Origin of the sequence: Pseudomonas sp. USHLN015, from assembly GCF_037153275.1 — a bacterium.
Lineage (GTDB): Bacteria > Pseudomonadota > Gammaproteobacteria > Pseudomonadales > Pseudomonadaceae > Metapseudomonas > Metapseudomonas tohonis.
This window is the reverse complement of sequence record NZ_JBBCKP010000007.1, coordinates 169828-227498: the sequence shown is the minus strand read 5'-3', so window position 1 is coordinate 227498 and position 57671 is coordinate 169828. Positions and strand designations below refer to the sequence as shown.

The 57671-nt window shown below is 66.7% G+C and carries 38 protein-coding genes, 2 pseudogenes and 1 riboswitch (2 of these 41 only partly in view); of the genes and pseudogenes, 12 read left to right on the top strand and 28 right to left on the bottom strand.

From position 1 onward, the window contains the following. Together dtd and pip are read right to left on the bottom strand one after the other, a co-directional pair. Positions 1-225 carry the 5' portion of a D-aminoacyl-tRNA deacylase gene (dtd, locus tag WFQ67_RS16125; RefSeq protein WP_111262801.1) on the bottom strand. 213 nt of this gene lie to the left of the window's left edge, so only the first 225 of its 438 coding nucleotides appear in the window; its start codon is at positions 223-225; the stop codon falls past the left edge of the window. Next, on the bottom strand, positions 225-1199 hold the full coding sequence (pip, locus tag WFQ67_RS16120; protein WP_213626777.1) for a prolyl aminopeptidase: 975 nt from the start codon (positions 1197-1199) through the stop codon (positions 225-227). The genes dtd and pip overlap by 1 nt, the downstream gene beginning before the upstream one ends. A 92-nt stretch (positions 1200-1291) precedes the next feature. Here pip and WFQ67_RS16115 point away from each other — a divergent pair, with 92 nt between their 5' ends. After that, complete coding sequence (locus WFQ67_RS16115) at positions 1292-1723, top strand: hypothetical protein (protein WP_213626779.1); 432 nt, start codon at positions 1292-1294, stop codon at positions 1721-1723. Continuing rightward, positions 1720-2193, top strand: coding sequence for an NUDIX hydrolase (locus WFQ67_RS16110; protein ID WP_337057487.1), 474 nt, complete (start codon positions 1720-1722; stop codon positions 2191-2193). The genes WFQ67_RS16115 and WFQ67_RS16110 overlap by 4 nt, the downstream gene beginning before the upstream one ends. Before the next feature lie 163 nt (positions 2194-2356). Here the strand turns inward: WFQ67_RS16110 and hutG are convergent, their stop codons facing one another. The 11 genes from hutG to hutC form a co-directional block, all read right to left on the bottom strand. Continuing rightward, positions 2357-3160: an N-formylglutamate deformylase gene (gene hutG, locus WFQ67_RS16105; RefSeq protein WP_173171100.1), complete on the bottom strand. Its 804-nt coding sequence runs from the start codon at positions 3158-3160 to the stop codon at positions 2357-2359. After that, positions 3153-4361 carry an imidazolonepropionase gene (gene hutI, locus WFQ67_RS16100; RefSeq protein WP_337057486.1) on the bottom strand — a complete coding sequence of 403 codons (1209 nt, stop codon included), beginning with the start codon at positions 4359-4361 and terminating at the stop codon, positions 3153-3155. Before hutI ends, hutG begins: the two co-directional genes overlap by 8 nt. Then, positions 4358-5911, bottom strand: coding sequence for an HAL/PAL/TAL family ammonia-lyase (locus WFQ67_RS16095; protein WP_337057484.1), 1554 nt, complete (start codon positions 5909-5911; stop codon positions 4358-4360). The genes hutI and WFQ67_RS16095 overlap by 4 nt, the downstream gene beginning before the upstream one ends. Before the next feature lie 7 nt (positions 5912-5918). After that, positions 5919-6734: a quaternary amine ABC transporter ATP-binding protein gene (locus WFQ67_RS16090; protein ID WP_213626789.1), complete on the bottom strand. Its 816-nt coding sequence runs from the start codon at positions 6732-6734 to the stop codon at positions 5919-5921. Next, positions 6731-7582: an ABC transporter permease gene (locus tag WFQ67_RS16085; protein WP_111262793.1), complete on the bottom strand. Its 852-nt coding sequence runs from the start codon at positions 7580-7582 to the stop codon at positions 6731-6733. The genes WFQ67_RS16090 and WFQ67_RS16085 overlap by 4 nt, the downstream gene beginning before the upstream one ends. A 43-nt stretch (positions 7583-7625) precedes the next feature. Next, positions 7626-8594 carry an ABC transporter substrate-binding protein gene (locus WFQ67_RS16080; RefSeq protein WP_213626791.1) on the bottom strand — a complete coding sequence of 323 codons (969 nt, stop codon included), beginning with the start codon at positions 8592-8594 and terminating at the stop codon, positions 7626-7628. Positions 8595-8767: 173 nt separating this feature from the next. After that, positions 8768-10174, bottom strand: a complete 1407-nt coding sequence (locus tag WFQ67_RS16075; RefSeq protein ID WP_213626792.1) for an amino acid permease — start codon at positions 10172-10174, stop codon at positions 8768-8770. A 92-nt stretch (positions 10175-10266) separates the two neighbouring features. Continuing rightward, positions 10267-11799: a histidine ammonia-lyase gene (gene hutH / locus WFQ67_RS16070; RefSeq protein ID WP_213626794.1), complete on the bottom strand. Its 1533-nt coding sequence runs from the start codon at positions 11797-11799 to the stop codon at positions 10267-10269. 2 nt (positions 11800-11801) lie between these two features. Then, a complete protein-coding gene (hutU, locus tag WFQ67_RS16065; RefSeq protein WP_337057483.1) occupies positions 11802-13472 on the bottom strand; it encodes a urocanate hydratase in 1671 nt (556 codons plus the stop codon). A 441-nt stretch (positions 13473-13913) separates the two neighbouring features. Next, positions 13914-14501, bottom strand: coding sequence for a HutD/Ves family protein (locus tag WFQ67_RS16060; protein ID WP_213626798.1), 588 nt, complete (start codon positions 14499-14501; stop codon positions 13914-13916). Then, positions 14498-15166 carry a histidine utilization repressor gene (gene hutC / locus WFQ67_RS16055; protein WP_213630712.1) on the bottom strand — a complete coding sequence of 223 codons (669 nt, stop codon included), beginning with the start codon at positions 15164-15166 and terminating at the stop codon, positions 14498-14500. Before hutC ends, WFQ67_RS16060 begins: the two co-directional genes overlap by 4 nt. Before the next feature lie 201 nt (positions 15167-15367). Here hutC and WFQ67_RS16050 point away from each other — a divergent pair, with 201 nt between their 5' ends. Further along, a complete protein-coding gene (locus WFQ67_RS16050) occupies positions 15368-16726 on the top strand; it encodes a formimidoylglutamate deiminase (RefSeq protein WP_337057482.1) in 1359 nt (452 codons plus the stop codon). Between the two features lie 3 nt (positions 16727-16729). On the opposite strand, the gene WFQ67_RS16045 is transcribed toward WFQ67_RS16050, so the two are convergent. From WFQ67_RS16045 to WFQ67_RS16015, 7 genes are all read right to left on the bottom strand, one after another. Continuing rightward, on the bottom strand, positions 16730-17287 hold the full coding sequence (locus WFQ67_RS16045; RefSeq protein ID WP_337057481.1) for a lipocalin family protein: 558 nt from the start codon (positions 17285-17287) through the stop codon (positions 16730-16732). Beyond that, complete coding sequence (locus WFQ67_RS16040; protein ID WP_173171064.1) at positions 17284-17538, bottom strand: hypothetical protein; 255 nt, start codon at positions 17536-17538, stop codon at positions 17284-17286. The genes WFQ67_RS16045 and WFQ67_RS16040 overlap by 4 nt, the downstream gene beginning before the upstream one ends. Positions 17539-17606: 68 nt before the next feature. Further along, a complete protein-coding gene (locus WFQ67_RS16035; protein WP_337057479.1) occupies positions 17607-18206 on the bottom strand; it encodes a DUF924 family protein in 600 nt (199 codons plus the stop codon). 3 nt (positions 18207-18209) lie between these two features. Continuing rightward, entirely contained in the window at positions 18210-19220 is a 1011-nt protein-coding gene (locus tag WFQ67_RS16030) for a class 1 fructose-bisphosphatase (protein WP_173171057.1), read from the bottom strand. Positions 19221-19393: 173 nt separating this feature from the next. Further along, positions 19394-21043 (bottom strand): histidine kinase N-terminal 7TM domain-containing diguanylate cyclase, encoded by a 1650-nt coding sequence (locus WFQ67_RS16025; RefSeq protein WP_213626805.1) that lies wholly within the window; start codon positions 21041-21043, stop codon positions 19394-19396. Positions 21044-21255: 212 nt separating this feature from the next. Continuing rightward, complete coding sequence (locus WFQ67_RS16020; protein WP_337057477.1) at positions 21256-22632, bottom strand: DUF3999 domain-containing protein; 1377 nt, start codon at positions 22630-22632, stop codon at positions 21256-21258. Further along, positions 22629-26291, bottom strand: coding sequence for a DUF2339 domain-containing protein (locus WFQ67_RS16015; protein ID WP_337057476.1), 3663 nt, complete (start codon positions 26289-26291; stop codon positions 22629-22631). The genes WFQ67_RS16020 and WFQ67_RS16015 overlap by 4 nt, the downstream gene beginning before the upstream one ends. 265 nt (positions 26292-26556) lie before the next feature. Here WFQ67_RS16015 and WFQ67_RS16010 point away from each other — a divergent pair, with 265 nt between their 5' ends. Further along, complete coding sequence (locus WFQ67_RS16010) at positions 26557-26952, top strand: YkgJ family cysteine cluster protein (protein ID WP_213626811.1); 396 nt, start codon at positions 26557-26559, stop codon at positions 26950-26952. 158 nt (positions 26953-27110) lie between these two features. On the opposite strand, the gene WFQ67_RS16005 is transcribed toward WFQ67_RS16010, so the two are convergent. Together WFQ67_RS16005 and WFQ67_RS16000 are read right to left on the bottom strand one after the other, a co-directional pair. After that, on the bottom strand, positions 27111-28019 hold the full coding sequence (locus tag WFQ67_RS16005) for a DUF808 domain-containing protein (RefSeq protein WP_337057474.1): 909 nt from the start codon (positions 28017-28019) through the stop codon (positions 27111-27113). A 148-nt stretch (positions 28020-28167) separates the two neighbouring features. After that, entirely contained in the window at positions 28168-29952 is a 1785-nt protein-coding gene (locus WFQ67_RS16000; protein ID WP_337057472.1) for a phosphoethanolamine transferase CptA, read from the bottom strand. 198 nt (positions 29953-30150) lie between these two features. Here WFQ67_RS16000 and WFQ67_RS15995 point away from each other — a divergent pair, with 198 nt between their 5' ends. From WFQ67_RS15995 to WFQ67_RS15965, 7 genes are all read left to right on the top strand, one after another. After that, positions 30151-30612, top strand: a complete 462-nt coding sequence (locus WFQ67_RS15995; protein WP_337057613.1) for a cell division protein — start codon at positions 30151-30153, stop codon at positions 30610-30612. A 436-nt stretch (positions 30613-31048) separates the two neighbouring features. Continuing rightward, positions 31049-32530 carry a M4 family metallopeptidase gene (locus WFQ67_RS15990; protein WP_337057470.1) on the top strand — a complete coding sequence of 494 codons (1482 nt, stop codon included), beginning with the start codon at positions 31049-31051 and terminating at the stop codon, positions 32528-32530. A 238-nt stretch (positions 32531-32768) separates the two neighbouring features. Continuing rightward, positions 32769-34412 carry a methyl-accepting chemotaxis protein gene (locus WFQ67_RS15985; RefSeq protein ID WP_337057467.1) on the top strand — a complete coding sequence of 548 codons (1644 nt, stop codon included), beginning with the start codon at positions 32769-32771 and terminating at the stop codon, positions 34410-34412. 58 nt (positions 34413-34470) lie between these two features. After that, positions 34471-34561, top strand: a riboswitch (glycine riboswitch). 120 nt (positions 34562-34681) lie between these two features. Beyond that, entirely contained in the window at positions 34682-35302 is a 621-nt protein-coding gene (locus tag WFQ67_RS15980) for a trimeric intracellular cation channel family protein (protein ID WP_213626820.1), read from the top strand. Between the two features lie 665 nt (positions 35303-35967). Further along, entirely contained in the window at positions 35968-37542 is a 1575-nt protein-coding gene (locus tag WFQ67_RS15975) for a sensor domain-containing diguanylate cyclase (RefSeq protein WP_337057466.1), read from the top strand. Between the two features lie 113 nt (positions 37543-37655). Next, positions 37656-43625 carry a two-partner secretion domain-containing protein gene (locus tag WFQ67_RS15970; RefSeq protein WP_337057465.1) on the top strand — a complete coding sequence of 1990 codons (5970 nt, stop codon included), beginning with the start codon at positions 37656-37658 and terminating at the stop codon, positions 43623-43625. A gap of 2 nt (positions 43626-43627) precedes the next feature. After that, on the top strand, positions 43628-45280 hold the full coding sequence (locus tag WFQ67_RS15965) for a ShlB/FhaC/HecB family hemolysin secretion/activation protein (RefSeq protein ID WP_337057464.1): 1653 nt from the start codon (positions 43628-43630) through the stop codon (positions 45278-45280). Between the two features lie 198 nt (positions 45281-45478). Here the strand turns inward: WFQ67_RS15965 and WFQ67_RS15960 are convergent, their stop codons facing one another. From WFQ67_RS15960 to WFQ67_RS15950, 3 genes are all read right to left on the bottom strand, one after another. Next, positions 45479-45829 carry a hypothetical protein gene (locus tag WFQ67_RS15960; protein ID WP_337057462.1) on the bottom strand — a complete coding sequence of 117 codons (351 nt, stop codon included), beginning with the start codon at positions 45827-45829 and terminating at the stop codon, positions 45479-45481. Positions 45830-46236: 407 nt separating this feature from the next. After that, positions 46237-46704, bottom strand: a complete 468-nt coding sequence (locus WFQ67_RS15955) for a hypothetical protein (protein ID WP_337057459.1) — start codon at positions 46702-46704, stop codon at positions 46237-46239. 176 nt (positions 46705-46880) lie between these two features. Next, on the bottom strand, positions 46881-47258 hold the full coding sequence (locus tag WFQ67_RS15950) for a hypothetical protein (protein ID WP_213626832.1): 378 nt from the start codon (positions 47256-47258) through the stop codon (positions 46881-46883). A gap of 338 nt (positions 47259-47596) precedes the next feature. Here WFQ67_RS15950 and WFQ67_RS30405 point away from each other — a divergent pair. After that, positions 47597-47749 (top strand): annotated as a pseudogene (locus WFQ67_RS30405) (IS30 family transposase); the annotation flags it as partial. A 110-nt stretch (positions 47750-47859) separates the two neighbouring features. Here WFQ67_RS30405 and WFQ67_RS15945 read toward each other — a convergent pair. The 3 genes and pseudogenes from WFQ67_RS15945 to WFQ67_RS15935 form a co-directional block, all read right to left on the bottom strand. Next, positions 47860-48315 carry a DUF7684 family protein gene (locus tag WFQ67_RS15945; protein WP_337057458.1) on the bottom strand — a complete coding sequence of 152 codons (456 nt, stop codon included), beginning with the start codon at positions 48313-48315 and terminating at the stop codon, positions 47860-47862. Beyond that, entirely contained in the window at positions 48312-57074 is an 8763-nt protein-coding gene (locus tag WFQ67_RS15940; protein WP_442969593.1) for a two-partner secretion domain-containing protein, read from the bottom strand. The genes WFQ67_RS15945 and WFQ67_RS15940 overlap by 4 nt, the downstream gene beginning before the upstream one ends. A 26-nt stretch (positions 57075-57100) precedes the next feature. Then, positions 57101-57671: pseudogene (locus WFQ67_RS15935) on the bottom strand (ShlB/FhaC/HecB family hemolysin secretion/activation protein) (it continues 1079 nt past the right edge of the window).

Sequence of the window (57671 nt, the reverse complement as noted above, 5' to 3'; positions counted from 1 at the left end):
CAGCAACAGGCCGCCGCCGACCGCGCCGAGCGAGAGGTTCATCTTGCCCTCGGCGTCGCTGAACACCCGGTAGTTGAGCAGCTTGTGCAAGAGCTTGTCGGCGCTGGCCTGGCTGTCCTGGGGCTCGACGCCCACCAGCACCAGCAGGCCCCGGTCGATGGCGCCGACGGTTTCGCCGGCGACGTCCACGCGGGCCGCGGAGACCCGCTGCAGGAGGCCCTTCATCAGGCCTCGTCTTCCGGCGGCAGGTCGAGCAGGCGGCGGGCGATCTGGTCGGTGGCGCGCACCAGCGCATCGGTGATGCCCGGCTCGGACGCGGCATGGCCGGCGTCACGGACGATCTGCAGCTCGCTGTTGGGCCAGGCCTGGTGCAAGGCCCAGGCGTTGTCCAGCGGGCAGATCACGTCGTAGCGGCCATGCACGATGATCCCCGGCAGGTGGGCGATCCTGTGCATGTCGCGCAGCAGCTGGTTGGGCTCGAGGAAGGCATCGTTGACGAAGTAGTGGCATTCGATGCGGGCGATGGACAGGGCGCGCATCGGCTCGCTGAAGCGCTCCACCACCGGGCCGCTGGGGCGCAGCGTGGCGGTGCGGCCTTCCCAGGTGGACCAGGCCTTGGCCGCGTGCATCTGGGCGATCTGGTCGCTGCCGGTCAGGCGCTTGTGGAAGGCGTGCAGCAAATCGCCCTGCTCGTCGGCCGGGATCGGTGCGACGTAGTCCTCCCAGTAGTCGGGGAACAGGCGGCTCGCGCCTTCCTGGTAGAACCAGGTGATCTCCTGCGGACGGCAGAGGAAGATGCCGCGCAGGATCAGCGCATGAACGCGCTCGGGGTGCTTCTGCGCATAGGCCAGGGACAGGGTCGATCCCCAGGAGCCGCCGAACAGCACCCACTTGTCGATGCCCAGGTGCTCACGGATCAGCTCCAGGTCGGCGACCAGGTCCCAGGTGGTGTTGTTCTCCAGGCTGGCATGGGGCGTCGAACGGCCGCAGCCACGCTGGTCGAAGGTGACGATGCGGTAGAGGTTGGGATCGAAGAAGCGCCGGCTCAGGGCATCACACCCGGATCCCGGGCCGCCGTGGATGAACACCACCGGCAGGCCATCGGGCGAACCGCTCTCGTCGACATACAGCACATGCGGTTCGTCCACCGCCAGCTCATGGCGGGCGTAGGGCTTAATCTCCGGATACAAAGTCTGCATTCTGGGCTCCGATACTGTGCGTAAGCTCGACCCCTTGCGGGTCTGCGCCACCTGTCCTGCCGGGCATCATAACGAGGAAAAGGGAGTTAGGCATGTCACCTGGGAAGATGATTTTCGCGCTCGCGCTGATTCTGCTCACGCTCACCGGTTGCGGCCGGGACGATCCCGCCGCCGCGCTGGATGCCGCCGTGCAGCGACTGCAGGACAACCTCGAGGCGAAGAAGACCGGCGCGGTGCTCGACCAGTTGCACCCGCAGTTCACCGCCCAGAAGGAATTCGACCGCGAATGGGCCAAGCGCACCATGACCCTGCTGTTCCTGCGTCACAACAACGTGCGCATCCTGGCCCTGGGCAAGACCAACCGCATCGACCCGACCTACAGTACCAAGGGCTACACCGAGGCCCAGGTGGGACTTGCCGGCGCCGAGGGGCTGATCCCCGACGCCGCGCGGCACTATGCCGTGAAGCTGGAATGGTGGCTGGAGGACGGCGAATGGAAACTGGCACGGCTCGACTGGGAATGACGCCCAGGCTGCAACACCGCATCCGTGCCGCCGGCCTACTGGTAGAGGCCGGCCGCATCCTGCTGGTCAAGCACGTGGTCGGCGACGACACCTACTGGATACCGCCGGGGGGAGGCTTCGAGTCCGACACCGACGCCTCCACCCGCGATACGGTGAGGCGCGAGTTCTTCGAGGAGACCGGGCTGGAGGTGGACGTCGGCCCGCTGGTCTACGTCCGCGAGTTCGCCGAGCCGGCGATGGGCCGCTTCCACATGGAGCTGTTCTACCGCATCGATGCCCGCCGCGGTGAGCCCACCCTGGCCAACCTCAAAGGCCTGGGCGGCGACGAGTTCGACATCCGCGAACTGGCCTGGATCAGCCGCGAGGAACTGGCCGCCCTGCCCTTCTATCCCGCCGAACTGCTGGACGACGCCTGGGATCGCCTCGCCCCCGCCCTGCCGACCATCCGCCATCTCGGCCTGCAGACCTAGCCCGACACCGCTCTTGTGGGAGCGAATTCATTCGCGAAAGGCCGGGTACCGGTGGGATCGATGGGATTCGCTGCGCTCTTCCCATCCTACGAAAGCCCTTCACCGCACGGCGCTGTAGGGGCGAACTCATTCGCCCATGGCCGCAACGCGGCCCCAGGCCGTCTCAACGCCCGTACCGCTCCCGCCCCCAGGCGAGCATCGCCAGCAGCAGCTGGCGGATGACCTTGCGGGTGGGCACGGCGAGGTCTTCGCGGAAGGCGAAGGGCTCCACTTCGTTCATGTAGGTGCGCTGGGCCAGTTCCAGCTGCACGGCGTGGATGTGCTGGTCGGGCTGGCCGTAATGGCGGGTGATGTGGCCGCCCTTGAAACGCCCGTTGAGCACATGGCTGTAGCCCTCGGCGCGGGCGCAGACGCTGACCAGCGCATCGGCCAGGCCCGGGTCGCAGCTGGCGCCGGCGTGGGTGCCGAGGTTGAAGTCCGGCAGGTGGCCGTCGAACAGGCGCGGGATGAAGGCGCGGATGGAGTGGGCGTCGAACAGCAGCGCATAGCCGAACTCGCGCTTCAGCCGCGCCAGCTCTTCGACGATGCGCCCGTGGTACGGCGCCCAGATGCCGTCCAGGTAACCGGCGCGCTCCTCGGCCGAAGGCTCGCACCCCGCCCGGAACAGCGGCTGGCCGTCGAACATCACGTCGGGGAACAGGCCGGTGGTGGCGGTGGCGTAGAGCGGCGTGTCGTCAGCCGGGCGGTTGAGGTCGATGACGTAGCGCGAGTAGTTGGCCGCCAGCAGCCCGGCGCCCAGCTCGGCGGCGAAATCGTAGAGCAGCGGGATGTGCCAGTCGGTGTCGATCAGCGAGCGCGCGCCGTCCACCAGGCCGGCCTCCACCGCCGGGGTCAGGCGGGTGCCGGGGTGCGGCATGCTGATCAGCAGCGGCACGCGGCCGGGGGTGAAGTCGAGGACGTTATCCAAGGTCGATCTCCTGTCCATGGCGCACCACCCGCTTGGGCAGGTCGCCGCCGAGCCAATAGGCCAGTTGTGCCGGGCGCTCGATGTCCCAGGCGACGAAGTCGGCGAGCTTGCCCGCCTCCAGGCTGCCGCAGCGCCCGGCCAGGCCCAGGGCACGGGCGGCGTTGAGGGTGACGCCGGCCAGGGCCTCTTCGGGGGTCAGGCGGAACGAGGTGCAGGCCATGTTCAGCATCAGCCGCAGCGACAGCGCCGGCGAGGTGCCGGGGTTGAGGTCGCTGGCCACCGCCATGGCCACGCCATGGCGGCGCAGGGCCTCGATGGGCGGCAGCCGGGTTTCGCGCAGCAGGTAGAAGGCGCCGGGCAACAGTACGGCGACGGTGCCGGCGGCGGCCATGGCGATGGCGTCTTCCTCGGTCATGTACTCCAGGTGGTCGGCCGACAGCGCGCCATAGCGCGCCGCCAGGCTGGAACCGTGCAAGGACGACAGCTGCTCGGCGTGCAGCTTGACCGGCAGCCCAAGCCCGCGCGCGGCCTGGAACACCCGCTCGACCTGGGCCGGGGAGAAGGCCAGGTGCTCGCAGAAGGCGTCCACCGCATCCACCAGGCCTTCAGCGGCCAGTTGCGGCAGGATCTCGGTGCACACCTGCTCGATGTAGTCGTCGGCGCGCCCGACGTATTCCGGTGGCAGCGCATGGGCGGCCAGGCAGGTGGTGGTGACCGTCAGCGGCAGCGCCTCGCCCAGGCGCCGCGCGACCCGCAGCATCTTGCGCTCGCTGGCCAGGTCCAGCCCGTAGCCGGACTTCACCTCCAGCGTGGTGACGCCGTCACGCAGCAGGTGCCGGGCGCGTGTCACTGCGCTGGCCAGCAGTTCGTCCTCGCCGGCTTCGCGGGTGGCGCGCACGGTGCTGGCGATGCCGCCGCCCCGGGCGGCGATCTCGGCGTAGCTGACGCCCTCCAGGCGCTGCTCGAATTCGGCGCTGCGGTCACCGCCGAACACCAGGTGGGTGTGGCAGTCGATCAGCCCCGGGGTGACCCAGGCGCCGCCCAGGTCGATGCGCTCGGCGCCGGTGGCGTCGGGCGCCTGGTCGAGCGGCCCGACCCAGCGGATCAGCTCGCCCTCGGTGAGCAGGGCGCCGTCCTCGATGATCGAGTAGCGCCCGCCCTGCAGGGTGGCGAGACGGCAGCCGCGCCAGAACCTCTTCATTGCAATCCTCCTGTCCGTGCGGAAATCGTCTCCAGGGCCGGCACCTCGCGCAGCAACGCCACGGCGGCGCCGATATCGGGGGCCAGCCAGCGGTCCTCCTCGTAGGCCGGCACCCGCTCACGCAGCAGGGTGCGGGCCGCTGCGGTGCCGACGCCGGTGGCCAGCTCGCCGAGGAACTCCTGGGCCTGCGCCGCCAGCAGGTACTCGATGGCCAGTATCTGCCGGCAATTGCCCAGCGCGCGGCCGAGCTTGAGCGCGGCACTGGTGCCCAGGCTCAGGTGGTCTTCCTGCAACCCGGAGGTGACGAAGTTATCCACCACCGCCGGTTGCGCCAGGTGGCGGTTCTCGCCGGCCAGGGCCGCCGCCACGTACTGCACGATCATCATTCCCGAGTTGACCCCCGGGCGGCTGACGAGGAAGGCCGGCAGGCCGCTGACCAGCGGGTTGACCAGGCGATCCAGGCGACGCTCGGCGATGCCACCCAGCTCGGCCACGGCTATGGCCAGGAGGTCGGCGGCCATGGCCACGGACTCGCCGTGGGGGTTGGCCTGGGAGATCACCCGGTAATGGTCCGGCGTGCCCAGCACCAGCGGGTTGTCGTTGGCGGAATTGAGCTCGGTCTCCACCTGCCGCGCGGCGTGGTCGAACTGGTCGCGGCAGGCGCCGTGCACCTGCGGGATCGAGCGGATGCTCAGGGCATCCTGGGTACGCAGGCCCTGGCTGGCGGCGATCACCTCGCTACCGGCGAGCAGCGCGCGCAGGTTGGCACCCACCTTCTGCATGCCCGGGTGCGGCTTGAGCTCGAGGATCGCCTGGTCGAAGGCGGCGAGCTGGCCGCGCAGGGCCTCGAAGCTCATGGCGCCGATCACGTCGGCCCAGCGCAGCAGGTGCTCCAGGTCGGCCAGCGCCAGGCAGGCGAGGCCGGTCATGCAGGGCAGGCCGTTGACCAGGCACAGCCCGTCCTTGGCGCCCAGCTGCAGCACCTGCAGCCCTTCGGCCGCCAGCGCCTCGGCAGCGGGCACCACGGCGCCGCGATAGCTCACCTCGCCGACGCCGAGCAAGGCAATGCCGACATGGGCCATGTGGGTCAGGTAGCCCACCGAGCCCTGGGACGGCACGCGCGGGGTGATGCCGCGGTTGAGCAGGTTGAGCAGCCCTTCCACCACCTGTGGCTGCAGGCCGGACTTGCCCTGGCTGTAGTTGGCGATGGCGCAGCAGATGATGGCGCGGGTCTGCTCGTCCTCCAGCACCGGGCCGACGCCGCAGGCGTGGCTGAGCAGGGTGTTGCGCGACAGCGCGGCGAGCTGTTCGCCCTCCAGCAGGATGTCGCTCAGGGCGCCCAGGCCGGTGCTGATGCCGTAGGCACGTTCGCCGCGCTCGACGATGCGGCGGACGATGGCGTGGGCGTTGTCGATGCGCGCCCAGGCAGCTGGCGACAACTCCAGGCGGTGGCCGCCTCGGGCCACGGCCACCACGTCGCGCCAGCGCAGCGCGCCGTCGCCGAAGACAGTGGTTCCGAGGGTGGCGGGGTTGGTCTTCACGATGTCCATGCCGTCCTCACAGGTTGGCCACGCGGCGCTGGACGAAACGGTCGACGTAGTCGTCAGCGGGCTGGTGGAGGATTTCCTTCGGCGCGCCGACCTGGATCAGCTGGCCGTCCTTGAGGATGGCGATGCGGTTGCCGATGCGCACCGCCTCGTCGAGGTCGTGGGTGATGAACACGATGGTCTTGTTCAGGCCCTTCTGCAGCTCCAGCAACTGGTCCTGCATGTCGGCGCGGATCAGCGGGTCGAGGGCGCTGAAGGCCTCGTCCATGAGGATGATGTCGGTGTCCGCCGCCAGGGCCCGCGCCAGGCCCACGCGCTGGCGCATGCCGCCGGAAAGCTGGTGCGGGTAGGACTTCTCGTAGCCCGCCAGGCCCACGGTGGTGATCCAGTGCTGGGCGCGCTCCTGGCACTGCGCCTTGCTCTCGCCGCGCACCTTGAGACCGTAGGCGACGTTGTCGAGCACGCTCTTGTGCGGCAGCAGGCCGAAGCTCTGGAACACCATGCTGATCTTGCGTCGACGGAAGTCGCGCAGGGCCTGCATGTCGTAGCGCAGGATGTCCTGGTCATCCACCAGGATCTCGCCGCTGGTGGGGTCGATCAGGCGGTTGAAGTGGCGCACCAGGGTGGACTTGCCCGAGCCGGACAGCCCCATGATGACGAAGATCTCCCCCGCCTCGATGGACAGCGACAGGTCGTTGACCCCCACCACGCAACCGGTGGCGGACAGCACCTCGGCCTTGCTGCGCCCCTGGCGGATCAGCGCCATGGCCTCCTCGGCGCGCGGGCCGAAGATCTTGTAGACGTTCTTCACCTGGATCTTGCTCATTGGCTGGCCTCGTGGCGGGAGCGGCCGTAGGCCTGGGTGATGCGGTCGAAGACCACGGCGAGGATGACGATGGCCAGGCCGGCCTCCAGGCCCTTGCCGACGTTGAGCGTCTGGATGCCGATGAGCACGTCCTCGCCCAGGCCGCGGGCCCCGATCATGGAGGCGATCACCACCATCGACAGCGCCATCATGGTGGTCTGGTTGACCCCGGCCATGATGCTCGGCAGCGCCAGCGGCAACTGCACGCCGAACAGCTGCTGCCAGCGGTTGGCGCCGAAGGCGTTGACCGCCTCCATCACCTCGCCGTCCACCTGGCGTATCCCCAGGTCGGTGAGGCGGATCAGCGGCGGCGCGGCGTAGATCACCGTGGCGAAGATGGCCGGCACCTTGCCCAGGCCGAAGAGCATCAGCACCGGGATCAGGTACACGAAGCTGGGCATGGTCTGCATGATGTCCAGCAGCGGCATCAGCAGCGCCCGCAGGCGGTTGCTGCGCGCCGAGAGGATGCCCAGCGGGATGCCGATCAGCACCGAGATGAAGGTGGCCACCAGCATCAGCGCCAGGGTCTGCATGAGCTTGTCCCACAGCCCCACCGCGCCCACCAGGAACAGCAGGCCTGTGATCACCAGGGTCGGCAGGACGCGGCGGGTGGCGTGCCAGGCGATGGCCGCCACCAGCGCCAGCATCAGCCACCAGGGCGTGGCGCGCAGCAGCCACTCCAGGTTGACGATGGCCCACAGCAGGGTGTCGGAGATGTGCCGGAACACATCCCCGTAGTTGGTCACCAGCGCATCGACCCAGCCATTGACCCAGTCGGCGATGGAAAATGTGAAGCGTTCGGGAAACATCGGGAGCTCTCCGGGTGAGTGGATGCGCGGGTGCCGTCAGGCGTCAGAGCGATGCGTCGACCTTCTTCGCCGCGTCCTCGCTGACCCAGGCGTGCCAAACCTCCGGGTGCTCCTTGAGGAAGGCCTTGGCCAGCTTGTCCGAGGCGATCTTCTCCTTGGCCATGCGCGCCAGGTTCTGGTTCAGCAGGTCGATGGGCAGATTGACCTTCTTGAGCATCTCCACCAGCTCCGGCGCCTCGTCGTGGAAGGTCTTGGACAGCCCCACCTGGATGGTCACGCGCTTGTCGACGCCGGGCTTCTCGTCGAGCTTCACCAGGTCGGCCTGGCCCATCAGCGGCGTCGGCGACCAGTAGTAGAAGAGAATAGGCTCGCCACGGCGGTAGCTGGACAGCACCGCGGCATCCAGCGCCGGGCCGGTGCCGGGGCGGAAGTTGGTGAATTTGTCCTCGAGGCCGTAGTCCTTGAGCATCTCGCTGTTCTCCAGCTCGCAGGTCCAGCCGGCCGGGCAGTTGTAGAAGCGGCCCTTGGACGGCTCCTCCGGGTCACGGAACAGCTCGGCGTACTGGCCCAGGTCGGCGATGGCCTTGAGCGTCGGCGCCTTGGCTTCCAGCCCTCGCTTGGCGTCGCCTTCCACCAGGTAGCGCGGCACGTACCAGCCTTCCACGGCGCCGACGATCGGCGCGCCCACGCCCACCACCTTGCCGGCCTTCTCGGCCTTATTCCAGGCGTCGCTGCGGCCGATCCACTCCTCGGCGAAGATCTGGATGTCGTTGTTGCCCAGGGCCTGCTCCATGGTGATGGAGTTGCCCGGCAGGCTGTCGGTCTCGCAGCCGTAGCCTTGCTTGAGGATGACCTGCAGCAGGTCGGTGAGCAGCATGCCGCTCTCCCAGTTGAGGCCGGCGAACTTCACCGGCTTGCCGGCTCCGCACCAGCTTTCGGCCTGGGCGGTCCCATGGCCCGCCAGCAGTCCCACGGCACACACCAGGCCCAGCACTTTCTTGTTGAATCGCATGTTCCGACGCTCCTTGAACTTGGTAAGGGTTAAGGCAGAGCAAATGCCCGGAGGGCAGGCCATCGGCTTCCGGGCAGGAAACCGGCCAGAGCCGGTTCCCGTACGTCGGCGACGACGAATTCTCGTGAATGGCGGGTGCGCCCAGGCGCCCCGCTCATCCCGCGTACGACCACTCAGTCATCCAGACTCAACACGGACGGCATCTCCTGCCGCCCCTCACCAGCGCCCGGCCGCACCCAGACGAACCAGGCGATGACCAGCAGGGCGATCCACACCGCGCCTACCAGCAGCGCGGCCTGGGTCTTCGGGAACCAGCCGAGCACCCCGAAGATGAACAGCATGAAGGCGATGGCGCAGGCCGGGCCCACCGGCCAGAACGGCACCGGGAAGGCCAGCGCCGCCACCTCTTCGCGGCCGAGGCGACGGCGCAGGCCGACCTGGGCCAGGAGGATCATCAGCCACACCCAGACGGTGGCGAAGGTGGCGATGGAGGCCACCAGCAGAAACACGTTCTCCGGGATCAGGTAGTTCAGCAGCACGCCCAGCAGCAGCGCACCGGCCATCACCAGCACCGTCATCCAGGGCACGCCGTGGCGCGAGACCCGGGCGAAGCCCGAGGGCGCCTGGCCTTGCTGGGCCATGCCGAAGAGCATGCGGCCGGCGCCGAAGATGTCGCTGTTGATCGCCGAGACGGCCGCCGAGATCACCACCAGGTTGAGCAGGGTGGCGGCCGAGCCGATGCCCAGGCTGTCGAAGATCTGCACGAAGGGGCTGCCCTGGGTGCCGATCTGCGGCCAGGGGAAGATCGCCATCAGCACGAACAGGGTCAGCACGTAGAACAGCAGGATGCGCAGCGGCACCGCGTTGATCGCCTTGGGGATGGTGCGGCGCGGGTCCTGCGCCTCGCCGGCGGTGATGCCGATGATCTCGATGCCGCCGAAGGCGAACACCACCACCGCGAAGGAGGCGATCAGCCCGCCCAGGCCGTTGGGCATGAAGCCGCCGTGGCTCCAGAGGTTGGCGACGCTGGCGGCATGGGTCGCGTCGGCCATGCCGAAACCGAACAGGAGGATGCCGAAGCCACCGAGGATCATGGCGACGATGGCCGAGACCTTGAGCAGCGACAGCCAGAATTCCAGCTCGCCGAACACCCGCACGCTGCACAGGTTGAGGGCGCCGATGAAGAAGATGATCGACAGCACCCAGATCCAGCGCGGCACCTCGGGGAACCAGAAGCTCATGTAGATGCCGAAGGCGGTCACGTCGGCCAGGCAGACGATGATCATCTCGAAGGCGTAGGTCCAGCCGGTGAGGAAGCCCGCCAGCGGGCCGATGTAGCTGCTCGCGTACTGGCCGAACGAGCCCGCCACCGGCTCGCGCACCGCCATCTCCCCGAGGGCGCGCATCACCATGTAAACCGCCGCCCCGGCCATCAGGTAGGCCATGAGCACCGCCGGCCCGGCCATCTGGATGGCCGACGCCGAACCATAGAACAGGCCCGTGCCGATGGCCGAACCCAGTGCCATGAAACGTATGTGCCGGGCGTTGAGGCCCCGGCGCAGGCTGGTCTGTACAGTCATTCCCTTGTTCTCCTTGTTCTTGGGGTGGTGGGCGGCTCCGGCGCCTCCATCGCAAGCGCCGCCCGGCATGACGGGTAGTCGGGGTGCCGGCCTCAGAGGCTCGGCAGCAGGCCCTCCGGCATCAGTGCGTTGAGGCAACCGCTGGCCAGCAGCGCGCTGGCGGCCTCGATGTCAGGGGCGAAGAAACGGTCCTCCTGGTAATAGGGCACCTGGCCGCGCAGCAGGGCGCGGGCCTCCTCCAGCTTCGGCGAGCTCTTCAGCCCTTCGCGGAAGTCCAGGCCCTGGCAGGCGCCCAGCCACTCCACGGCGAGGATGCCGCGCACGTTCTCGGCCATGGCCCAGAGGCGCTTGCCGGCGTTCGGCGCCATGGAGACGTGGTCTTCCTGGTTGGCCGAGGTGGGCAGGCTGTCGACGCTGTGCGGATGGGCCAGCGCCTTGTTGTCGCTGGCCAGGGCGGCAGCGGTGACCTGGGCGATCATGAAGCCGGAGTTGACCCCGCCATTGGCCACCAGGAAGGGCGGCAGCTGCGACATGTGCTTGTCCATCATCAGCGAGATGCGCCGCTCGGAGAGCGAGCCGATCTCGGCGATGGCCAGGGCCAGGTTGTCGGCGACCAGGGCCACGGGCTCGGCGTGGAAGTTGCCACCGGAGACCACGTCACCCTGCTCGGCGAACACCAGCGGATTGTCGGAGACGGCGTTGGCCTCGACCTCCAGCACCTCGGCGGCCTGGCGCATCTGGGTCAGGCAGGCACCCATCACCTGGGGCTGGCAGCGCAGGGAATAGGGGTCCTGCACCTTGTCGCACTGGGCATGGGAGCGCGCCACCTCGCTGCTCTCGGTGAGCAGCGAGCGGTAGGCGGCGGCGACGTCGATCTGCCCGCGCTGGCCCCGGGCGGCGTGGATGCGCGCATCGAAGGGCGCCCGCGAGCCGAGCATGGCCTCGACGCTGAGCCCGCCGCAGACGGTGGCGGCGGCGAACAGATCCTCGGCCTCGAACAGCCCGCGCAGGGCGTAGGCGGTGGAAGCCTGGGTGCCGTTGAGCAGGGCCAGGCCCTCCTTGGCGGCCAGGGTCAGCGGCTCCAGCCCGGCGATGGCCAGGGCCTCGGTGGCCGGCAGCCACTGGCCCTGGTGGCGGGCGCGGCTCTCGCCGAGCAGCAGCAGGGACATGTGCGCCAGGGGCGCGAGGTCACCGGAGGCACCCACCGAGCCCTTGAGCGGGATGTGCGGGTAGACCTCGGCGTTGATCAGGGCGATCAGCGCGTCGATCACCTTGCGGCGGATGCCGGAGAAGCCACGGGCCAGGCTGTTGACCTTGAGCAGCATGATCATCCGCACCAGGGCGTCGTCCAGCGGCTCGCCGACACCGGCGGCGTGGGACAGCACCAGGGAGCGCTGCAGCTTCTCCAGGTCCTCGCGGGCGATGCGGGTGGAGGCCAGCAGGCCGAAGCCGGTGTTGATGCCGTAGGCGGTGCGGTCCTCGGCGATGATGCGTTCCACACAGGCGACGCTGGCCTCGATGGGCGCGTCGGCGCTGGCGTCCAGGCTCACGCGCACCGGCCCGAGATGAACCTTGCGCAGCTGGGCCAGGGTCAGTCGACCGGGCAGAAGATGGAGGTCGAACATGCTCATTCCCCCTTGCCGATCATCGGCAGGTTGAGGCCCTGCTCGCGGGCGCAGTCGATGGCGATCGGGTAGCCGGCGTCGGCATGGCGCATCACGCCGGTGCCCGGGTCGTTGGTCAGCACGCGGGCGATGCGCGCGGCGGCCTCGTCGGTGCCGTCGCAGACGACGACCATCCCCGAGTGCTGGGAGAAGCCCATGCCCACGCCACCGCCGTGGTGCAGCGACACCCAGGTGGCGCCGCTGGCGGTGTTCAGCAGGGCGTTGAGCAGCGGCCAGTCGGACACGGCGTCGGAGCCATCCTGCATGGCTTCGGTCTCGCGGTTGGGGCTTGCGACCGAGCCGGAGTCGAGGTGGTCGCGACCGATGACGATGGGCGCCGACAGCTCGCCGCTGCGCACCATCTCGTTGAACGCCAGGCCAAGCTTGGCGCGCTGGCCCAGGCCGACCCAGCAGATGCGCGCCGGCAGGCCCTGGAAGGCGATGCGCTCGCGGGCCATGTCCAGCCAGCGGTGCAGGTGGGCATCGTCGGGGATCAGCTCCTTCACCTTGGCGTCGGTCTTGTAGATGTCCTGCGGGTCACCGGACAGCACCGCCCAGCGGAACGGGCCGACGCCGCGGCAGAACAGCGGGCGGATGTAGGCCGGGACGAAGCCGGGGAAATCGAAGGCATTGGCAACGCCTTCTTCCTTGGCCATCTGGCGGATGTTGTTGCCGTAGTCGAAGGTGGGGATGCCCTGCTTCTGGAAGTCGAGCATGGCCTGCACGTGCACGGCCATGGACTGCTTGGCGGCCTTCACCACGGCAGCCGGGTCGCTCTGTGCGCGGTCGCGGTACTGCGCCCAGGTCCAGCCGGCCGGCAGGTAGCCGTTGAGCGGGTCGTGGGCGCTGGTCTGGTCGGTGACCATGTCCGGACGCACGCCACGGCGTACCAGCTCGGGGAGGATCTCGGCGGCGTTGCCGTGCAGGGCGATGGAGATGGCCCGGCCTTCGGCGGTGTAGGTGGCGATGCGCGCCAGGGCGTCATCCAGGTCCCTGGCCTGCTCGTCGACGTAGCGGGTCTTGAGGCGGAAATCGATGCGGCTCTGCTGGCACTCGATGTTCAGCGAGCAGGCGCCCGCCAGGGTCGCGGCCAGGGGCTGGGCGCCCCCCATGCCGCCGAGGCCGGCGGTGAGCACCCAGCGACCGGCGAGCTTGCCGTCGTAGTGCTGGCGGCCGGCCTCGACGAAGGTCTCGTAGGTGCCCTGGACGATGCCCTGGCTGCCGATGTAGATCCAGCTACCGGCGGTCATCTGGCCGTACATGGCCAGGCCCTTGGCATCCAGTTCGTTGAAGTGTTCCCAAGTCGCCCAGTGCGGGACCAGGTTGGAGTTGGCGATCAGAACGCGCGGGGCGTTGGCGTGGGTCTTGAACACGCCGACCGGCTTGCCGGACTGCACCAGCAGGGTCTCGTCCTCGTTCAGCTCCTTGAGGGTGCGGACGATGGCGTCATAGCACTCCCAGTTGCGCGCGGCACGGCCGATGCCGCCGTACACCACCAGCTCCTTGGGGTTCTCGGCCACGTCCGGGTCCAGGTTGTTCATCAGCATGCGCAGCGGCGCTTCGGTCAGCCAGCTCTTGGCGTTGAGCTGGGTACCGCGCGGGGCGCGGATCTCGACATCACGGAATTTGGTCATGGCAGGCTCCTGGGAGGCGTGGGGTGTAGAGGGACGGGAATCGAGCCCGGATATCTACACACATATGAACTTGTACATACAAGCATATGCAAGTGAAAGGCCAGTTCGTCGAGGCAGGCTTCAGTTGCTCGCGCAGAACCCCTGGAAGCAGCGAAAAACCTGGGCCCCGGCAGTGGGCGAAGAATCGATGACGAGCAGCAGGGAAAGTAGCCGACCTGTTACCGGGGTGCGCTTGTGGGGCGAAGCGCAGCGTTTCATGCACGGTAATGGGGCGTTCGGTAACGCAGCGGGGAAACAGGGGGAGGGAAACGCAGGTTGGGCCGGGAGGCGTTTCGCTGGGGCACGCAGCCACCACAGCAGAGCCGAGCCAATCAGGCGATGCACCGCTGGGCCTCGCCACGCTCGGCGCCAACCTGCGGTGTCATGTACAACCCAACGGGATCAGCGCGGCTGCAGCTCGATCAGGCAGCAATCCACCACGGTCAGCGCATCGAGCACCAGCTCGCGCAGCGCGCCGTCACCTTCCAGGTGCAGGCAGTCATGGCGGCCGAGGTGCAGCGCCTCGCCGCCCACCTGCACATCCAGCCCCTCACCGGCACTGAACAGCACCAGGGTGCGGGCGGAGCTGAACAGGCGCAGCGGCCCGTTGACGCGCTGCCATTGCAGGCGAGCGCCGAAGCGTTGCGGGGCGTAGATCAGGTTGAAGTCGCGGATGGCGCCACCCAGCAGCTCGCACTGCACGCGGCTGCCGCCATCGAAGGCGAAGGCATCGCCGGGCTTCAGCTCGCGGGAGGGCCTGCCATCCACCACGAGGCGCATGCCGTCGCCCTCCAGTACGGTAATGACGCGCTGGTAGCCGGTGAAGGCGGAAAAGGGACCGGGCTGGCCGACATCGGCGATGGACAGGCGCCAGCCGAAACCCTCGAGGTCGGCACCGCCGTCGCGGAGGATTTCCTGGGTGGAGCCGGCGCCGTTCTTCCACGGCATGCGCGGGTAGTCGACCGCGCGCAGGACCTGGGGCGCACTCATGAGCCGAACCGCCCTTCGAGGCGGTAGCGCGAACCGGGGTAGAGCAGGCGCGCGCTGGTCACGGTATTGCGGCCCGACCAGGTGCGGCGGCGGATCAGCAGGCAGGGTTCGCCGCGCTCGATCTGCAGCAGCCGGCATTCGTCGGCCTCGGCGAGGATGGCCTCGACCACATGCTCGCCCTCGGTGAGCGGCGCGACCTGGGACAGGTAGGCGTGGGGCGTCTGCTGGGTGAAATCCTGCTTGAGGTAGTCCGGCGCCACCGAGGCGTTGACGTAGCGGTCCTCGATCTGCACCGGCACGCCGTTCTCGAAATGCACGATGACCGAGTGGAACACCCGCTGGCCCTCACGCACATCCAGCGCCAGGGCGCGCTCGGAGCCGGCCAGTTCCTCGCCCAGGGCGATCACCTCGCAGCGGTGCGCATGGCCCCGCGCGGTGATTTCCTCGGCGATGTTGTGCACCTCGAACAGCGCGGCCTGGCCCTTGGGCTCGGCGACGAAGGTGCCCACACCCTGCATGCGCACCAGGTAGCCCTCGGCGGTCAGCTCGCGCAGCGCGCGGTTGACGGTCATGCGGCTGACGCCCAGTTCGTTGACCAGCTCGCTCTCGGACGGCACGCGGTGGTGCGGCGGCCAGGTGCCGTCGTCGATCTGCCGGCAGATCATCTGCTTGACGCGGGCGTACAGCGGCGCGGGCGCCTCGCCGGGCTGGACGGCGAAGGACGGGATGTCGACGGACGGGTTGGGCACGGGGATCACTCCTTGGCGGCGCGCCCGGCGGGTAGGCCGGGGGTCTGGTCGAGTTTACGGTCTCGATATACGTCTGTATATGTATATACAAATAACAACCTTCACAGGTCGCCAATCATGCCAGCCTTCTTCACCGAACGAGCCCTGCTTCCCCAGGGTTGGGCCAGGGACGTCCGTTTCGAGGTAGCCGCGGACGGCCGCCTGGGCCGCGTCGAGCCGGGCGCCACGGCCGATGGCGCCGAACACCTGAAAGGCCCGGTCGTGCCGGGCATGCCCAACCTGCACTCCCACGCCTTCCAGCGCGCCATGGCGGGGCTGGCCGAAGTGGCGGGCGACCCCAACGACAGCTTCTGGACCTGGCGCGACCTGATGTACCGCCTGGTCAGCCGCATGCAGCCGGAGCAGGTGGAAGTGATCGCCCGCCAGCTCTATATCGAGATGCTCAAGGCGGGCTTCACCGGCGTAGCCGAATTCCACTACCTGCACCACGACCGCGATGGCCGCCCCTACGCCGACCCGGCGGAGCTGGCCTTGCGCATCAGCCAGGCCGCCCGTCGCACCGGGATCGGCCTCACCCTGCTGCCGGTGCTCTACAGCCACTCCGGCTTCGGCGGCCAGGCGCCCAATGAAGGCCAGCGCCGCTTCATCAACGGCACCGACGGCTACCTCGCCCTGCTGCAACGCCTGCGCGAGGCACTGCCGGCCGACCAGGTACTGGGCACCTGCTTCCACTCCCTGCGAGCGGTCACGCCGGAGCAGATCGACGCCGTGCTGGCGGCGGATGCGGGCGAGGCACCGATCCACATCCACATCGCCGAGCAGCGCAAGGAAGTCGACGACTGCCTGGCCTGGAGCGGCCGCCGCCCGTTGCAGTGGTTGTACGAGAACCTCGACGTGGATCCGCGCTGGTGCCTGGTCCACGCCACCCACGCGGAAGCCGACGAGGTCGAGGCGATGGCCCGCAGCGGCGCGGTGGCCGGCCTGTGCCTGACCACCGAGGCCAACCTGGGCGACGGCATCTTCCCGGCGGTGGATTACCTGGCCCGGGGCGGGCGCTTCGGCATCGGCTCGGACAGCCACGTCTCGGTCAGCCCGGTGGAGGAACTGCGCTGGCTGGAATACGGCCAGCGCCTGCGCGACCAACGCCGCAACCGCCTGCACCAGCCCGGCCAGCCGCGCGTGGGCGATGCCCTCTACCAGGCTGCCCTGGCCGGTGGCGCCCAGGCGCTGGGGCAGCCCAGCGGCGCCCTGGCGGTCGGCGAGCGCGCGGACTGGCTGGTGCTGGACGGCAACGACCCCTACCTCGCCACCGCCGCGGACGATGCACTGCTCAACCGCTGGCTGTTCGCCGGCGGTGATCGTCAGGTACGCGATGTGATGGTGGCGGGACGCTGGGTGGTGCAGGACGGCCGTCACCCCGAGGAAGAGGCGACGGCGCGGGAGTTCGCCGACACGCTGCGCGCGCTGCTGGGGTGAGCCTCAGCGCGGCATCTTGTCGTCCGGCGTACGCCAGATCAGGGCATCGGTGTCGTAGCCCTGCTGCCGTGCCAGCTCCAGCAGGTGCGTGCGGATGTGCTCCGGCACCTCGGGCGTGCGCGAGAGCATCCACAGGTAGGTGCGATCCGGATGCCCCACCAGCGCCGTCTGGTAGTTCTCGTCCAGGTAGAGCACCCAGTACTGGCCCTTGGTGAGATCCGGCGCCAGGCGGCTGAACCAGTTGTCGAAGCGCACCCAGAGCTTGTCGGTATGCCCGGCGACCTGGGGCACGGCCTGCCCCCGGGCCTCCTGCCATTCGCCTTCGGCGGTACGGCAACGGTTGAGCACGCCGACCGCGCCATCCGGCTGCAGGCTGTAGTGGGCTTCGGATTGCGCGCAATGGCGCTGGAAGAACATCGGCAGCCGAGCCAGCTCGTACCAGGTGCCCTGGTAGCGCTCCAGGTCCACCGCGCCCACGGTACGGGGCGGCGCGGCGGGCTCGCCGGAGCCGGCACAGCCCGCCAGCAGCAGCGCGCCGAGCAGCAGTGACAGGCGGGTCATTTCAGGCCCTGCCCCTGGTACATCATCACCTTGTCACCCGCGAACTGGATGCTGATGTAGGCCTTCTGGTCGCCCCAGGTGCAGCTGGTCAGGCCCACGGCCCCCGAGCATTCGGTCGGCTCGCCGATGATCTGCTCGACCTCGGCCTTGGCCATGCCGGCCTTGATCTTCGAATAGTTCTCCTGGTTGATCTTGTTGCAGGCGGCGAGCGCGACGCAGACGGACAGCAGGGCAAGGATGCGCAGTTGCATGGATGACTCCGTGATGGGTGGGATGCCGCGCAAGCTTGGCACAGCGTTGCGCGCAATGCCCATTGGAGTCAGAAGCGCGAGCCGGGTTCCTCAAGGAAGGCGGCTTCCTCCGCGCTGGAGAGTCGACCGAGGATGGCGTTGCGATGGGGGAAACGGCCGAAGCGGGCGATCACCGCGTGGTGGTGCACGGCGTAGTCGAGGAAGCCGTCGAACAGCTCGCGCTCGGCGGGGCTCACGGCGTCACGCAGGGCGGTGAAGCGCTGCACCGCCAACGCCTGGGTGGCCAGGTCCTCGGCATGCTCGAAGACGATCTCGATGAAGACGCGGCGGATCGGCGCGAGCTGCGCATCCAGGCCCCGGGCGATGCCGTCGCGCACCAGCGCCTGGGCGCGGGCGTCGCCGGCGAAGCCGCGCGGCTGGTCACGGAAGAGCATGCGCGGCAGTTGGTCGAGCAGCAGGACCAGCGCCAGCCAGCCCTCGGACTGCCCGGCCCAGTCGCGGAGGCCGCCGGCCAGGGCCTGCTCCACCTGGGTGGCGAAGCGCTGGCGGGCGTCCTCGTCCTGGCTGTCGCGCTTGCCGAACCACAGCCCCTGGCGCGAGGCCGCCACCTCGACGGCGCCGGCCTCGGGGCCGAACCACCAGTCGAGCAGCGGCTGCCAGGGTGCCATCGGTTATTCCTGGTGGTAGCCGGTGACGCGCTCGACTTCCTGCTTGGAGCCGAGGAACACCGGTACGCGCTGGTGCAGCGACGTCGGCTTGATGTCGAGGATGCGCTGGCGACCGTCGGTGGCGGCGCCGCCGGCCTGCTCGATGATGAAGGACATCGGGTTGGCCTCGTACATCAGGCGCAGCTTGCCGGGCTTCTCAGGCTCGCGGGCGTCCCAGGGGTACATGAAAAGGCCGCCGCGGGTCAGGATGCGATGCACGTCGGCCACCATGGAGGCGATCCAGCGCATGTTGTAGTTCTTGCCCAGCGGGCCTTCCTTGCCGGCCAGCAGCTCGTCCACGTAGCGCTTCACCGGGGCTTCCCAATGGCGCTGGTTGGACATGTTGATGGCGAACTCGGCGGTGGCCTCCGGCACGCGGATGTCGTCGTGGGTCAGCACGAAGCTGCCCAGCTCGCGGTCCAGGGTGAAGCCCTTGACGCCGTCGCCCAGGGTCAGCAGCAGCATGGTCTGCGGCCCGTAGATGGCGTAGCCGGCGGCGACCTGCTTGGTGCCCGGCTGGAGGAAGGCCTGCTCATTCAGGCTGTCGTTCTGGGAGAGGTACTCGTCCGGGCAGCGCAGCACCGAGAAGATGGTGCCGACCGAGACGTTGACGTCGATGTTGGAGGAGCCGTCCAGCGGGTCGAACACCAGCAGGTACGCGCCCTTGGGGTACTTGCCGGGGATCTGGTAGGCGTTGTCCATCTCTTCGGAGGCCATGCCCGCCAGGTGGCCGCCCCATTCGTTGGCTTCCAGGAGGATCTCGTTGGACAACACGTCGAGCTTCTTCTGCACCTCGCCCTGCACGTTCTCGGTGCCCATGCTGCCGAGCACGCCACCGAGGGCGCCCTTGGATACGGCATGGCTGATTTCCTTGCACGCGCGCGCGACGATCTCGATGAGGAAGCGCAGATCGGCAGGGGTGTTGTGGCTACGAGTCTGCTCGATCAGATAGCGGCTCAGGGTTACGCGGGACATGGAAGAGGCTCCGGAGGGGAAGGAAAAACGCGCGCAGTTTAGCGCGACTCGCGCCGCAATGCTGCACGCCGCTCGGCAGCCCTCGGCAACGCCCGGATCAGAGGCGCCGAAGGCCGTCGGGGCGGCACGCAGAATCATCTGACGCGGCAAACGCCAACTGGTTCAGCGCAGGCTCAGAGCTCCACCCGGGCCAGGGCGCAGACCTGGTTGCGGCCGCTGCGCTTGGCCTCGTAGAGCGCGGCGTCGGCCACCTGCAGCAGCTCGTCGAGGCTCTGCCCCTGGTCGGGCCAGACGGCCAGGCCGGCGGACAGGGTGACACGCAGCTCGCCGATACGGGTGGCCAGGGCCGTATCCGCCAGCTCACGACGGATCGCCTCCAGGCGCTGCTGCGCCTCGTCGCTGTCGGCGCCGGGGAGGATCAGCAGGAACTCCTCGCCGCCGATGCGGAACACCGCGTCGGTGCTGCGCAGGCTGCATTCGAGGAAGCCGGCGACGCCCTTGAGCATGTCGTCGCCCACCAGGTGGCCATGGCGGTCGTTGAGCTGCTTGAAGTGGTCCAGATCGATCAGCGCCAGGGCGATGGGGGTTTCCTCACGCAGGCTGCGGGCCTGCTCGCGGGCGAAGAATTCGTTGAGGTAGCGCCGGTTGTAGAGCCCCGTGAGCGGATCGCAGAGCGCCTGCTCCTGCAACTGCTCGTGCAGGCTGGAGATGGTCCGCAGGCGTTCTTCGCTGAGGGCCAGGGCCTCGGCCAGCTGCAACTCGCTGCGGTGGCGCTCGGTCACCTCGCGCAGGTAGACCATCCGCCCCAGCATGTGGCTGCCACTGCGGGTGATGCGCTCGATGGCACGCGCACGCACCTCGAAGTAGCGCGGCGGCTCGCCCAGGGTCAGCATCGGCTCGCCGCCGGCCTGCGCTTGCAATAGGGTGTGCAGCTCGACGCCGAACACCGGCCAGCCCAGCAGCGCCCGGCCCTGCCAGCCGCCGCGCAGGCCGGCGAGGCGCAGCGCCGCGGGGTTGGCTTCGATGACCCGGCCCTTGGCGTCGATCACCAGCACCGGGTCGGGCAGCTCCTCCAGCAGCAGGTGGCGCGCCACGGGCAGCAGGTCGAACAGGCGCACGCCGAGGATCAGCCAGGCGAAGGCCAGCAGGGTGAAGGCGAAACTGAAGGGCGTCGGATCGAAACCGAACAGCGTCCAGCCGAACACCACGTAGCTGATGTTGGCGGCCCAGGGCACGCAGGTGACCACCCCGAACGCCAGGTAGTGGCGACGGTGCAGGCCATGGCTGGTAATCACCGCGCGGCTCACCACCGCCAGGCAGAACAGCATCATCACGTAGACGTAGACGGCAGCACCGTGGAACAGCACGCCATGCTCGTACACGACCGGCGCACCGGGCAGGTCCGATGCCGGACCCGTCGCCGGCCCGTAGAACGCCTGGTGCCAGGGGTTGCTCAGGGCCATCCCCCAGACCAGCAGCGGCGCCACCGCCAGCGGCAGGTAGCGATGCACGGGCAAGGGTTCGCGGATGCTGTTGACGTACTGCCAGAGGAACACCGCCCAGAGCGTGGGCACGGCGACGATTCCCGGCCAGGCCATGCTGGCCCAGAACACCTTGCACTCGGCGCCGGTGGCGGCGAGTTCGAGGCCGGCGGTGGACAACCACCAGAGGATGCACAGGTGCAGGATGACGAAGCTGGCGCGCCCGGGAAAATAGCGCTGCCGGCCGATCCAGCGGGCGAGGAACATGATGCCGACGCTCAGCATGCAGGTGAACAGCACGGGGCTGGTGAGGGTCCAGCCGGAAGCACCGCACAGGCTCATGGTCGGTCACCAGGACCGGGCCGGAGGGGGACCGGGCGCCCGGAAGAGTACTGGCCGAAAAGGCGGGCAGCGGGTAGCTGCGGAATGTTGTCGAGCACCGGCCTTCCTGACCTGACGCAAAAAAGAGCGGCGCGTGACCCCTGTCACGCGCCGCTCTAGAAGATACAGCAAAAAGCCACCATTGAAGTGACAACTTCGCGCAACTCGCGGTCTCAGGCGCCCTTGCCCTGCCCCTTCAGCAGGCTCAGCGCCATCAGCACCAGCAGCCCCACGCCGAGCAGCAGCACCGCCCACAGGCCGATGCGTTTCCAGGCCAACGCCGAGTCCTTCTCCGCAGCGACCACCACGGCCTTCTGCTCGGCCAGGCGCAGGTCGCCGTCGAGCTGGGCGCGGCCCATCTTCTCCAGGCTGCCGGGGCCGTAGCCGGGCACCAGGGTGGTCAGCGGCAGCTCGGCGGTCGCGGCTCCCGGTTGGCCGATGGCCAGGGTATAGGGCGGCGTGCCCCGGGCCAGGAACACCACCTGCAGCGCGCGCATGCCCACCTGCAGGGTCGGGGCCTTGGCGCCGAAACCACCGGCACGCGGGTCGACGCTCATCTTCAGGTGCTGCACCGGCGTCCAGCCCGACAGCACCAACTGGTCCTGCACCGCCTCGCTGCCGTCCTGCGGCAGGCGATAGAGCAGCCCGGACGTCAGCCCCTGCCACTGCGCGGTGTCGTTGCGCCGCGCCTGCAGCTGCACCGGTGCCAGGGTATTGGCCTGGTCGAGGGAGAACTTCAGCCGCTCGATCGGCAGGGGCAACGGCAGGTCCCAGGCGTACTCGCCCTTGCCCGTCGTGCTCGCGACCAGCGGCTCGGACCACACCAGCGGTGCCGGGCGGCTCTCCTGGCGGGCACCGATGACACGGGCCTCGGTCAGCAACGGCGCTTCGCGATCCAGCCAGAGCAGGCGCAGGTAGCGCGCCTTCTGTCCCGGCAGCACCACTTCGCGCTGGTAGATGTGGTCATCGCCGAAACTCAGCCGGGCGATCTGCCCGGCGCCCCAGGAGCGCCAGCCCTGCAGGTCGTCGCTGGCCTCGATGCTGAAGCGCTGGAAGCCTTCGCCCGCCTCGCTCCAGTCGATCACCAGCTTCTCCAGGGGCGTCTTCACCGCGCTGGCGTCCAGCAACCAGCCACGCAGCCGCTCGCCTGTGGCGGCCGGGTCCTCCGGCAGCACCTCGACCACGGTGCCGGTGGTGCTGCGCTGCACCCTCACCCGTGGCGCACCCTGGCCTGCATCGGCCGGGCCACGCAGGGGGAACCACTTGAGCGCCACGTCCTCCTCGTTGCGGGTGACCTCCGATTCGCTGCGGGTCAGCGCATAGGCCAGCGGTTCGCCCTCGGCGTTGAAGATGCGCAGGTCGCGCAGGTCCGCGTGACGGGCGACGAAATGCAGCGACATCGGCAGGTCGACGCGGTACCAGGGCCCGTTGCCCTCGACCTTGAGCGGCACCCGGGCGGCGAAGTCGTCCAGGCTGTCCTGGGCCTGGGCCGGCTGCGTCACGCACAACAGGCCCAGGCAGATATTCAGCAAGAGGGGGAAACGGCTCATGCGTTGACCTGCTCCGATTCGGGCGCCGCCCGCTTGGGCGGGAGCGGCGCGAAATAACCGACGACCAGCAGCAACACGCCGACGCCGATGAAGGAAATGATCCGTTCCAGGCCGCCCCGGTTGCCCAGTTCGACGAAGAACAGCTTGGCCACCACCACGGCGATAAGCGCGGCCCCCACCAGCCAGAGCTCGCGATGGACGCGCCTGTGGCCGCCGATCATCAGGCCCAGGGCGATGCTGGTCCAGACTATGGACAGCCCGGCCTGCACCAGCATCGAATCCAGCTGCGCATCCAGCACGAAGGGCACGCCGCCCCAGTGGTGCGCGCTGCGGAAGACGATGGCCGTGGCCAGGGCGAACAGCGAGGCGCCCACTACCCACTGCGGCGCCAGGCGCTGGACAGTGGCGTCGAGGCCGAACTCGCCGAGGTTGTCGCGCAGCCACAGCCAGACCCCCAGCAGGGCGAACAGCAGCCCCAGCTCCAATGGGTTGACCAGCGGCAGGTAGGGCAGCGGGTCGGCGCTGCCATCGCTCCAGGCGTTGGCGATCCAGAACCAGGCCAGCATCATCGCCGCCAGCGGCATGGCCGCCCACAGGCGGTATTCACGCGCGAAGGCGGCGATCGGCCAGGGCAGGCGCATCACCCGGGTGACCAGCAGCAGGTAGAGGCTCGGCAGCAGCGCCCAGCCCAGCCAGCGCCAGGCGTTGTAATGCTCGGACAGCAGCATCAGCAGGTAGCGCAATTCCAGCGCCAGCACGCCGAGGATCAACCAGCAGCCGAGCACGTGGGCAGCGCTGCGGGCTCCCTCCGGCAGCAGGCCATGCAGCTTGCGCAGCGCCAGCAGGTGCACCGCGAACAGCACGCCCCAGCCCAGCCAGCCAAAGTCGGCGGCGGGATGGTAGTTGGGGTGCCAGGCATGCATCAGCGCCACCAGGGCCGCCGGCACCAGCAACAGGCAGAGCAGGGCTAGGGTGCGCCACTGGGCACGCAGCGCCAGCAGCATCCACAGCACGACGGTCACCGAGGCCGCCAGCAGCGCCAGCGGCACCTGCAGCCCAGGTGCGGCGAAGCGGCCGATCTCGGCGACCCAGGCCAGCGTCCACCAGCCGGCGCTCCAGACCAGCAACAGCTGCGACAGGTGCCCCAGGCTCACGCCTTGCAGGCGCGGGTCCTCGCGCCGGGCCTCGCTGTGCAGGCGCCAGGCGCCGACCAGGGCGGCCAGGGCCAGCACCAGCGGCGTCCAGAAGCCGGCGTGGGCCAGCGGGCGCAGGCCCTCGGCGCTGAGCTGGCCGAGCAGCAGCGGGCTCACGCTGAGGAAGCTGAGGCCGGCGACCACCTGCAGCGCCAGGCCGAAGATGAAGCTGGCGCGCAGTTGCAGGTGCAGGCTGAGCCAGACGATCAGCAGGCCGCTTCCGCCCCAGACCGCACTGGCCGTGCGCCAGGGCAGCACGAAGAGCACCGCGAGGTTGATGAATACCAGGCCCACCAGCAGCACCACGGACATGCTGCGCAGCAGGCGCCGGTCATTGCGCACCATGTCGTCGCGGGCCGCCACCAGCATGCCGCCGATCAGCGCCAGGCCGATCAGCGAGGCGGTGACCAGGCCGTTCCAGCCCAGCGCGCTGCCACTGCCAAGCCCGCTGCGGTCCATGCCCAGGAGGAACACGGCGCCACCGAGCAGCTGTACGGCGAAGGCGCTGAAGAGGAAGGTGCGCGAGGCCAGGCGCAGGCCGGCATACAGGGTCGCCAGGCCCGCCAGGGCCCAGGCGATGGCCGTGCCTTCGGCGCGCAGGCACAGCGGCGCGATCAGGTAGAGGAAGGCCAGCCCGCTGCTGGCCAGCATCGGCAAGCCGCTGCGTTCCCAGGCGGAGGCCTCCTCCTCCTGCGCCCCGCGCAGTTGCCAGAAGCTGAACAGCAGCGCCACGCCCAGCATCAGCGCGCCCAGCGACGCGCCTTCCAGCAGGCTGTCGACGCCCAGGCGCAGGCTGCCGAGGAAGGCCAGGGCCGCCCCCACCTGCAGCAGCAGGGCGAAGGCGCGGGCCAGCGACCGGCGCTGGCGCAGGCCCAGCCAGAAGATGCCGGCGCCCTCCACCGCCCAGGCGGCGGAGGTCCAGCGCGCATCCAGGCCCAGCGGAATGGCCAGGGTGCCGAAGACCACGCCGAGGGCCATGCAGGTTTCCACCAGCAGCAGCGCGCGCCCCGGCGCACGGCCCGCCAGCACCCGGGCGATCAGCATGTACAGCAGGCCCAGGGCCAGGGCGCTGAAGGCGGCACCGAACTCGATGTGATGGATCACCGCGTACTGCAGGCCGAAACCGACCAGCGGCGGGCCGAACAGCACGGTGCCGTCGATGTAGTCGCCCTGGCGCGCCGACCAGCGCAGCAGTGCGTCGCGCTCGCCATCCGGCGCGGCGGCCGCCTCGCGCAGCTTGCGCCGGGCGAACAGCAGGCCGATGGCCAGGTACATGAGGAAGAACAGCACCAGGAAGGGCTCGGTACTGGCGAACAGCTCCGGCGTGTAGGAGCGCATGCCCCAGGCGAAGCCGATGCCGAAGGTGCCGACGAAGCCGATCAGGTTGAGCAGGCGCCAGGCCTTGAACCAGGCGATGGCGAAGATGCCCGCGTTGAGCAGGGCGAAGTAGGAGAACAGCGCGACATGGTTGCCGCTGCCGGTGGAGGTGAGGATCGGTGCGGCGAAACCGCCCAGCGCCGCGGCGGCGGCCAGGCCCAGGGCATCCTGCAGCACGGCGAGGATCGCCGAGCAGATCGTCACCACGATCAGCAGGATCAGCGCCATCTTCGGGTCCAGCAGCGGGTGCAGCCGCATCGCCGCGAACACCGTCAGATAGAGCACCGCGATACCCGCGCCCTGCAGCATCAGGCCGTAGTTGGGATTGCGCCGGCGCAGCCACCAGCCCAGCCCCAGCAGGGCGATGGCGGCAGCCGCGACGCCCGCATAGCGCACCTCGATGGGCACCACCATGCCTTCGGTGGCATAGCGCAGGAGGAAGGCCAGGCCGAGGAACAGCAGCAGCACACCGACCCGCAGCACGGTGTTGCCGCCGAACAGCCAGTTGCGTGCAGCCTCGAAGCCGCGCTCGAACAGCGAAGGTTCGCGAGGCGGCGGCGGTGGAGGCGGCGTGACCGGCGTGCGCGTGACCACGGGTGCGGGCTGGCGTGGCGGCAGTGGCTCGGCGGCGGGCTCGGGCAGCGCCTCGAGGGTCCAGTCGCTGACCTCCGGCTGGCGAGGGGGCGGCGTGACCACCAGCGGCTCGGGCTCCAGCTCCGCCGGCAGCTCCCAGACCAGCTCGCTGTCGTCCACCGGTTTCTCGGGCGCCGCGTCTTGGGCATGGGCGACCGGCACGGCGGGCACATCGGGCGAAGGCGCTTCGGCAGGCGGCGTGGCGGCGGGTGCGGGCTGCACGCCACTGCGCTCGACCTTGAGCAACCGTTCGTGGATGGCCTGGGTGCCGACATCGAAGCGGGCGGCGAACTCGCGCAGCTGCTTCTGCAACGCGGCGTTTTCCGCGCTCAGCCCCTGCAGGCGGATCGCCTGTCCGAGGCCCAGTCCGAGCAGGCCGCCCAGCAGGGCCCCGGTGATGGATTCACCGGCTGCCGCTCCCATGGCCAGTCCTACCAGCATGAAGATCCATTGCATGCACTGAATTCCCAAATGACTGAGAAGAAACGCCAGATCCCTGCACGTTCAACGCCGTCGCCCGGCGTAAATAGGGACGCGCCAGTATATCGAGCGAAACGGAACACTCCCTACAGACGAATGCTGGGCATCTCACAGACACAGAAAATTCATCCGCTTGCCCATCAACCATGAAAATGGCTTATCCGGTCGGCGGCAACCTGTTCACAAATTCGCCAATCCCGCTATGATGCGCGCCCTCCCAGCCCCCGCCCGTACCCAAGCCATGAAGACCATGCTCATCGTCGGCGCCGATATCGACCGCACCGAAACCTGGATCCGCTACGAAAAGAGCATGTGCCACGCCTGCGTCTCCAGCTGCTGCACCCTACCGGTGGAAGTGCGCATCAGCGACCTGATCCGCATGGAGCTGGTGGCCGACTTCGAGCGCGGCGAGCCGCCGAAGAACATCGCCAAGCGCCTGATGAGGGACGGCCTGGTGGAGCGCTTCAACCAGAAGTCGGGCATCTTCACCCTGACCCGCATGTCCAACAACGACTGCTACTTCCTCGACCGCAAGTCGCGCCTGTGCACCATCTACGACAAGCGCCCGGAAACCTGCCGCAACCACCCCCGGATCGGTCCGCGCCCCGGCTACTGCGCCTTCAAGCCCAACCCCTGATCCCACGCCCCGCTTCGCTTGCCCTTGAGGGAGCGAGTTCATTCGCGATACCCCGGCCCCTGGCTGAAGCCCGGGCTACGGTCCGAGCGGCGATGCGCGCCCTGAAAAACGAAAACGCCCCGCGAGCCAGAGCCGGCGGGGCGTTTTTTTGAGCGGAATCAGCCCTTGCCGAACAGCTTCTTGGCCAGGCTGACCACGGCCAGCACCAGCGCGCCGGCAACGATGCCCACCACGCCATTGACCAGGGTCGGCACCAACCAGCCTGCGGCGCCCGCCGCTTCGGCCAGGTGGTGGATAGGTTCATGGGCAGCAGGAATGCCGTGGGTGAGGATGCCCCCGCCCACCAGGAACATCGCGGCGGTGCCGATCACCGACAGCCCCTTCATCATGTAGGGCGCGGCACGCAGGATGGCGCGGCCGATGCCCTGCGCTGCCTGGCTGGCCTTGCGACTGAGGTACAGGCCCAGGTCGTCCAGCTTGACGATGCCGGCTACCAGGCCATACACGCCGGCGGTCATGATCGCGGCGATGCCGACCAGCACGGCCACCTGCACGCCGAAGGAGGACTCGGCGACGGTGCCCAGGGTGATGGCGATGATTTCGGCGGAGAGGATGAAGTCGGTGCGGATCGCGCCCTTGATCTTGGCCTTCTCGAAGGCCACGACATCCACATCGCTCCTGGCCAGCGCCTCGACATGGGCGGCATGGCCCTGCTCGTCTTCCTCGGCGCTGTGCAGCCACTTGTGGGCGAGCTTCTCGAAGCCCTCGAAGCACAGATAGGCGCCGCCCACCATCAGCAGCGGGGTCACCGCCCAGGGCGCGAAGGCGCTGATCAGCAGTGCGGCCGGCACCAGGATCGCCTTGTTCACCGCCGAGCCCTTGGCCACCGCCCAGACCACCGGCAGCTCACGCTCGGCCTGCACGCCCGAAACCTGCTGGGCGTTGAGGGCCAGGTCGTCACCCAGAACGCCGGCGGTCTTCTTCGCGGCGACCTTGGTCATCAGGGAAACGTCGTCCAGGACGCTGGCGATATCGTCGAGCAGGGTGAGCAGGCTGGCTCCGGCCATGTGGAAATCCTTGAGTGGGTAAGCGTTGCGAGGGCGGAATGATGCAACAGCCTACGACGCCGTTCCATGCGTCAGACGGATTTCCGAGCAAAAAGCTGATGGAACGCCACCCCGGCAGGTTGCCTGCCGGGGCAATCGGACCCAGCCCCTAGCCGCGCGTGCGGTCGGGCCCGATCTTCAACGGCGGGTCGCCCTCCTTCGCCAGCTCCACCGGCTTGGGCTCGGCCTTGGGTTTGGGCTTGATCAGGCTGAAGTCGATCATCGCCTTCGGCGTGTAGGGGTTGCCGATCATCAGCGGGCGCGCCTTGAAGTCCGCGCTGACCAGGCTGCGACTGGGGTCCAGCTCGTCGAAGCGCAGGCCGGCGAGATCCGCCCAGGTGTGCACCAGGCCGGCGCTGCTGAAGGGACGGTCGAGCGTACCGGCGAAGCTGCGCGGATGGCTGCGCTGCCACGCGGGGCTGGTCCAGACCATGAAGGGGATGGTGTACATCGGCGCAGTGGGCGCCGCCTCGTTACGGCCCAGCACCTGCGGGTGCTCGGGGTCGAACACCGCCTCGCCGTGGTCGGACAGATAGAGCAGGAAGCCGTTCGGGTCGGTGGCCTTGAAGCGCTCGATCAGGGTGGAAACCACGTGGTCGTTGAACAGCACGGCGTTGTCGTAGCTGTTGTAGGTGGGCAACTGGTCGTCGGTGACGTTCGGCGGCACGCCCTGGCGGTCGGTGAAGCGCTCGTACTCCGGCGGGTAGCGGTACTGGTAGCTCATGTGGGTGCCCAACAGGTGCACCACGATGAACTTGCGCGGCGCCTGGTCGGCGAGGACCTTGGAGAAGGGCTCGAACACGTCGTCGTCGTACTGGCGGGCGTTCTGGTTGCGGTTGTTGTTCAGGTAGACCTGCTCGTCGGCCTGCTTGGAGAAGGTGGTGAGCATGGTGTTGCGCTTGGTCAGGGTCTGCTGGTTGGTGATCCAGAAGGTCTTGTAGCCCGCCTGCTTCATCATGTTCAGCAACGACGGCTTGCTCAGGTAGGCGTCCGGGTTGCTCGCGTCGGCGAAGCTCAGCACCTGCTGCAGCGCCTCGATGGTGTAGGGGCGCGGGGTGACCACGTTGTCGAACACCTGCAGCTCGTCGCGCAGCTTGTCGAGGTTGGGGGTGGTCGGGCGCGAATAGCCATAGAGGCTCATGCGCTGGCGGTTGGTGGACTCGCCGATGACCAGCACCAGGGTCGAGGGCTGGTTGCCGTTGATGTCGCGCAGGTTGGCGAGCGGCGCGATGCGGGCGTTGCCTTCCAGCAGCTCCTGCATGTTCGAGAGCTGCTGGCGGTACTGCCGGTAACCCACCGCCAGTTGCCAGGGCGCGGCCGGCTCGAGGCGCTTGTCGATACCGTCCATGGCCTGCTCGAAGCTGTCGTTGACCATGATCTGCTTGGTCACCGGGTAGCCGAGCAACCCGACCAGCAGCGCGACACTGACCACCAGCGCCTGCCGGCGGGGCAGGTACACCGGTCGCAGGCGCCGCCAGATCAGCCAGGCGACGGCGGCATAAGCCAGGAGCACCAGCGGGATCCACCAGGTCATGTACTGGGTCAGGTATTCGCTGGCCTCGGCGGCATTGGACTCGAACATGATGAAGATGACGCTCTGGGAGAATTCCTGGCCGTACACCAGGAAGTAGAAGAGCGCCGGCAGCGAGGCCAGCCAGAGCATCACGCCGATTACCGCGGCGAGGGTGCGGGTGCGGGCCGGGAACAGCAGCACCGGGATCAGCCACAGGCCGCTGAGCAGGAAGGCCTGGCGGAAGCCGGTGAAGCCGCTGGTGTCGGTGGCGAGGATCAGCGCCTGGGTGAGGCCCGAGAAGCACCAGAAGAACAGGAACAGCCAGCCCAACCCGGCCCAGTCGAGTTTCCGGGCCCCTTCATCACGCGCGTGCGACGGCATAAGAACTCCATCAGTCGGATACAGGCTGCCGAACGAGACGGCAGGAACTTCACGGACTGTGCACAAGGGCATGTGAAAACTTCGTCAAGAAGGTGTGCGAGCCCCTGGAATCCGCATCCGCGCATGACGAGCCGTCGCGCAGGCGGGAAAAATCGCTACACTCCCCCGCCACCAGCGCCCTCAGGACACGGAATGTCGATGCCCGCCCCCGACCAGAACGCCCGCCTTCGCCAACTGCTCGTCTACTGGCTGTACGCCGCCGCCTTCGGCCATCTCTGTGCCGGCATCGCCCTGACCTGGGCCAATCACCTGCCGCTGTTCGAGCTCTACCAGCAGAGCGTGGAGCGAGCCTTCTGGGCCGGCGCGGTACCGGACGGTGCGCGCGCGCAGCAACTGTGGTGGCAGGCCTTGTTCGGCGCGACCATGCAGAGCTACGCGGTGTTCATGTTCGCCCTGGTGCGCCTCGGCGACCGCCGGCGCAACGCCTCGGCCTGGGGCTGGATGATCCTCGGCATCCTGCTGTGGGCCCCGCAGGACATGCTGCTCTCCGCGCAACGGGGTATCTGGACGCACCTGTGGGTCGACGGCTTCGCCCTGCTCGCACTGCTGCCGCCCCTGGCCTGGCTGTACAGCCACGATCGCCGCAGCGCCCCGGACTGACCGCTCATCGGCGGCGACGAGCCGCTTCCGGCGCACGCCACGGGCAAAGACCCCTGGAATCCGACGATCGGCGCTGTTTCACTTCTATTTCCCCGGACTTCCCAGCCGTTGCGCTTTGCCACCCCGAAGCCCCGTGGTTACTGGGCTGCAGGCCCTCCCGCCCTGCGCCCGGGCGCCGCGCCAAGCGCAACGGCTGGAAATTGACACCCTGTCAATTCGCGACAAATAACCACCTTATTGCCGAAATTTGCAGAAAATATCGCGATTATTTCTGCAAAATTCGTTGATATCTCTTTCCTTCCGTCTATACCTACCTCCTTGTCGCCACCCCAACCGGCCATCCGCCGGACACCGGCGTCACCTCGCTCCTAGAGCGCCCACAAGGCCACTGGAGCACCACGGAGATACCCTCCGACCATCACCAAGGAGCTACACAATGCAAAGGAAGTTCGTAGGAAAGTCGTTGATCCTGGCCACTCTTGCCTCTCCCGCGATAGGACTCGCGGCCGAGCTGGTAGATGTCGCCAAACTGCCGACCCGGGCGGGAATAGCCGGTGGCAGCGATATCCACTCCGACCTGGGCCTGGCCGCCGAGGAGCTCGACAAGGGCACCAGCGCGAAGCTGCCGAACGGCACCCAGGTCACCCGCTACCAGCAGTACTACAAGGGTGTGCGGGTCTGGGGCGAAGCCATCACCGAAACCCGCAACGGCAGCACCAAGCGCAGTGGCCGGATGCTGGTGGGCATCGAGCAGGACCTGGTGCGTGACGCCACCCCCACCCTCACCAGGGAGCAGGCCCTGCAGCAGGCCAAGGCCCTGGTGCAGAGCAGCCAGCCGCTGAGCAACGAGCAGAGCGAACTGGTGGTGCGGCTGAACGAGCAGAAGCAGGCGCAGCTCGCCTACGTCGTGTCGTTCTTCGTGGGCGGTGACGAGCCGTCCCGCCCGCACTTCATGATCGAAGCGAACACCGGCGAGGTCCTGCAACGCTGGGAAGGCCTCAACCACGCCGAAGCCACAGGCCCGGGCGGCAACGCCAAGACCGGCAAGTACCTCTATGGCACCCAGTACGGCCCGCTGATCGTCAACTCACGCTGCGAAATGAACAGCGGCGACGTGATCACCGTGAACCTCGCCAACAGCACCAACAACACCAGTGTCAAACCCTTCCGCTTCGCCTGCCCGTACAACGAGTACAAGCTCACCAACGGAGCCTACTCGCCGCTCAACGATGCCCACTACTTCGGCAACGTGGTGTTCCAGATGTACGGCAACTGGTTCGGCGGGCTGCGTCCGCTCAACGAGAAGAAGCTGTACATGAAGGTGCACTACGGCAACGGCTACGAGAACGCCTTCTGGGACGGCCAGGCCATGACCTTCGGTGATGGCAAGAACCGCTTCTACCCGCTGGTTTCCCTCGACGTATCGGCCCACGAGGTCAGCCACGGCTTCACCGAGCTGAACTCGGGCCTGGTCTACGACGGGCAGTCCGGCGGCATGAACGAGGCCTTCTCGGACATGGCCGGCGAAGCCGCGGAGTACTTCATGAAGGGGCAGAACGACTGGAAGGTGGGTGCCGATATCTTCAAGGGCACTGGTTCGCTGCGCTACATGGACCAGCCGAGCCGTGATGGCAGCTCCATCGATAACGCCAGCGACTACTACGAAGGCATCGACGTGCACCACTCCAGCGGGGTGTACAACCGCGCCTTCTACCTGCTGGCCAAGTCGACCGGCTGGAACACCCGCAAGGCCTTCGAGGTCTTCGTCGACGCCAACCGCTTCTACTGGACCGAGACCAGCACCTTCGACCAGGGCGCCTGCGGCGTGATCAAGTCGGCGCAGAACCGCAGCCTGCCGACGGCGGATGTGGTCAACGCGTTCAAGACCGTGAGCGTGACCTGCAAGACCTCGCTGTAGAACGGGCCAAGCCCCTGCCAAGCCCCCTGCCGGCACCCGCCGCAGGGGGTCATGAAAATGGGCATCGAACAGCGGAACGGGGCATGACGCCCGCACGACGGCCCCAGCGCGACTCCTCTTTCTAAAAACGCCAGGGTTCAACTGGCCACTTGCCACTCAAGTTCTGTCAGAGTATTCCGAAACAAAAGTAAGCCGCTGCAAGAGCGGCTGGAATCTCCACTCGGATGGAACTGAACCGATGTCATCCCTGCGCTCCGTCAGCCTGCAGACCAAGATTCTGCTGGCCTTCACCCTGGTCAACCTGATCAGCATCGCCACCTTCATCAGCTATGCGCAGTACGTGAAGTCCCTGGACATCCGCGAGCAGATGGACAACCGCCTGCGCGCGGCGGCCCACGCGGTGCCGCGCCTGCTGGGCAACGACTACCTGGAGCGCGCCCGGACGGCCGACGGCCTTCGCGAGGGCGAGTACCTGGAACAGGTGCGCAACCTCGGCGAGTACGCAGGCGAGGTGGACCTGAAGTTCGCCTACACGCTGATGGTCGACAGCGGCGACCGGGTGTTCTACCTCTCCGATGGCGCCAGCAGCGGCGAGATCGCCAGCGACAGCTATGCCAAGCACCTGGAGGAATACGCCGACGCCAGCCCGGCGGTGACCCGGGCGGCCCGCAGCAACCAGGCGCAGTTCGACGAGTACACCGACAGCTACGGGACCTTCCGCTCGATCTTCCTGCCCATGCGCACCAGCGCCGGCCAACCCTATGTGGTGGGCGTGGACGTGACCCTGAGCAGCCTCGATGAGGCCATCGCCGACAGCCTGCGCAGCCTGCTGCTGATCGGCGCGGTGACCCTGGGCATCGGCCTGCTGCTGTCCTGGCTGGCCACGCGCATGCTGGTCCACGCCATCCGCCAGATCACCGGGCAGCTCAACCGCATCGCCCAGGAACGCGACCTCTCGCACGCCCTCGCCGTCACCAGCAACGACGAACTCGGGCAGATGGGCACGCGCCTGTCCGGCCTGCTGCAGGACCTGCGGCAGACGCTCTCCGGCGCCCTCGGCATGGCCGACAGCAACCAACAACTGGCGGAAACCTTCCTCCACCGCGCCGACGACATCACCCAGCAGATCCAGCAGGCCGCGCACCAACTGGCCGACGTCGACCAGCACGGCCAGTCGATCCAGCAGGCCGCCGGGCAGTCCCACAGCCTCGCCGGCGCGGTGCGCAGCAACCTCGAACGCACCAGCGCCGAGCTCAGCCGCGCCCACCAGGAGCTGCAGCAACTGATCGCCGACGTGCACGGCAGCACCTCGTCCAACATCGAACTGGCCACCGACCTCGACGGCCTCAGCCGCGAGGCCGAGCAGATCGGCCAGGTGCTGCAGATGATCGCCGGCATCTCCGAGCAGACCAACCTGCTGGCGCTCAACGCCGCCATCGAGGCCGCGCGTGCCGGTGAGGCCGGCCGTGGCTTCGCGGTCGTGGCGGATGAGGTGCGCAAGCTCGCCGGCCAGACCAAGAGTGTGCTCGCCGATGCCCACCAGGTGATCGACCAAGTGACCGGCGCCATCCGCCAGATCGCCCAGCGCATGGGCAGCACCGCCGAACGCTCGCGCGCCCTGGCGGGCAATGCCGACGAGGCGCTGGACGCCCTCGATGCGCTGGTCCGGCAGATGGACGAGGTGAACGCCAACGTCGAGCAGGCGCTGACCAGCAGCGAGAACATCCAGCACGCGGTGGCCGACATGTCCGGCCGCCTGGGCGACATGCGCGGCGCCTTCGAGCACACCCGCCAGGACGTCGACGCCATCAACCATTCCGCCGCCGAACTGGGCAAGACGGCGCGTGCCCTCAAGAGCGGCCTGGGCGCCTTCCGCACCTGATCGGTGCAGGCGCGAAAACTGACCGCTCGCACAAGATCGCCGGCGCCCCTATAATCCGCGCCCCCCCGCAGGAGAGCGAGGCGCCATGCGCCTCCGCCGAAGGCGCAAACTCCCATAATCGCTCAGGCAGAAGTCACTGCGGGTTCCATGATCGCCAACTGGAGAGCGGCCGCCGGCGAGCGGCCCACCGAAGGGGCAAGCGGCCAACGCCGCGCAAACTCTCAGGTACACAGGACAGGGGGAGGGGCAGCACAACGCAGGAGTTCTGTGTGCTTACCTACGTCTACCTGATCGCCATCGTCGCCGAAGCCATGTCCGGTGCCCTCGCCGCCGGCCGGCGCAACATGGACCTGTTCGGCGTCAGCCTCATCGCCTTCCTCACCGCCCTCGGCGGCGGCACCGTCCGCGACATCCTCCTCGGCCACTACCCGGTGAGCTGGACCCAGCACCCCGAATACATCTTCCTCACCATCGGCGCCGGCCTCTCGGCCATGGTCCTGGCCAGGTTCATGCACCACCTGCGCCAGCTGTTCCTGGTGCTCGACGCCATGGGCCTGATCGCCTTCACCGTGATCGGCTGCAACGTCGCCCTGGGCCTGGACTACGCCCTGCCGGTGGTGGCCATGGCCGGGATCATCACCGGCATCTTCGGCGGCATCCTCCGCGACATCCTCTGCAACCGCACCCCGCAGGTCCTGCGCCAGGAGCTCTACGCCAGCGTCTCCCTGCTGGTCGCCCTGCTCTACCTGGGTCTGCGCCAGCAAGGCGTCGACGACGACCTCAACCTGCTCGCCTCCTTCAGCGTCGGCCTGCTGCTGCGCCTCTCGGCGATCCGCTTCGGCTGGTCGCTGCCGATGTTTTCCTATGCGCCAGGGCGTTGGGAGCATTGAACAGCTTTGCCGCCAGCCCCCCCTGAAAGCAGGGAGCGCTGAACGAACAGTCCCGCCCGGGTTTCGGCTCGATATCGGTAACGGGCCGACAGATAGATGCCGAACGGCATAACGCTGGATGCGTGGCGAAATCCCACCATTCCTCCGAAGTCCCCCTGAAACCGATTTCGATGAAACGTCGCGCGAGCGGCTGGCGGTTTCATCGGTTGGCTGATGTCGACGTGACTGCCGCCGCAGGTGTGGCTCTATGCCGCACTCATGGCACTGCTCTCGACGGCGCTGCCGATCGACTGGATGGCCTTGGGGATCCAGAGCGAGGGGTGAACCCAGGCGGCCCCCATGAGCAGCCTGGGGCGGCGCCGAGCGAGGCGGTGTCGGTCTACCCGGTGGGCCGGCTGGCCCTGGCGCGGTCCGGTGTTCCCGTGCGCAGCTGCCGAGCACGGCCGCATCACCAGATCCTGTGTCGCGCGGATGATGGCACTGCGCTGTTTCGGCCTTGGTTTCGCCTTGTCCGAGGGGTAAAATCCACACGTTTTCCGGGCTTTTTCCCGGCCTGTGACGGCCCTGTCCAAAGCCCGTTTTTTCACCACGACGATGCGTCGCCCGTAGGACCCGCTGCAAGGATCGCAGTCGCCTTGAGCGCGCGACCCATCGGGACATGACCCATGCCGTTCGGGCCGCCCCCCAAGCTCAACCTCCGTAACCTCATCCTGCTGTTCGCGCTCGCCGCGACCCTGGCGACGCTCGCCAACAACCTGCTGGTGACCTATGGCATCCAGCGCCAGGCGCTGGTGCAGAACGCCCTGGAGGCCAACCGTGCCTATGCGGCCAAGCTTGCCGCCAGCATCAACGAAAGCCTGGCCGGTGACCTGGAACGCCTGCGCTTCAGCGCCAACCTGCTGGGCAATGCGCCGGGTGACGCGCAGCGGATGGCGCTCGAAGCGGAGCGCCTGCTGATGCAGGACCGCAGCTTCAATACCGTGCTGGTGGCCGATGCCGCGGGCACCGTGGTGGCCTCCAAGCCGGACAGCCTGGGCATCAATGGCCAGGCCCTGCGCTCGCGGGAAGCCCTGCAGCAGCGCCGGGCGATGGTCAGCCCGGCATTCCGCTCCCTGGCGGGCAACCTCATCGTCTTCGTCTCCCACCCCATCTGGGGCCGCGACGGCCAGTACCTCGGGCTGATCGGCGGCACCATCTACCTGGGCAAGCCCAATGCCCTGGATTCGCTTGTCAGCCAGCACTTCCACCACGACGCCTCCAACGTCTACCTGGTGGACCCGGACCGCAAGGTGCTGTTCCACCCCGACGCCAGTCGCGTCGGCGAACGGCTGGGCGCCAACCCGATCGTCGATGCGGTGCTAGAGGGGGAAAGCGGCGCCATGCAGGCCATCAACTCACGGGGCGTGGAGGTGCTCGCCGGCTACGCCAGCGTGCCGTTGAGCGGCTGGGGCGTGGTGGCGCAGCAGCCCCTGGCGGCAGCCCAGGCGGCGCTTGAAGATCTGATGAAGCGCCTGCTTGCCGGGCTGCTGCCCATGAGCCTGCTGGGCATCGGGCTGATCCTCTGGATCTCCGCCCGCATCAGCCGTCCGTTGCGGCAACTGGCCGAAAGCGCCGCGCAGCCGGAGCGGGCGGAGAAGGCCCTGCGGGTGAAGGCCTGGTTCTTCGAGGCGTGGATGATCAAGCGCGCACTGCTGGCGGGCCTGGAAGTGACCCGGGCCAAGCTCGGCCAGCTGGACCTGCAGGCCAAGAGCGACCCCCTGACCGGGCTGGCCAACCGGCGTGCCATGGAGGAGCGCTTGCAGGCCTGGCAGCGGCTGGGCACGCCGTTCTCCGTCATCAGCCTGGACATCGATCACTTCAAGCGGGTCAACGACACCTTCGGCCACGACACGGGCGACGACGTGCTGCGCCAGTTCGCCGAGCTGTTGCGCCAGAGCTGCCGGGAGCGCGACCTGCCGTGCCGTGTCGGCGGCGAGGAGTTCATCCTGCTGCTGCCCGACGCGCCCCTGCGCACGGCAGCAGAGGTGGCCGAGCGCTTCCGCGCCCGGCAGGAGGCCACCCCGATCGACCCGGTGGGGCAGATCACCGTTTCCCTCGGCGTGGTGCACTGGTCGCCCCGAGGCGGGCGCAGCGTGCAGGACGTGCTCAAGCGCGCAGACGAGCTGCTCTACCAGGCCAAGCAGGCCGGGCGTAACCGGGTGATGGCGGACGAAACGCTGCTGTTAGAGCCAATCAGTTGACGTCAAGAATTCATGCTGTAAAAAATTCCTGACAGCCAATTCCTACGTAAAAGTCGCCGTGATATACAACGGCGGCTTTCTCGAGCCCTTCTTGCCGTCAAAGGACTGCTGTCATGAATCGAGCCTTCTCGCTGGTCTGGAATCCCCGTCTGCGTGCCTGGTGTGTCGCCGATGAGCATGCCCGGCGGCGCAAGGCGGGGTCGGGTGCGGTCCTTGCGTGCGCGCTGCTGGCTCCGGTCGCGGCGCTGGCGGCGGACCTGCCCACCGGCGGCCAGGTGGTCTCCGGCAGCGGCGCCATCAGCCAGCCCAACGCCCAGCAGATGGTCATCGACCAGTCCAGCAACAAGCTGGCGATCAACTGGCAGAGCTTCGACATCGGCGCCGGCAAGCGCGTGACCTTCAACCAGCCCGGCAGTGACGCCATCGCCCTCAATCGCGTGGTGGGCAGCGACGGATCGAAGATCATGGGCCAGCTGGATGCCAACGGCCGGGTCTTCCTGATCAACCCCAACGGCGTGCTGTTCGGCAGCGGTGCCCAGGTCCAGGTCGGCGGCCTGGTGGCCTCGACCCTGGACATCGACCCGCAGGATTTCGAACGCGGCCACTACCGCTTCAAGGGCGACGGCACGCCGGCGGCCGTGGTCAACCAGGGCACGATCACCGCAGCCGATGGCGGCGCGGTGGCGCTGCTGGGGGGCACCGTGAGCAACCAGGGGGTGATCGTCGCCCAGCAGGGCAGCGTGGCCCTGGCGGCCGGCAACGCCATGACCCTGGACTTCGCCGGCGACGGCCTGCTCAAGGTCCAGGTGGACGAGGCGGCGGCGGATGCGCTGGTGGAGAACCACAAGCTGATCCGCGCCGACGGCGGCAAGGTGCTGCTCACCGCCGACGCGGGCGATGCGCTGCTCAAGACCGTGGTCAACAACACCGGCGTCATCGAGGCCCGCACCCTGGGCCAGAAGAACGGCAAGATCATGCTCATGGGCGACTTCGACGGCGGCGTGGTCAAGGTGGCCGGCACCCTCGACGCCAGCGCCCCGAACGGCGGCAACGGCGGTTTCATCGAGACCAGCGGTGCCCGCGTGCAGATCGCCGACGACGTGAAGGTCACCACACTGGCCCCCAAGGGCAAGACCGGCGAATGGCTGATCGACCCCTACAACGTGACCATTTCCAACGCCCCCAGCTCCGGCATGGGCGGCTTCAACGGCAACGCCAACGACAGCGTGCTCAACGTCACCACCCTCACCAACGCCCTGGCCAGCACCGGTGTGACGGTGACCACCGGCGTCGGCGGCAGCCAGGCCGGCAACATCACCGTGGATGCGCCCATCAGCTGGAGCGCCAACACTGTGCTGGCGCTCAACGCCGCCGGCAGCATCATCATCAACAAGGACATCACCGCCACCGGCAACAACGCCGGGCTGTCCATGTCCTACAGCGGCAGCTACAGCCTGAACAAGGGCGCCCGCGTGACCCTGTCCGGCAGCAATGCCAGCCTCAGCCTGGCGGGCACCGGCTACACGCTGATCCATGACATCAGCGCCCTGCAGGGCATCAACAGCAGCGGCTTCTATGCCCTGGGCAACGACATCGACGCCAGCGCCACCGCCGGCTGGAACGGTGGCGCCGGCTTCAACCCGCTGGACGGGGTGAGCGCCAACTTCGCCGGGCTTGGCCACAGCATCGACAAGCTGACCATCAACCGCGGGCTGGAGAACGACGTCGGGCTGTTCCGCACGGTGAGCGGTAACGTCCGTGACCTGACCCTGTCCAACGCCCGCATCATCGGTCAGCAGAACGTCGGCGGTGTCGCTGCCACCCTCGGCGGCAACCTCAACAACGTCCACCTGACCGGCAGCGTAGTCGGCGCCGGCGTCTTCGTCGGGGGCCTGGCCGGCTCGGTGAACAACGGCTCCATCCGCTATTCGTCCTCCGCCGGCGATGTGGTCGGCCTGGCCGTGGTGGGTGGGCTGGTGGGCAACGTGCAGAACATCGCCGTAGCCGACTCCTACGCCACCGGCTCGGTCACTGCCACCGTCAGCAACACCGGTGCGTTTGCGGGCGGGCTGCTCGGCGAGGTGAGCGGCAGCGCGACGCTGACCAACACCTACGCCAGCGGCAAGGTCACCGGCTACACCACCACGGGCGGCCTGATCGGCGGCGGCTTCCTGCCGACCATCACCGTCAACACCAGCTACTGGGACATCAACAGCACCGGCCAGTCCACCTCCCTGGGCGGCGGCACCGGCCTGTCCAGTGGCGTGCGCAACCAGTCCACCTACGCCGGTTTCGACTTCACCAACACCTGGGTGATGTTCGAAGGCGATACCCGGCCGATGCTGCGCAACGAATATTCCACGACGATCTTCACCCCCCACGCCCTGCAACTGATGGGGCTGGACCTGACCGCCAACTACAGCCTGGGCACCGACCTGAGCCTGGCCAGCGCCATGGCCGCCAGCGGCGGCTACTACAGCGAGGTGTGGGGAGCGTCGGGCTTGCGCCCGATCGGCAACAACGCCCAGCAGTTCACCGGCAGCTTCAACGGGCAGGGCCGCAGCATCAGCGGCCTGGCCATCAACCGTGCGGCCACCAACTACGTCGGCCTGTTCGGCTACACCTCCAATGCGACCCTGGCCAACGTGAAACTGCTGGGCGGCAGCGTCACCGGCAACGACGGCGTCGGTGCCCTGGTCGGGTACATGCAAGGGGGTACCCTGGGCAACGTATCGGCCAGCACCACCATAAGCGGTACCAGCACTGGCGAGGCCAACACCGGCGGGCTGGTGGGCACCAACGACGGCGGCGCCATCGCCGATGCCTCCGCCACCGGCAATGTCACCGGGGCCGGCTACCAGGTCGGTGGCCTGGTCGGCTTCAATGTCAACGGCGGCAGCATCACCCGCTCCTATGCCACCGGCAACGTCACCGGCACCAACACGACCGCAAACCTCGGCTACGTCGGTGGCCTGGTGGGCGCCAACGGCTACAGCGGCGATGGCGGCTCCATCAGCCAGTCCTACGCCACCGGCACGGTGAGGGCGTCCTCGGGGCCGGTCGGCGGCTTCGTCGGCCACAACGAAGGCAGCATCACCGACTCCTATGCCACCGGCGCGGTGATCGGACAGGGTTCCGCCAGCAACATCGGCGGCTTCGCCGGGGTCAACTTCGTCAACGGCACCATCGGCAACAGCTATTCCACCGGCTACGTCACCGGCCCTGCCCAGGTTGGCGGCTTCACCGGCTACAACAACGGTACCAACGGCGCCATCAGCAACTCGTACTGGAACACCCAGACCAGCGGCCAGCTGCAAGGCACTGCCGGTGGGCTGTCGGGCGGCATGACCGGGCGTACCACCGCGCAGCTCCAGGGCGGGCTGCCGTCCGGCTTCTCGTCGTCCATCTGGGGCACTGGCGCCAACCTCTACCCCTACTTCACCTGGCGCTACAGCAGCACACCCATCGCCGTCAGTGGTCGCGTCTTCAGTGACGCCGGCAGCATTGCCCTGGCGGGCGCCACCCTGACGGCCATCTCCGGCAACGCGGCCATCGGCAGCGCCAGCAGCGGGGCGGACGGCTACTACTACATCCTCAGCGACGCCAGCGGTCTGAATGCCAATGGCGCCATCGCCTACCTGGATGGCAACGCCACGACGGGTGCGGCCTTCAGCGATGTGATCGGCACCAATGGGGTCCAGGGGCTGGATGTCTACGGTTCCGCCGCGCGCCTGGTCACCGGTCAGGCCAGCCTCTCGGCCACCCGCAACCGCTACCTGGTCACCCGAGGCAGCTATGCCGACAGCGACGTTGACTTCTTCGGGCTCGCTAACTTCTTCGCCCTGACCAGCAGCGGCTATGGCCTGTACCTGTCTGCCAGCGCTGCCAACTATGCCCTGGACCTCCACTTCGGTTCCGGCGGCCTGCTGAGCCTCGACAGTGGCGGCAGCTTCAGTGTCAGCGGCACCCGCCAGCTGTCGGCAGGCGGCAATCTCAACGTGGCCGACCGCCTGACCTGGGGCGATAACGCCGCGCTGACCCTCAGCACCAGCAATGGCGGCAACGTCGTGCTGGGGGATGGCATCGGCGCCGCCAACGGCAGCCTGACCCTGTCCGCCACCGGTTCCGTGACCAGCAACGGGGGCGTCGACCTCGGCGTGCTGAATCTCACCGGCGGCACCTGGAGCCAGGTGGCCGCCAGCCTGCCCAGCTTCAGCGTCACCGACTTCCGCCTCAGCCCCGGTGCCACCTTCGTGCGCGCCCTGGGCGGTGACGGCAGCCTCGCCACGCCGTACCGCATCACCGATGTCTACGGCCTGCAGGGCCTGGCCTCCACCAGCCTGGCGGGCAGCCGCTTCGTCCTGGCGAACGACATCAATGCCTCCAGCAGCGCACTGTGGAACAGCGGCACCGGCTTCCTCTCCATCGGCAGCCTGGCCAACCCCTTCATCGGCCGGTTCGACGGGCAGGGACATCGCATCGGCGGCCTGGCCATCAACCGTCCCGGCAGTACCTACAGCGGCCTGTTCGGCTACAACGCCGGCTACGTCGGCAACCTCAACCTGGTGGGTGGCAGCGTGGCCGGCGGCACCTACGCCGGCGCCCTGGTGGGCTACAACGCCGCCGCCGGGGTGGTCGAGCGGGTCAGCAGCGACACCGCCGTCACCGGTACGGGCAACGTCGGCGCCTTGGTCGGCACCAACGCCGGCACAATCAGCGAGTCCCTGGCCACGGGCAGCGCCAGCGGCGGCCTCAATGGCGGCGGCCTGGCCGGCAGCAACGCCAGCACCGGCACCCTCCGCGACAGCTACGCCACCGGCAGCGCCCAGGGCAGCGCCACGGCAGGCGGCCTGGTCGGGTTCAACGACGGCAGCCTGCTGCGTGTCTATTCCACGGGCACGGCCAGCTCCAGCGTCGGCGCGGTCGGCGGCCTGGTGGGCAGCAATGTCGGCACCGCCACCGGCAGCTTCTGGAACACCACCACCAGCGGCCTGGCCCAGGGCGCCGGGGCCGGCAATGGCAGCGGCATCTCCGGGTTGACCAGCGCTCAGCTCACCAGCCTGGCGCCCTTCGTGGCGGCCGGCTGGAGCATCGATGATGCCGGTGGCACGGGCGCCACCTGGCGCATGTACGAAGGCCACAGCGCGCCGCTGCTGCGCAGCTTCATGACCGCCCTCAGCGTCAACGTCGGCAACGCCAGCAAGACCTACGACGGCAGCGCCACCAGCAGCACCGGCGCCCTGGTGTACCCCATCGGCTACGACCCGGCCCTGGTTTCCGGCAGCGCCCTCTACACCGCCAACAGCGCCAACGCCGGCACCTACAGCGGCGCCAACCTGCGCGCGAGCGGGCTCTATTCCAGCCAGTTCGGCTATGACATCGAGATGCTCGCCGGCACCCTGACCATCGACAAGGCCGCGCTGACCATCACCGCCAGCAACGCTAGCAAGACCTACGGCCAGACTGCCTCGCTGAGCGGCTTTACCACCTCGGGCCTGGTAGCGGGCGACCAGGTCAGTGGCGTGGACCTCACCAGCCTGGGCTCCGTCTTCAATGCTGGCGTCGGTAATTACGCCATCGTTGCCAGCAACGCCCAGGGCACCGGACTGAGCAACTACGACATCACCTACGGCAACGGCACACTGGCCATCGACAAGGCCGCGCTGACCATCACCGCCAGCGACGCCAGCAAGACCGCCGGCCAGGTGGCGAACCTCAGCGGCTTCACCACCGCCGGGCTGGTGGCGGGGGACCAGGTCAGCGGTGTCAGCCTGGCCAGCAGCGGTGCCGGGGCAGGGGCTGCGGCCGGCAACTACGCCATCGTCGCCAGCAACGCCCTGGGCAGTGGCCTGGCCAACTACGACATCAGCTATGTCGACGGCCTGCTCACCGTCACCGGGACCCTGCCTTCCAGCACCGTCAGCGATCCGCGCGTGCAGGTGGCGCAGATGACCGGCAAACAGCCTGGCAATGAAACCGAACGGCCCCTGGTGGTGGCCACCCCGGCACTCTTCGCACCGGCCGAGTTCGGCGCGCAGCTCAACCTCGTCAACAACGGCATTCGTCTTCCCGAAGGAATCTGAAGATGCGTTCGACACCCGTGCTGGCCGGCCTTGCCGCCTCACTGATCAGCCTGTCCGTCTCCGCCGCCACCGCGCCGGATGCCGGCCAGGTGCAGCAGGGCCTCGACCAGCAACCCCTGCAGCTCAGCCCCCGGCAGTCCCTGCCGCTCAACCTGCCGGACGCGCCCGCCGACCCGGCGGCGGACGCCGGCCCGCGCCTGCAGGTCAACGGCTTCACCCTGGAAGGCAACAGCGCGCTGGGCAGCGAGGAGCTGCTGGACCTGCTGGCGGACCTGCCCGGCAAGGAACTCAGCGTCGGCCAGCTGCAGGCCGCCGCCAACCGCATCACCCGGCGTTACCGCGAGCAGGGCTACCCCCTGGCGCGCGCCTACCTGCCGGCCCAGGAGATCGAGGGCGGCGTGGTGAAGATCGCCGTGCTGGAAGGGCGCTACGGCGAGATCAAGGTGGACAACCCGGTGGGCCTGGGCGGCAGCGCCCTGGCGCCGCTGTCCGCGCTGAAGGCCGGCGACGCCGTACAGGGCCAGCCGCTGGAACGCAGCCTGCTGTTGCTGCAGGACACCCCCGGCGTGGAGGTGAAGTCCACCCTGCGACCCGGTGCCAGCACCGGCACCACCGACCTGCTGGTGGGCCTGCAGCAAGCGCCCCTGGTCACCGGCTCGGTGGACATGGACAACTACGGCAACCGCTTCGTCGGCCAGTACCGACTGGGCGGCACCCTGAACCTGAACAACCCGCTCAACCTCGGCGACCGTCTCAGCCTGCGGGCCATGGGCAGCGACCAGGACCAGCACTACGGCCGCGTGGCCTACCAGTTGCCGCTCGGCCCCTGGGCCACCCAGTTCGGCGTCGCGTACTCGGACATGGACTACGAGCTGGGCAAGGACTTCGACGACCTGCGCGCCCACGGCAACGCGCGCATCGCCAGCGTCTACGCCATCCAGCCGCTGGTGCGCTCGCGGGACTTCAGCCTGTTCACCCAGCTGCAGTTCGACGACAAGCGCCTGAAGGACGACATCGACCTGTTCGACGAGAAGAGCGACAAGCACGCCCGCGTCGTCACCCTGACCCTCAACGGCAACAGCCGTGACGACCTGCTCGGCGGTGGGGTCAACAGCTTCGCCCTCGGCTGGAGCCAGGGCAGCCTGACCCTCGACGGCACCCAGGCCCAGCGCGCCGACGACGCCACCGCCGGCACCCGTGGACGCTTCCACAAGCTCAACCCCAGCCTGGTGCGCCTGCAGCGCCTCAGCGGCCGCCTCAGCCTCTACACCCAGCTCCAGGGCCAGTGGGCCGACGGCAACCTGGACAGCTCCGAGAAGCTTTACCTGGGCGGCGCCTATGGCGTGCGCGCCTACCCCCAGGGCGAGGCCTCCGGCGACCAGGGCTGGCTGGCCAACGTCGAGCTGCGCTACGCCCTCACCGAGGCCTGGCAGCTGTCCACCTTCGTCGACCACGGCGAAGTGCGCCTGAACAAGGACACCTGGACCTCGGACGACAACCACCGCAGCCTCTCCGGTGCCGGCTTCGGCGCGCTGTGGGCGGCCCATGGCTGGCAGGTCAACGCCGTGGCGGCCTGGAAGCTGGGCAACGCCGAAGCCGAGAGCGACGTGGAACGCACGCCGCGGGTCTGGGCCCAAGTGGTGCGCGCCTTCTGAGCCGTTGCCCCTGCCTGATGGGCAGGGGTATCGCTGGGTTTGCCGGTGCCTCGGACGCAGGGTAGAGAAAGGTCGCCCCTATTCGGCGGCGGCCTCATCGCACGGTGGTGAACCGGACCCAGCTTCCAAGTACGTCTTCATCACCGTCGGTGTCGGCTTCAGGGATGAACCTGACCAGGCTCACGCCCCCCTGCGGCATCAGCACTCGATGCCGATCATCCACTGGGTCTTGTCAGCGTTGCTGCGGTCCAGATCGGCACGACGGACGAGCGGTTCCGTGCATCCCCGAGGCTTGATGTACTCCTGCGCTGCGCGCGCCGCCTCATCGATCGGCATGGGGTGGCGGTCATCCCGCTCCACGGTGATATAGAAGGGCTTCTGGAACATCACGATGTAGGCATCCAGCGTGTAGCGCTGGCCGGCGATCTCGAGGTTGGCGTGGTACTCGTCGAAGCGAGTGAGATGGCGGGTGTCGATCTCACGGGACAAAGCGCATCCCTGGACCAGCAACACGAAGCCCGACAGGCAGGCCAACGAAGTCATTTTCATGTGTCTCTCCTTATGCAGGCTCCACTCGAGTGCGAAACCCCTCAGTAAAAACGCCGGCTCGCTCCGGCAGGGGCCCGCTCAGTTACCAACTGGAGGTCAGCCAAACCATGGCGAATTAGTAGTACAGGCGGACGGGCTTCGGTAATTTAGCGCCACGCATGTTACTGAACTCGTTTTTACCTATGTGGCCGTCCCATACATATGCCCCCTTTCTACTATGGTGCATCCTCGTTTACGTGGATTGGCCAAGAATACTGCGCAGCTGATGATACTGTTTTGCGATTTGCCCCTCTTGAAATTCGAACCTAGGAAAACAACAAGAAGCGCCCCACTTTTTAATGAAGCCACTCTTATTCCCTCTGAAAATCCCCGCTTAGACGATCAGGTAAAATCCACCTCCTTTTCCATCAGTCAAGCCCCCCTAAAGCACCGCCGGTAAAATATCTAGTATCAATGTCCGCTGCCGGCTCAAGTCCACCGTAAAATTCTTTTATATCGAATCTCTTTGATAGACCATCTGCATACACTTGCATAGCAAGCATTATGCGGCCAATATCAAGCGACGGGATTTCATTGAAAGAAAGCTCAACATCCACTTCGCCCTTGTACTTAATCACCCTCAACAGAACCAACGGAAGGCATACCGCCTCCGAAATCTTGAATCCACGTAGCTTTCCCGTAAGGCAAACATCACCCTCATAGGCAAAAAATGCGTCAATTAAGGCCTTATTAATCCCTGCAATGTCAATTTTTCCAAAATCTTCAGAAGCAGCCAAATTAGAGAGCTCTTGGGACTCCGCCTCTATCAACTTCAGCAACATAAATAAGTCGCCAGCTGCAATTTGCTGAAGAACAACCTCATAGGACTCAGACATAAATAATCAATCAACAAAGCCTTTGAAAGTTCCATCCATATTTAGCCGAACACCTCGACCATCAGGCAGCCACTTCTCCATAAAGGTAAGCCCTTTATCTGTTGTAACCTGTTTGAATCCCCCAGGGGCTCGGACAATTTCCCGCAAGTGCTTCATCGCCTGATCGTTCCAAGTGCTCATTGACCCTGTAGTTTTCCCCAGACATCTGGATTCCTACCGGCATGCTTAGATAGGGCGTGTCCGATTACCGTGCTGCCCTTGTAAGGGGCTTGGGCAGACTCAAGAACCGTCTTAACTTCACCGAAAGATGCAGTTGCTTTTGTACCATCGCCCGCCGCACCAGAAGCCACTTTGGAAGCATTCAGCTTTCCATCCACTGCCTTGGCGACCCGCTCGAGAGCCTTGCCACCCACACGCTCCAGCACCAGATCAGCTGCTGCAGATACTACAAACTCACCAATGCTGCCAGCCAGACTCTCGTCACCAGGATGCGTTCCCGGCCTGAATGAGTCGATGGCCTTCTGGCCCTCAATGGAAGTGTAGCCGTTGCTCAAGCGATCTAGACCATCCCTAGCTCCGATTATCAACTGACGGCTTGATGGCTGTCGCTATATCCCCAGCCGCTATTTTTCCTCGAGGTTCCTTCGCTACGAAAATTACAACATCATACCCATCAACCCTCCCATAAAAACCCTTTACAGCTTGCCCACCTTGATTCATTAGATGATCAACGGTCTTTGTCCGTTTGGTAAGGATCGTCTGTCCCATTTCTTGAGCGGGTGATTAGGTCGTTTGGATCGACTTCCTTTCTTCAAAAACGGCAGGTGCTGAAGTTAGCCAGAACTACCGGACTATTTCAGACTATCCCTTACGATCCGCCAGTACTTGCCCTACGGACTTGTCCAGACACGGCCAGGAGCAACTGGCTGCAACTGAACATGCGCGCGCAAACGCTTCGCCTTCAAATGCCCGATCGAAACCCATGGGTGAAGTGATGCAAAGAAGCTTGGCTATGCAGCATGATGTTCCGGCTTCAATTCATTAGCCGCGTTGCAACTCCTGAAACCGCCAATTCAGGACAGGCTACTTAGTCAGGATTGATCGGCTTGTATCTTTCAAAACCGACAGAAACTGAAATCGATCAAGATCAACAGCCTACTTCAGGGCACCCTTAGTGACATACTTATTTAAACAGTCTCTCACCTCCTGCCCACCCTCCCCTATGATAGCCAATAGCCCACCAGATTTAGTATCTGGAATACTGGCGCCATAGACAAAATAGCCAACCACATCATCTACAGGCTCATCATCATGATATGTAGTAGTAACTTCTAACTCTTCCTCAGCATGAAAATCCTCACAACGCTCATAGATAACCCTATCAATCTCATCATGCAAAGCTTCTGAAAACGGACCAGCACAAATAAAGCTTTTAGCACCTCTTCCCAAGAGCATATTAACCAACTTACACAATACAACACCCTCAACCGAGGGTTTACTGTAGGCTGTAATTAAAACCACATACGGCACCCAACCAAACCCTAATCCCTCCTCTAAATATTCAACATCTGTCACGAGTAAAATACGGCCATTTTTGCACTTTTCCATCATGACTCAATCTCTCCTCGCTTTATTTTTTCTATATTATCTTTAAATGTTCTAATTTCTGTCTCCAGATGCTGAATCCTTCTCTGCTGCTGCATTTTAATTGCCTCCTTTGGCATATTTTCCATGCCCAACCTTACAGTTGGATTATCTTTGAAATCTTGGATTTTCTTCTCATGCTTGGCAATTTGCTTCTCAAGAGATCGTATGGATTTTTGCTGCTGAACAGTTAATTCTTTTATGCCAGCTTTTCCAGCGCGTCCTGCTGTATCTTTAGCCAGAGACTCACCGAATTTCTTTTCAAGAGCCTCTGCTGTCTCCTTTCCAATTTTATTAGTTACCTTAGCTGCCACCTTCGCCTTGCCAGAAACATCAGGGAAGGCCAAATCGATCACTAGCGGCAGATTATCAACTACATTTTCTTTAAGGCTTTCTGGGAAATATATTTCATAGCGTAGGTCTTTATCCCTGCGCAACATATATCCAGCGAACGCAACGGCATCTTTATCTAAAGCCCGCGCAGCGGATACATCTTTTCCTCCAATAACCCTCAGTGCCTGAAGTGCTACATCTGTATCAACAGTCTTGGGGCAGAGTGGGTCTGACTTGCAACGCTCCTTGGCCTCTTCAATCGCCTCACGAGCAATCTCTTCATGTAGTAAATAATTATACTGAGTCGCATTTTTGGTCACCCATGCCGTATTTTCAGGATCGCCATTGGTTATCCCTGCGGCAAGGATGCCTACGAGTTGTGACGCCATCTGCAGAAGGGTTTCATTACCTTTCACCAAAGCATTGAGGTCTTCGATCAGCGCCTCGTTCGCTCCGGCCGCCAATGCTCCACTTGCAAAGTCACCGCCTGTTGCCTCACTAAGCAAACCTCCCACAAGGGCGTGGATGGCGACTTTTCCCGGACTCCCATCAGCCAGAACATCCTTCGTGTGGTCTCCCACTGCATTGAAGGCGGCCGCTGCAATCGTGTTGAACCATGCCGTTTGCAAGGCATCCTTGAGCTCCACTTCTCGGCCCAACGCCTTGTTCAACGCTGCCGAAGTGCCCGCCTGTAGTGCCTGGTTGCCGGCAAAGCGCCCAATACCCTCAATACTGCTGAGGTCGACCGTAACCTTGCCGGTGACCGGGTTGGTTTTAGTCTTCAGCACACCGTCATAGAAGCTCTCAGTCAGGCCCGCTGTTACGCCTGCAACCGCTGCGTTTTTCAGGCTGTCGCCGCTGAAGGTCTCCTTGAGAGCAGCCCCGAGGTTACCTTTGTTGTTGACCGTGCTGATCGTTCCCGTTGTAGCCAAACTGGTAGCCGCGCTACCGCCTACGGTGCCCAATGCTTCAATTGCCATGGGTCCAACAACGGCTGCAATGAAGACAGCGATCGCCAACTGCGCGCCAACGCCTAGTCCCGAGTGGCTGTACCTGAAGGAGTCATGGATCTCTTTAACCCGGCGCCAGTCGACATCGCCGCGCTGCTCGACCTGCTTCAGCCAGGCCAGTTTCGGGTCAGCAGTCACCATCGCATCGATGGTCTGGCTGACGGTCTTCTGATCGATGTGCTTGATGTCGATCTTCAGGCCATCAGCAGCTTTGATGACGATTTCGCCTTGGACAATCAGTTGGCTTTGCAGCACCGTTTCATCGGTGTTGCCCTTCCCCTTCATGGAATTCCAGGCAAGGCCGCTTTTGCTCTTCTCGTGGCTCTCCTGATGCAGGTCCTTCACCGCTTCGAAGGTGATGGCACCACCACTGTCCAGAGTCAGGTCGCCGCCGCTTTCGAGGTGGGCGCGCTGGTAGAGCTGGTCGCCTTCACTGGCAAGGGTCAGGTCGCCTCCGCTGGTGATCTGGCTGCCAACGTTGCGTACGTCGGTCACTTCGTCGCGGCGCGTTTCCTTGGCGCCGAAGCTGCCTTTCTTCTTCTTGTCGTAGAGGCTGTATTCGCTGTCCTGTGCGGCCAGCAGCTGGAGATCTTTACCGGCGTAGAGATAGGCCTCGTCACCGGCCTTGAGCTGGCTGGCGACAACGCTCAGGTCTTCGCCTGCCTTCACCGACAGGTCACCGCCAGCGATGAGTTCAGCGCCCTGCTGGGTCACCCGGCTCTGCTCGATGTCCTCCTTCTTGCCGCGGCTCTTGCGGTGGGATTCGTAGTGGCTCTCATTGGCGGCTGAACCGATCAGGACGTTGCCGTCGGCTTTTACGGTTAGGTCCTCGCCGGCCTTCACGCGGCTGGCTACCACGGCCAGGTCTCGATCGCTGGAGAGTGTCAGGTCACGCCCAGCGCTGACGTCGGAGCCGTACTGGGTAATCTGCTCGCGCCGGCTGTTGCCCTTGCGGTCCTTCTGGCTGCTCAGATCGTGCTGCTCGGCCGAGACGATCAGTAGGTCCCGCCCGGCATCGATCCGCAGGTCTCGCCCCGCGCTGAGGCCGCCACCGACGTTCTGCACATCGCGTCCTGCGCGCAGGTCCAGGTCGTTGAGGGCTTCGATACGCGCCGCACCGTCGACGTAGTCCTTGCGGTAGGTGTAGTTGCTTCCACCGGACTCGAAGGTGGTGACGCTGCGCTCGTTGATGATGTCGCCGCTTAGGGCTTTCACCGAAACATCCCGCCCGGCAATGATCCCGCCCTGGGCATTGCGGATGCTCTCGGTGGCCAACAGGCTCAGGCGTTCGCCGGCCTGCATCGATCCGCTGTTGGTGAGGTTGACGGCACTGGCGCTGAGGTTCTGGCTGGCCTTCAGGGTGCCCTGGTTGTTCAGGCTGCCGCCGCTGATGAGGGTGACATCACGGCCCTGGATAAGGGCCCCGTTAGGTGCCACGCGGCCTTGTGCCTGGGCCAGGTAGAGCACCGGTACGAGGACCTTCTCGCCCTGTATTTCGTGCTCTTCCATCCACACGATGTCGTGGGTCAGGGCCGCGACCTGCTCGGCACTCAGGCTCACGCCCAGGGCGAGGTTGAGGGCCTGCTTGCTGGCGATGGCGTTGTCCATCAGGTAGCGGAACATGGCTTCGTCGCTGGTCAGGCCAGCGAGGTAACGCTGGCCGGTGCGAGCCACCACCGCTTCGCGGATCAACCGCTGCTCGAACAGGCCATCGCCCAGGCGCCTCTGGGCCTGGTCCGGGTCATAACCCAGCTTGCCCAGCATGTAGTCGGAGCTGAGGAAGCGCGCCAGATCGGCGAAAGCCGGGTTGGTTTCAATCAGGTACTTGTGGCCCTTGACGGGCACCTCGCCCAGGGAGACCTGGCCAACCCCCGAGGGGACTCGTGTGCCGGTATCCACCGGGTTGCTGCCTGCAGCCTGGCTGCCCTGCACCTGCCAGCCGCCGCTGTTGGCCAGGCTTTGCGCCTGGCTGGCGCCGTCGTCATTGGCTGCCTGGGTGTTCAGGCGGAACAACCCGTTATCACCTTGCGGCAGGACGAAGCCAGGCAGGGTGAGCGGGTTGACCTGCCGTTGCTGCAGGTCGGGCGGCAATTGGGCGTTCAGCACGACCACGGGCTGGGCGGCTCGGTTCAGCGAAACATCCGCCCCGCGGGCCTGGCCATGGTTGATGGCGGTGTTCGGGTAGGTTTGCAGGTTGTCCAGGTTATTGCTGGCCTGGAGGGTGACATTGCCGCCAGCCTGGATCACCGCAGGTGCGAGTATCTGCCCGCTTCCGGATACGGAAACGGGCGCATCGATCCCCAGGTAGTATGCCGGGCTGAAGCCCGCCTTCATGGCCAGGTAGGCAGCCTCGCTGAAGGTGGCAGCCGTGCCGTGCTGGGCCATGAAGTTCTGTACACGCGCCTGATGGCCGTAATACACCCCGTTGGATTCCTTGGGGTTGGCGGTGATGACTTTCTGCACGCTTCCGGACATGGCCTGGGCGCCGATGTTCTTCAAGTCACCGGCCTTGATGGCAATGTCGTTGCGGGCGGACAGGGTGCTGTAGCGATTGGTGACCTGGTCACCTTCGATCTGCAGGTTGGCGCCTGCCAGGATCTGGCCCGCTGGCGAGTCCTTGGAGATGACAGCCCCCCACTCTTCATTGAGGGTCAGTTGGCCACGCTTATCACCCCAACTGCTTTTGCAGTGCTGAACGCAGATCAGGTACGCCTGGGCCGAAAGCAGCTTGCCCTCCATGGCGAAATCGTCCTTGGCGTTCAGCAGGGTGGTTGCAGCCAAGCGCATGTCCTTGGCGCTTTCCAGCGTAGCGGACAGGTTCTCGAGCAAGTCGCTGCGTGCCAATTGGTCATTGCTGGCGATGCTCAAGGCCCCCAGGCTGTACACGTCGGCATAGCGGTTGGTGAAGCGCTTGACCCGCAACGCCATGTCGTCGCCGCTGAAGATCAGGCCTTTTTCGTTGAGCAGCGATGGCGTCTCGAGGCGCAGCAGGCCGGCGCTGCCGAGGGTGCCGTAGTTGTTGAGACTGCCGGCGCGAGCCGTCAGGCTGCCGGCAGAAGTGATGCGTCCCTGGTTGGCCAGCAGTCCGCTGACGGTGAGGGTGCTGGCCGCGCCCCCTGCGATCCGGGCGCTGCTGGCGATATCGAGGCTGCCCGTGTTCAGAGTCAGCTCGCCCAGGCTGGAGAGCTGTCCCTGGCCGGTGTAGGCGCCGCTCAGATTGAGCGTGAAGCTGCCGTCACTGGCGAGCACGCCGTGGTTGGTCCAGTTCTCCCCGCTGCCGCTGAAGGACTGCCGTGCGACCAGCTTGCCGCTGGCGGTCTGGGTGAAGGTGCCGATGTCGAGGACCAGTTGGTCCGCTTCCAGCACGCCGCTGTTGGTCCAGTTGCTGGCGCTGAGGTTCAGCCTGCCCTGGGTGCTGAGGTTGCCCCCGCCGCCCATGACCTGGGCGGCGCTGAGGCCGAAACGCCCAGCACCGGTGTGGACGATGCTGCCGCCGGTGCCGTAGAGGTCATCGACGTCCAGCGCCAGTTCGGCGTTGGCGGTTTCCAGGGTGCCGTTGCGGTTGTCCAGCGCGCTGCCGAGGATCCGGGTGCTCCCCGCCTGGCCCAGTGCCCGCATGCGGCCGTGCTGGTTGTCGATGCGAGCGGCGGCAAGGCGCAGGGTGCTGCTGCTTTCGAGCAGGCCGTTGCCGTTGCGCAGGGCGCCGGACAGGGTGAAGTCGATGCGCTCGGCGGCCACCTTGCCACCCAGGCCTCGGCTGTCGGCCCGGTTGTCGAAATCGCCGGCGATCACGCTCAGCAGTTGGTGGGCGTAGAGGCCGCCCCCCTGGTTCAGGAGGGTGCCAGTGCCCAGGTCGATGCGGGTTTCGCCGCTGAGTGCAGATAGATGCCCACCCTGGTTGTCCAGGGCCTTGGCGGTGACGGTGACGGCTTGCGCCTGGGCGGTGCCCGAGGCGTTGTCGAACGCTCCGCCACTGGTGACGGTAAGCCCGCCCTGCAGGCTGTTGAGAACACCACCGTGGTTGTCCAGGTCGCCCGCGCTGTGCAGGTCCAGGTCGCCTTGTGCGGTTTCGATGCGGCCACTGCGGTTGTTGAGCGCACCCTCCAGCCTGGCGACGACACCCTGCTGGCCACTGAGGCTGCCGCCCTGGTTGTCGAGGCGTTGCGCCTGCAGGTCGATGAGACCTTCCTGGCTGTGCACTAGGCCATCGGCGCTGTTGTCCAGCACGCCGCTCAGCAGCAGTCCCTGGCCATTGCGAGCTGCCAGGGTGCCACCGGCGTTGTTCAGGTCGCCGGTGGTCAGCTTCATCAGCTGCTGGCTGATCAGGCTGCCCCCGCGGTTGTCGAGGGCGGCAGCCTGGAGCACCAGCGGGCCGCCACTAGCCAGGCGGGCCTTTTGCGCGTTGAGCAACTGCCCGGTCAGGGTGAGGGTCATCGCGGCCTTGCTGGTCAGCTCACCCGCGCTGTTGTCCAGGCGGTTGGCGTGGATGCTGGCCGACTGTTGGCTGCTGATCTGGCCGGTGCGGTTGTCGAGGGTATCGGCGAGCGTGAGGTTCAGGTCGCCCACGCTGGAGACGACGCCCCCTGTGCGGTTGTCCAGGCTCTGTGCGTCGACCGAGACCGTGCCCTTGCCGACCAGGGCACCGGCATCGCGGTTGTCCAACGCGCCGCTCAGGGTGATCTGCAGGTCGCCATCACGGCTGGACAGGGTGCCCTGGCTGCGGTTGTCGAGGCTGCCGGCCTTGACCGTCAGCCCCTTCCAGCCGGAGACCAGCCCGGTTCCGGCATTGCGCAGCGCGCCTTGCCCCAGGTCGATGTCGAGCTGGCCCGTGCTGATCAGCTTGCCCTGGTCGCCGTTGTCGATGGCCTGCGCCGTCAGGTTGTAACCCTGGCGGCTGGACAGCTCACCTCCTCGGTTGTCCAGCCTGGCAAGGCGTTCGAGGGTGAGCGGCCCCTTGGCACTGAGCAGGCCGCCGCGGTTGTCCAGGTCGCCGTCTTGCAGGTCCAGGTGTACGGCGGCTTCGCCGATCAGGCGCCCCTGCTGCTGGATCAGGCGAGCCACGCTCAGGCGCAGGTCACCCTTGGAGGACACTTCGCCTCCCTGGCTGGAGTCCAGGCTGGCGGCCTCGAGGTGCAGGCCGGCGGTGCTGGTGATCAGGCCCTGCTGGTTGACCAGCCCGCCCTGGAGGCTGAGATCCAGGCTGCCCTGCCCGTTGACCACGCCGCCGGCGCTGTTGTCCAGGCTTTCACCCCGGACCACCAGCCGATCACGTGCGGTCAGCACGCCCTTGGTGTGGTTGAGCAGGCGCTGGACGGTCAGGGTCAGGCCCTGGTCGGCCGAGATAAGGCCGGCCTGGCTGTTGTCCAGTACGGCGGGGGCTTGTCCGGCTATGGCCTGGGCGCGGATGTCGGCCTGGCCTTGGGTGGAGATTTCTCCGCTGCTGTTGCGCAGGCGCTCGCTGACGCGCACATCGATGCCTTGGCGGGCAGCGATCAGGCCGCCGCTGAGGTTGTCCAGCTGCCGTGCTTCGAGGCTCAAATGGCCCTGACTGAGCAATTCGCCGCCCTGCTGGGCAAGGGTGTCGACCTTGATCTCGACGTTACCCTTTGCCCCCACCTGGCCGGCGGCGCTGTTGCGCAGCTCGCGGGCAGTGACCTGGAGCGCGCCTTCGGCCACGACACGGCCCGGCCCGGCGTTGTCCAGAACACCCTCTACCGCAACGCTCGCATCGCCCTTGCTGCTGACCACTCCCCCCCGGTTGTCGAGGCGCTGGCCAGTGATGTCCAGGCGCTGGTCGGCAACGACGGTACCGCCCTGGTTGTTCAGGGCCGCCTTCTGCACCACCAGGCTGCCACGGCTGCTCAAGGTGCCTTTTGCACTGTTGTCCAGCGCGTCGGCGCTGACGGTCAGGGTGCGGTCTGCGCTGATCTGGCCACCCCGGTTGTCCAGCTGTCCGGCGTCAATGGTGGTCACTGCTCGGCTGGAGAGCTCGCCGTCCTGGTTGTCCAGGCGCTGGGCGACCTTGACGTTCAGGGACTGGTCGGCGGCAATCGCGCCCTTGCGGTTGTCTAGTGATTCGGCATCCACCGTGACGCTGCCCTTGGACAGCAGCAGGCCGTCGTCGCGGTTGTCCAGCGCCTTGGCCGCCACCCGAGTGTTGGCCTTGCCGCTGATGGCACCCGCGCGGTTATCCAGCGTGCCGGTGAGCGCGGCCTCGAGGTCTCGGCTGGCCACCACGGTGCCCTGGTTACGCAGGGAGCCGCCACTGAGCTTCACATCACCCGTGGTATTGCGGCTGTTGTCGCGATTGACCCCCGCTTCGATCACGCCCTGGTTGCCGAGCTGCTCGGCCTTCAGGTCGATCTGCGCGCCGGCCGCCAGGCTCCGGTCTTTTTCCAGCGTCAGGCTCTGGGCCGCTTCGGCTTTGACGTTACGGCCGGCGTAGGTCTTGTTGCCCAGTTCGATCGATTGCGCCTTGAGGGCGATATCCCGGCTGGCGGCGGCCTGGGAAAGGGTCAGCTTGCCGTTGGCGTCGATCTGGATGTCGCCGCCGCTGGCGGCCATGTCGCCGGCCAGTTTGACGCCGACGCCCTGTTCGGTGCCGACGAGGCGGATGGCGCCGGCGTACATGCCGCCCAGGGCGCTGCTGTCGATGGCCAGTTGGGGTTTGTCGGTGCCGTCGTCGGCCTTGGCGGTGGCGGCGAGGGTGGTGGCGTCGACGTCGTTGCGGCCGGTGACCATTGCCAGTTGCCGGGCGTGCAGTGCGGCGTTGATCTGGGCGCTGCGGGTGATCAGTTCGAACTGGTCGACGTTGCTGGCGTTGAGCCCCTGCCCTTCGATGCGGATCTGTCCGCCGTCGACGTCGTAGCGCTTGAGGGCGCCGTTCTCGACCATGGGGGCGCCGGTGCTGAGGGTGGCGCGGGGGGTGTTGATGAAGCCGCAGCCGTCGCAGGTGATGCCGTGGGGGTTGGCGACGATGACGTGGGCGCCCTGCCCGGCCACTTCGGTGTAGCCCTTGAGCTGGCTGGGGTTGGTGCCGGTGACTTCGTTGAGGATGACGCCGGCGGCGCGCCCGTTGAGGTTGGCGTTGCCGAGGATGTAGCCCCCCAACTGAGTCGACTGAGTCTTGCCTGTCGCGTTGTTGAGGATCAGCCCCTGCTCGCCGACGTTGTAGTCGCTGAATGTGTTGTGCGACAGGCCGTTGCCATTGGGCGTGGCGATGTTCACCACAGGTACGCCGTTGGCGGCGGCGCCGATGCTGGTGTTGCCGCCGGCAGCGGCGTCCACGGCGAGGTCGGCGGCGGTGCTGACGATGGGGTTGAGGAACATGACGCCGATGAGCACGGTGGCGATGTTCTGGAAGAAGGGGCTGCGAACGTCCATGAGGTGGGGCTCCGGGTGACGCGAAATCAGTAGAACAGGTCGATGCGGGCGTAGATCGGGTGCTCCTGGTGTTCGATGACGTCAGGGCGCTCCAGGGACCGCGCGAAGGTGAGCGAGACGGCCAGGTTCGGGCCGCGGGCGCTGAATTCGAGGGCGTTGCCGCTCAGGCGGCCATGGGTGCGGGCGTTGTTGCGGTCGCCCTGGATCTGCCCCAGGTCGTAGGCGAAGGCGAGGCCGTACTGGCGCACGAAGGGCTGCAGCGGTGCCCAGCCCACGGGGCGGGTCCAGCGCAGTTGGTTGCGCCAGTAGCCGCCGCTGTTGCCGGACAGGGATTGGTCCTTGAAGCCGCGCACCGAGCTGAGGCCGCCGATGCTGATGCGCTGGGGGCTGTTGAGTTCGTCTTCGCTGCGCTGGTAGTTGATGAGGCTGTCGACGCTGAGGTTTTCCCCGAGCAGCTGGAAGGGCTGCAGGTAGCTGGCGGTGAGGCCGTATTTGTCGTAGCGGGCGTTGGTGCCGCTCTTGCCGTCGATGCGGCTGTTCTTGGCGTCCAGGGCGCCGATGCCCTGTTGCCAGCCGAGGTCGAGGTTGACGAAAGCG

Excerpts from the sequence above, each read along its gene's own strand:
- WFQ67_RS16020 (WP_337057477.1), bottom strand. The coding sequence starts at position 22,632 with ATGAGCCGTTTCCCCCTCTTGCTGAATATCTGCCTGGGCCTGTTGTGC.
- WFQ67_RS16040 (WP_173171064.1), bottom strand. The coding sequence starts at position 17,538 with ATGCAACTGCGCATCCTTGCCCTGCTGTCCGTCTGCGTCGCGCTCGCC.
- WFQ67_RS16010 (WP_213626811.1), top strand. The coding sequence starts at position 26,557 with ATGAAGACCATGCTCATCGTCGGCGCCGATATCGACCGCACCGAAACC.
- WFQ67_RS16075 (WP_213626792.1), bottom strand. The coding sequence starts at position 10,174 with ATGACTGTACAGACCAGCCTGCGCCGGGGCCTCAACGCCCGGCACATA.
- WFQ67_RS16045 (WP_337057481.1), bottom strand. The coding sequence starts at position 17,287 with ATGACCCGCCTGTCACTGCTGCTCGGCGCGCTGCTGCTGGCGGGCTGT.
- hutC (WP_213630712.1), bottom strand. The coding sequence starts at position 15,166 with ATGATCTGCCGGCAGATCGACGACGGCACCTGGCCGCCGCACCACCGC.
- WFQ67_RS16005 (WP_337057474.1), bottom strand. The coding sequence starts at position 28,019 with ATGGCCGGAGCCAGCCTGCTCACCCTGCTCGACGATATCGCCAGCGTC.
- WFQ67_RS16025 (WP_213626805.1), bottom strand. The coding sequence starts at position 21,043 with ATGAGCCTGTGCGGTGCTTCCGGCTGGACCCTCACCAGCCCCGTGCTG.
- WFQ67_RS15940 (WP_442969593.1), bottom strand. The coding sequence starts at position 57,074 with ATGGACGTTCGCAGCCCCTTCTTCCAGAACATCGCCACCGTGCTCATC.
- WFQ67_RS15970 (WP_337057465.1), top strand. The coding sequence starts at position 37,656 with ATGAATCGAGCCTTCTCGCTGGTCTGGAATCCCCGTCTGCGTGCCTGG.
- WFQ67_RS16080 (WP_213626791.1), bottom strand. The coding sequence starts at position 8,594 with ATGCGATTCAACAAGAAAGTGCTGGGCCTGGTGTGTGCCGTGGGACTG.
- WFQ67_RS16050 (WP_337057482.1), top strand. The coding sequence starts at position 15,368 with ATGCCAGCCTTCTTCACCGAACGAGCCCTGCTTCCCCAGGGTTGGGCC.
- hutI (WP_337057486.1), bottom strand. The coding sequence starts at position 4,361 with ATGAAGAGGTTCTGGCGCGGCTGCCGTCTCGCCACCCTGCAGGGCGGG.
- WFQ67_RS16110 (WP_337057487.1), top strand. The coding sequence starts at position 1,720 with ATGACGCCCAGGCTGCAACACCGCATCCGTGCCGCCGGCCTACTGGTA.
- WFQ67_RS16115 (WP_213626779.1), top strand. The coding sequence starts at position 1,292 with ATGTCACCTGGGAAGATGATTTTCGCGCTCGCGCTGATTCTGCTCACG.
- WFQ67_RS15945 (WP_337057458.1), bottom strand. The coding sequence starts at position 48,315 with ATGATGGAAAAGTGCAAAAATGGCCGTATTTTACTCGTGACAGATGTT.
- WFQ67_RS15965 (WP_337057464.1), top strand. The coding sequence starts at position 43,628 with ATGCGTTCGACACCCGTGCTGGCCGGCCTTGCCGCCTCACTGATCAGC.
- WFQ67_RS16030 (WP_173171057.1), bottom strand. The coding sequence starts at position 19,220 with ATGTCCCGCGTAACCCTGAGCCGCTATCTGATCGAGCAGACTCGTAGC.
- WFQ67_RS16095 (WP_337057484.1), bottom strand. The coding sequence starts at position 5,911 with ATGGACATCGTGAAGACCAACCCCGCCACCCTCGGAACCACTGTCTTC.
- WFQ67_RS16015 (WP_337057476.1), bottom strand. The coding sequence starts at position 26,291 with ATGCAATGGATCTTCATGCTGGTAGGACTGGCCATGGGAGCGGCAGCC.
- WFQ67_RS16000 (WP_337057472.1), bottom strand. The coding sequence starts at position 29,952 with ATGCCGTCGCACGCGCGTGATGAAGGGGCCCGGAAACTCGACTGGGCC.
- pip (WP_213626777.1), bottom strand. The coding sequence starts at position 1,199 with ATGCAGACTTTGTATCCGGAGATTAAGCCCTACGCCCGCCATGAGCTG.
- WFQ67_RS15990 (WP_337057470.1), top strand. The coding sequence starts at position 31,049 with ATGCAAAGGAAGTTCGTAGGAAAGTCGTTGATCCTGGCCACTCTTGCC.
- WFQ67_RS15955 (WP_337057459.1), bottom strand. The coding sequence starts at position 46,704 with ATGTCTGAGTCCTATGAGGTTGTTCTTCAGCAAATTGCAGCTGGCGAC.
- hutU (WP_337057483.1), bottom strand. The coding sequence starts at position 13,472 with ATGACCAAATTCCGTGATGTCGAGATCCGCGCCCCGCGCGGTACCCAG.
- WFQ67_RS15995 (WP_337057613.1), top strand. The coding sequence starts at position 30,151 with ATGCCCGCCCCCGACCAGAACGCCCGCCTTCGCCAACTGCTCGTCTAC.
- WFQ67_RS16090 (WP_213626789.1), bottom strand. The coding sequence starts at position 6,734 with ATGAGCAAGATCCAGGTGAAGAACGTCTACAAGATCTTCGGCCCGCGC.
- WFQ67_RS15975 (WP_337057466.1), top strand. The coding sequence starts at position 35,968 with ATGCCGTTCGGGCCGCCCCCCAAGCTCAACCTCCGTAACCTCATCCTG.
- WFQ67_RS15985 (WP_337057467.1), top strand. The coding sequence starts at position 32,769 with ATGTCATCCCTGCGCTCCGTCAGCCTGCAGACCAAGATTCTGCTGGCC.
- WFQ67_RS16085 (WP_111262793.1), bottom strand. The coding sequence starts at position 7,582 with ATGTTTCCCGAACGCTTCACATTTTCCATCGCCGACTGGGTCAATGGC.
- hutH (WP_213626794.1), bottom strand. The coding sequence starts at position 11,799 with ATGTTCGACCTCCATCTTCTGCCCGGTCGACTGACCCTGGCCCAGCTG.
- WFQ67_RS16035 (WP_337057479.1), bottom strand. The coding sequence starts at position 18,206 with ATGGCACCCTGGCAGCCGCTGCTCGACTGGTGGTTCGGCCCCGAGGCC.
- WFQ67_RS16060 (WP_213626798.1), bottom strand. The coding sequence starts at position 14,501 with ATGAGTGCGCCCCAGGTCCTGCGCGCGGTCGACTACCCGCGCATGCCG.
- WFQ67_RS15960 (WP_337057462.1), bottom strand. The coding sequence starts at position 45,829 with ATGAAAATGACTTCGTTGGCCTGCCTGTCGGGCTTCGTGTTGCTGGTC.